Annotated in this window: 55 protein-coding genes (2 of these 55 running past the window's edge); 20 read left to right on the plus strand and 35 right to left on the minus strand. The window is 68.0% G+C overall.

Going from position 1 to position 56,926, the window contains the following annotated elements; all coding sequences use genetic code 11:
- A protein-coding gene (locus tag ACJEIK_RS25990; RefSeq protein WP_409430501.1) for an alanine racemase crosses the window boundary here: on the plus strand, window positions 1-19 show its end. Its footprint begins 1,229 nt before the window's first position; the window shows 19 of its 1,248 coding nt (coding positions 1,230-1,248); the start codon falls outside the window, past its left edge; its stop codon occupies window positions 17-19.
- Here ACJEIK_RS25990 and ACJEIK_RS25995 read toward each other — a convergent pair.
- From ACJEIK_RS25995 to ftsH, 11 genes are all read right to left on the minus strand, one after another.
- A complete protein-coding gene (locus tag ACJEIK_RS25995) occupies window positions 16-816 on the minus strand; it encodes a type III pantothenate kinase (RefSeq protein ID WP_409430502.1) in 801 nt (266 codons plus the stop codon). The genes ACJEIK_RS25990 and ACJEIK_RS25995 overlap by 4 nt on opposite strands.
- A gap of 5 nt (window positions 817-821) precedes the next feature.
- On the minus strand, window positions 822-1,229 hold the full coding sequence (gene panD / locus ACJEIK_RS26000) for an aspartate 1-decarboxylase (RefSeq protein WP_020100918.1): 408 nt from the start codon (window positions 1,227-1,229) through the stop codon (window positions 822-824).
- A complete protein-coding gene (panC, locus tag ACJEIK_RS26005; RefSeq protein ID WP_409430503.1) occupies window positions 1,229-2,197 on the minus strand; it encodes a pantoate--beta-alanine ligase in 969 nt (322 codons plus the stop codon). The genes panD and panC overlap by 1 nt, the downstream gene beginning before the upstream one ends.
- Window positions 2,194-3,120, minus strand: coding sequence for a Rossmann-like and DUF2520 domain-containing protein (locus tag ACJEIK_RS26010; RefSeq protein ID WP_409430504.1), 927 nt, complete (start codon window positions 3,118-3,120; stop codon window positions 2,194-2,196). The genes panC and ACJEIK_RS26010 overlap by 4 nt, the downstream gene beginning before the upstream one ends.
- An 80-nt stretch (window positions 3,121-3,200) precedes the next feature.
- Window positions 3,201-4,256, minus strand: a complete 1,056-nt coding sequence (locus tag ACJEIK_RS26015; protein WP_409430505.1) for a DUF6779 domain-containing protein — start codon at window positions 4,254-4,256, stop codon at window positions 3,201-3,203.
- Between the two features lie 67 nt (window positions 4,257-4,323).
- Entirely contained in the window at window positions 4,324-4,800 is a 477-nt protein-coding gene (locus ACJEIK_RS26020) for a DUF3180 domain-containing protein (RefSeq protein ID WP_409430506.1), read from the minus strand.
- Entirely contained in the window at window positions 4,800-5,315 is a 516-nt protein-coding gene (gene folK / locus ACJEIK_RS26025; protein ID WP_409430507.1) for a 2-amino-4-hydroxy-6-hydroxymethyldihydropteridine diphosphokinase, read from the minus strand. The genes ACJEIK_RS26020 and folK overlap by 1 nt, the downstream gene beginning before the upstream one ends.
- Window positions 5,308-5,682, minus strand: a complete 375-nt coding sequence (folB, locus tag ACJEIK_RS26030) for a dihydroneopterin aldolase (protein WP_061002671.1) — start codon at window positions 5,680-5,682, stop codon at window positions 5,308-5,310. Before folB ends, folK begins: the two co-directional genes overlap by 8 nt.
- Entirely contained in the window at window positions 5,675-6,469 is a 795-nt protein-coding gene (folP, locus tag ACJEIK_RS26035) for a dihydropteroate synthase (protein ID WP_409431762.1), read from the minus strand. The genes folB and folP overlap by 8 nt, the downstream gene beginning before the upstream one ends.
- Window positions 6,470-6,489: 20 nt before the next feature.
- Window positions 6,490-7,098: a GTP cyclohydrolase I FolE gene (gene folE / locus ACJEIK_RS26040; RefSeq protein WP_061002675.1), complete on the minus strand. Its 609-nt coding sequence runs from the start codon at window positions 7,096-7,098 to the stop codon at window positions 6,490-6,492.
- Between the two features lie 8 nt (window positions 7,099-7,106).
- On the minus strand, window positions 7,107-9,338 hold the full coding sequence (gene ftsH, locus ACJEIK_RS26045; RefSeq protein WP_409430508.1) for an ATP-dependent zinc metalloprotease FtsH: 2,232 nt from the start codon (window positions 9,336-9,338) through the stop codon (window positions 7,107-7,109).
- Window positions 9,339-9,467: 129 nt separating this feature from the next.
- Here ftsH and ACJEIK_RS26050 point away from each other — a divergent pair, with 129 nt between their 5' ends.
- Genes ACJEIK_RS26050 through ACJEIK_RS26060 form a run of 3 tightly spaced genes read left to right on the plus strand, consistent with a single transcriptional unit; the run spans window position 9,468 to window position 12,288 of the window.
- Window positions 9,468-10,391, plus strand: a complete 924-nt coding sequence (locus ACJEIK_RS26050) for an alpha/beta fold hydrolase (RefSeq protein WP_409430509.1) — start codon at window positions 9,468-9,470, stop codon at window positions 10,389-10,391.
- The gene (locus ACJEIK_RS26055) at window positions 10,388-11,572 is read left to right on the plus strand and encodes an LLM class flavin-dependent oxidoreductase (RefSeq protein ID WP_409430510.1); all 1,185 of its coding nucleotides are present in this window, start codon (window positions 10,388-10,390) and stop codon (window positions 11,570-11,572) included. Before ACJEIK_RS26050 ends, ACJEIK_RS26055 begins: the two co-directional genes overlap by 4 nt.
- Window positions 11,573-11,577: 5 nt before the next feature.
- The gene (locus tag ACJEIK_RS26060; RefSeq protein WP_409430511.1) at window positions 11,578-12,288 is read left to right on the plus strand and encodes an SIMPL domain-containing protein; all 711 of its coding nucleotides are present in this window, start codon (window positions 11,578-11,580) and stop codon (window positions 12,286-12,288) included.
- Here the strand turns inward: ACJEIK_RS26060 and ACJEIK_RS26065 are convergent.
- From ACJEIK_RS26065 to dacB, 5 genes are read right to left on the minus strand one after another with little or no spacing between them, the layout of a single operon-like run.
- On the minus strand, window positions 12,285-14,501 hold the full coding sequence (locus tag ACJEIK_RS26065) for a molybdopterin-dependent oxidoreductase (protein WP_409430512.1): 2,217 nt from the start codon (window positions 14,499-14,501) through the stop codon (window positions 12,285-12,287). The two genes, ACJEIK_RS26060 and ACJEIK_RS26065, sit on opposite strands and share 4 nt — an antisense overlap.
- Window positions 14,502-14,520: 19 nt before the next feature.
- Window positions 14,521-15,120 (minus strand): hypoxanthine phosphoribosyltransferase, encoded by a 600-nt coding sequence (gene hpt / locus ACJEIK_RS26070; RefSeq protein ID WP_133426359.1) that lies wholly within the window; start codon window positions 15,118-15,120, stop codon window positions 14,521-14,523.
- 22 nt (window positions 15,121-15,142) lie between these two features.
- A complete protein-coding gene (gene tilS, locus ACJEIK_RS26075; protein ID WP_267324230.1) occupies window positions 15,143-16,099 on the minus strand; it encodes a tRNA lysidine(34) synthetase TilS in 957 nt (318 codons plus the stop codon).
- Window positions 16,078-17,127: a zinc-dependent metalloprotease gene (locus tag ACJEIK_RS26080; RefSeq protein WP_267324231.1), complete on the minus strand. Its 1,050-nt coding sequence runs from the start codon at window positions 17,125-17,127 to the stop codon at window positions 16,078-16,080. Before ACJEIK_RS26080 ends, tilS begins: the two co-directional genes overlap by 22 nt.
- Window positions 17,124-18,494: a D-alanyl-D-alanine carboxypeptidase/D-alanyl-D-alanine-endopeptidase gene (gene dacB, locus ACJEIK_RS26085; RefSeq protein ID WP_409430513.1), complete on the minus strand. Its 1,371-nt coding sequence runs from the start codon at window positions 18,492-18,494 to the stop codon at window positions 17,124-17,126. The genes ACJEIK_RS26080 and dacB overlap by 4 nt, the downstream gene beginning before the upstream one ends.
- 89 nt (window positions 18,495-18,583) lie before the next feature.
- On the opposite strand from dacB, the gene ACJEIK_RS26090 reads away from it, so the two are divergent.
- Window positions 18,584-19,072 carry an inorganic diphosphatase gene (locus ACJEIK_RS26090; protein ID WP_135356445.1) on the plus strand — a complete coding sequence of 163 codons (489 nt, stop codon included), beginning with the start codon at window positions 18,584-18,586 and terminating at the stop codon, window positions 19,070-19,072.
- Window positions 19,073-19,137: 65 nt separating this feature from the next.
- Window positions 19,138-20,541 (plus strand): lipase maturation factor family protein, encoded by a 1,404-nt coding sequence (locus ACJEIK_RS26095; RefSeq protein WP_409430514.1) that lies wholly within the window; start codon window positions 19,138-19,140, stop codon window positions 20,539-20,541.
- Here ACJEIK_RS26095 and ACJEIK_RS26100 read toward each other — a convergent pair.
- On the minus strand, window positions 20,538-21,092 hold the full coding sequence (locus ACJEIK_RS26100) for a TetR/AcrR family transcriptional regulator (RefSeq protein ID WP_409431763.1): 555 nt from the start codon (window positions 21,090-21,092) through the stop codon (window positions 20,538-20,540). The genes ACJEIK_RS26095 and ACJEIK_RS26100 overlap by 4 nt on opposite strands.
- Before the next feature lie 117 nt (window positions 21,093-21,209).
- Between ACJEIK_RS26100 and ACJEIK_RS26105 the strand changes: the two genes are divergently transcribed.
- Genes ACJEIK_RS26105 through ACJEIK_RS26115 form a run of 3 tightly spaced genes read left to right on the plus strand, consistent with a single transcriptional unit; the run spans window position 21,210 to window position 24,674 of the window.
- Window positions 21,210-22,625 (plus strand): ABC1 kinase family protein, encoded by a 1,416-nt coding sequence (locus tag ACJEIK_RS26105; protein WP_409430515.1) that lies wholly within the window; start codon window positions 21,210-21,212, stop codon window positions 22,623-22,625.
- Window positions 22,615-23,766, plus strand: coding sequence for a cytochrome P450 (locus ACJEIK_RS26110; RefSeq protein WP_409430516.1), 1,152 nt, complete (start codon window positions 22,615-22,617; stop codon window positions 23,764-23,766). The genes ACJEIK_RS26105 and ACJEIK_RS26110 overlap by 11 nt, the downstream gene beginning before the upstream one ends.
- On the plus strand, window positions 23,766-24,674 hold the full coding sequence (locus ACJEIK_RS26115; RefSeq protein WP_409430517.1) for an NAD-dependent epimerase/dehydratase family protein: 909 nt from the start codon (window positions 23,766-23,768) through the stop codon (window positions 24,672-24,674). Before ACJEIK_RS26110 ends, ACJEIK_RS26115 begins: the two co-directional genes overlap by 1 nt.
- On the opposite strand, the gene ACJEIK_RS26120 is transcribed toward ACJEIK_RS26115, so the two are convergent.
- Entirely contained in the window at window positions 24,666-25,052 is a 387-nt protein-coding gene (locus tag ACJEIK_RS26120) for a thiol-disulfide oxidoreductase DCC family protein (protein WP_409430518.1), read from the minus strand. The genes ACJEIK_RS26115 and ACJEIK_RS26120 overlap by 9 nt on opposite strands.
- Window positions 25,053-25,109: 57 nt before the next feature.
- Window positions 25,110-26,381, minus strand: a complete 1,272-nt coding sequence (locus ACJEIK_RS26125; protein WP_406774089.1) for an HNH endonuclease — start codon at window positions 26,379-26,381, stop codon at window positions 25,110-25,112.
- Window positions 26,382-26,493: 112 nt separating this feature from the next.
- On the opposite strand from ACJEIK_RS26125, the gene ACJEIK_RS26130 reads away from it, so the two are divergent.
- From ACJEIK_RS26130 to ACJEIK_RS26155, 6 genes are all read left to right on the plus strand, one after another.
- Window positions 26,494-27,015 carry a 2-oxo-4-hydroxy-4-carboxy-5-ureidoimidazoline decarboxylase gene (locus ACJEIK_RS26130; protein WP_174814074.1) on the plus strand — a complete coding sequence of 174 codons (522 nt, stop codon included), beginning with the start codon at window positions 26,494-26,496 and terminating at the stop codon, window positions 27,013-27,015.
- A 62-nt stretch (window positions 27,016-27,077) separates the two neighbouring features.
- Window positions 27,078-30,962, plus strand: coding sequence for a Pls/PosA family non-ribosomal peptide synthetase (locus ACJEIK_RS26135; protein WP_409430519.1), 3,885 nt, complete (start codon window positions 27,078-27,080; stop codon window positions 30,960-30,962).
- A complete protein-coding gene (locus ACJEIK_RS26140) occupies window positions 30,959-32,293 on the plus strand; it encodes a M1 family metallopeptidase (protein ID WP_061006562.1) in 1,335 nt (444 codons plus the stop codon). The genes ACJEIK_RS26135 and ACJEIK_RS26140 overlap by 4 nt, the downstream gene beginning before the upstream one ends.
- A complete protein-coding gene (locus ACJEIK_RS26145; protein ID WP_409430520.1) occupies window positions 32,260-33,498 on the plus strand; it encodes a hypothetical protein in 1,239 nt (412 codons plus the stop codon). The genes ACJEIK_RS26140 and ACJEIK_RS26145 overlap by 34 nt, the downstream gene beginning before the upstream one ends.
- A gap of 21 nt (window positions 33,499-33,519) precedes the next feature.
- Window positions 33,520-34,212, plus strand: coding sequence for a glycosyltransferase family 2 protein (locus tag ACJEIK_RS26150; RefSeq protein WP_409430521.1), 693 nt, complete (start codon window positions 33,520-33,522; stop codon window positions 34,210-34,212).
- Window positions 34,213-34,225: 13 nt separating this feature from the next.
- Window positions 34,226-34,585: a DUF2304 domain-containing protein gene (locus tag ACJEIK_RS26155; RefSeq protein WP_409430522.1), complete on the plus strand. Its 360-nt coding sequence runs from the start codon at window positions 34,226-34,228 to the stop codon at window positions 34,583-34,585.
- Here the strand turns inward: ACJEIK_RS26155 and ACJEIK_RS26160 are convergent.
- From ACJEIK_RS26160 to ACJEIK_RS26170, 3 genes are read right to left on the minus strand one after another with little or no spacing between them, the layout of a single operon-like run.
- Window positions 34,576-35,172 (minus strand): TetR/AcrR family transcriptional regulator, encoded by a 597-nt coding sequence (locus ACJEIK_RS26160; protein WP_409430523.1) that lies wholly within the window; start codon window positions 35,170-35,172, stop codon window positions 34,576-34,578. The genes ACJEIK_RS26155 and ACJEIK_RS26160 overlap by 10 nt on opposite strands.
- Window position 35,173: 1 nt before the next feature.
- On the minus strand, window positions 35,174-36,958 hold the full coding sequence (locus ACJEIK_RS26165) for an N-acyl-D-amino-acid deacylase family protein (RefSeq protein WP_409430524.1): 1,785 nt from the start codon (window positions 36,956-36,958) through the stop codon (window positions 35,174-35,176).
- A 57-nt stretch (window positions 36,959-37,015) separates the two neighbouring features.
- Window positions 37,016-37,948, minus strand: coding sequence for an NAD-dependent epimerase/dehydratase family protein (locus tag ACJEIK_RS26170; protein WP_409430525.1), 933 nt, complete (start codon window positions 37,946-37,948; stop codon window positions 37,016-37,018).
- A 51-nt stretch (window positions 37,949-37,999) separates the two neighbouring features.
- On the opposite strand from ACJEIK_RS26170, the gene ACJEIK_RS26175 reads away from it, so the two are divergent.
- The 5 genes from ACJEIK_RS26175 to ACJEIK_RS26195 all read left to right on the plus strand — a co-directional run bounded on the left by ACJEIK_RS26175 (window position 38,000) and on the right by ACJEIK_RS26195 (window position 41,945).
- A complete protein-coding gene (locus ACJEIK_RS26175; protein WP_409430526.1) occupies window positions 38,000-39,745 on the plus strand; it encodes a hypothetical protein in 1,746 nt (581 codons plus the stop codon).
- 96 nt (window positions 39,746-39,841) lie between these two features.
- Window positions 39,842-40,183, plus strand: coding sequence for a hypothetical protein (locus tag ACJEIK_RS26180; protein WP_409430527.1), 342 nt, complete (start codon window positions 39,842-39,844; stop codon window positions 40,181-40,183).
- Window positions 40,184-40,218: 35 nt separating this feature from the next.
- The gene (locus ACJEIK_RS26185; RefSeq protein WP_409430528.1) at window positions 40,219-40,575 is read left to right on the plus strand and encodes a hypothetical protein; all 357 of its coding nucleotides are present in this window, start codon (window positions 40,219-40,221) and stop codon (window positions 40,573-40,575) included.
- A gap of 121 nt (window positions 40,576-40,696) precedes the next feature.
- Window positions 40,697-40,936 (plus strand): hypothetical protein, encoded by a 240-nt coding sequence (locus tag ACJEIK_RS26190; protein ID WP_409430529.1) that lies wholly within the window; start codon window positions 40,697-40,699, stop codon window positions 40,934-40,936.
- 55 nt (window positions 40,937-40,991) lie between these two features.
- The gene (locus ACJEIK_RS26195; protein ID WP_409431764.1) at window positions 40,992-41,945 is read left to right on the plus strand and encodes a tyrosine-type recombinase/integrase; all 954 of its coding nucleotides are present in this window, start codon (window positions 40,992-40,994) and stop codon (window positions 41,943-41,945) included.
- A 61-nt stretch (window positions 41,946-42,006) separates the two neighbouring features.
- Here ACJEIK_RS26195 and ACJEIK_RS26200 read toward each other — a convergent pair whose 3' ends face one another.
- From ACJEIK_RS26200 to ACJEIK_RS26260, 13 genes are all read right to left on the minus strand, one after another.
- Window positions 42,007-42,264, minus strand: coding sequence for a hypothetical protein (locus ACJEIK_RS26200; protein ID WP_409430530.1), 258 nt, complete (start codon window positions 42,262-42,264; stop codon window positions 42,007-42,009).
- A complete protein-coding gene (locus ACJEIK_RS26205) occupies window positions 42,261-42,722 on the minus strand; it encodes a hypothetical protein (RefSeq protein ID WP_409430531.1) in 462 nt (153 codons plus the stop codon). Before ACJEIK_RS26205 ends, ACJEIK_RS26200 begins: the two co-directional genes overlap by 4 nt.
- A 3-nt stretch (window positions 42,723-42,725) precedes the next feature.
- Window positions 42,726-44,222, minus strand: coding sequence for a hypothetical protein (locus ACJEIK_RS26210; protein ID WP_409430532.1), 1,497 nt, complete (start codon window positions 44,220-44,222; stop codon window positions 42,726-42,728).
- Window positions 44,223-44,238: 16 nt separating this feature from the next.
- On the minus strand, window positions 44,239-44,361 hold the full coding sequence (locus ACJEIK_RS26215; protein WP_409430533.1) for a hypothetical protein: 123 nt from the start codon (window positions 44,359-44,361) through the stop codon (window positions 44,239-44,241).
- Window positions 44,361-44,768 carry a hypothetical protein gene (locus tag ACJEIK_RS26220; protein WP_409430534.1) on the minus strand — a complete coding sequence of 136 codons (408 nt, stop codon included), beginning with the start codon at window positions 44,766-44,768 and terminating at the stop codon, window positions 44,361-44,363. The genes ACJEIK_RS26215 and ACJEIK_RS26220 overlap by 1 nt, the downstream gene beginning before the upstream one ends.
- Window positions 44,769-44,811: 43 nt before the next feature.
- Entirely contained in the window at window positions 44,812-46,065 is a 1,254-nt protein-coding gene (locus ACJEIK_RS26225) for a hypothetical protein (protein WP_409430535.1), read from the minus strand.
- Between the two features lie 133 nt (window positions 46,066-46,198).
- On the minus strand, window positions 46,199-48,604 hold the full coding sequence (locus tag ACJEIK_RS26230; protein WP_409430536.1) for a hypothetical protein: 2,406 nt from the start codon (window positions 48,602-48,604) through the stop codon (window positions 46,199-46,201).
- Complete coding sequence (locus ACJEIK_RS26235) at window positions 48,588-48,869, minus strand: hypothetical protein (protein WP_409430537.1); 282 nt, start codon at window positions 48,867-48,869, stop codon at window positions 48,588-48,590. The genes ACJEIK_RS26230 and ACJEIK_RS26235 overlap by 17 nt, the downstream gene beginning before the upstream one ends.
- Window positions 48,869-49,921, minus strand: a complete 1,053-nt coding sequence (locus ACJEIK_RS26240) for a phage tail protein (RefSeq protein ID WP_409430538.1) — start codon at window positions 49,919-49,921, stop codon at window positions 48,869-48,871. Before ACJEIK_RS26240 ends, ACJEIK_RS26235 begins: the two co-directional genes overlap by 1 nt.
- On the minus strand, window positions 49,918-50,304 hold the full coding sequence (locus ACJEIK_RS26245; RefSeq protein ID WP_409430539.1) for a hypothetical protein: 387 nt from the start codon (window positions 50,302-50,304) through the stop codon (window positions 49,918-49,920). The genes ACJEIK_RS26240 and ACJEIK_RS26245 overlap by 4 nt, the downstream gene beginning before the upstream one ends.
- Window positions 50,305-50,373: 69 nt before the next feature.
- Window positions 50,374-52,089 carry a hypothetical protein gene (locus ACJEIK_RS26250; protein WP_409430540.1) on the minus strand — a complete coding sequence of 572 codons (1,716 nt, stop codon included), beginning with the start codon at window positions 52,087-52,089 and terminating at the stop codon, window positions 50,374-50,376.
- Window positions 52,089-53,198, minus strand: a complete 1,110-nt coding sequence (locus tag ACJEIK_RS26255) for a hypothetical protein (protein WP_409430541.1) — start codon at window positions 53,196-53,198, stop codon at window positions 52,089-52,091. Before ACJEIK_RS26255 ends, ACJEIK_RS26250 begins: the two co-directional genes overlap by 1 nt.
- Window positions 53,195-56,926, minus strand: partial view of a hypothetical protein gene (locus tag ACJEIK_RS26260; RefSeq protein WP_409430542.1) — the 3' portion only. 672 nt of this gene lie beyond the right edge of the window; only the last 3,732 of its 4,404 coding nucleotides appear in the window; the start codon falls outside the window, past its right edge; it ends in the stop codon at window positions 53,195-53,197. Before ACJEIK_RS26260 ends, ACJEIK_RS26255 begins: the two co-directional genes overlap by 4 nt.

Below are 56,926 nucleotides of genomic sequence, written 5' to 3' on the forward strand. Positions count from 1 at the left end.
GGTCCGGACCTTTTTCTAGCCGCGGCGGGAGTTGCGCTGGTTGCGCTCGAAGACCAGCCGGAGGCCGTCGAGGGTGAGGTTCTTGTCGTAGTGCTGCACGGTCCGCAGATCGGGCAGCACCAGTTGCGCGGTGTGCCCGGTGGCGACGACGGTGACATTGTGACCGTCGAAGCCGTCGACGTCTTCACGCACCCGGTTCACCAGACCGTCCACCAGGGCGGCGAAACCGAACACCGCACCGGCCTGCATGCACTCGACGGTGTTCTTGCCGATCACCGACCGGGGCCGGGTCAGCTCGACGCGGCGCAGCGCCGCCGAACGCGCCGCCGCGGCGTCCGAGGACACCTGCACACCGGGCGCGATGGCCCCGCCGAGGAACTCGCCCTTGGCCGAGACGACGTCGACGCAGATCGACGACCCGAAGTCGACGACGATGGCCGCGGTGCCGTACTTGTGGTACGCGGCAAGGCAATTGACGATGCGGTCGGCCCCGACCTCTTTCGGGTTGTCGACCAGCAGCGGGATGCCGGTGCGCACACCTGGTTCGATCAGCACGTGCGGCACCTTCGGCCAGTACTGGTCCAGCATCACCCGGATTTCGTGCAACACCGACGGCACCGTCGACAGACCCGTTGCGCCGAGCAGGTTTTCGGCGTCATCACCGATGAGCCCGTCGATGGTCAGCGCGAGCTCGTCGGCCGTCACCTCCGACTCGGTGCGAATCCGCCAGTTCTGCACCACTTTTGCGTGATCTCCGGAGCCGGAGATCAACCCGACGATGGTGTGGGTGTTGCGGACGTCGATTGCCAGCAGCACCGGCGTTACCGCGGCGACAGCAGGCCGTCGACACCGTCCGGGACGTGCGCGGCGTCGTGCGAGAAGTCGATCTGCCGGTTCTGCGCGTCGACGAAGATGACGTTCGGCTGGTACGTGCGGGCCTCGGCGTCGTCCATGGTGGCGTAGGCGATGAGGATCACCAGGTCACCCGGGTGGATGAGATGCGCTGCGGCACCGTTGATCCCGATGATGCCGGTACCGCGCTCACCGGTGATGGCGTAGGTGACCAGCCGGTTGCCGTTGTCGATGTCCACGATGGTGACCTGTTCACCTTCGAGAATGTCAGCGGCGTCCATCAGATCGGCGTCGATGGTCACCGAACCCACGTAGTGCAGGTCCGCCTGGGTAACCGTGGCCCGGTGGATCTTGGACTTCAGCATGGTGCGAAACATCAATTCCTCCAAGGTAATTCGTGGTTGCCGTCCTGGGCCCCGTCATTGCCGAAGGCAGACCCCACATTGGGGTGACCGTCGATCCCTGCGGATGCACCGATATCGATGGCGATGTTGTCCAACAATCTGGTCGTGCCGAGCCGGCCCACCACCAGCATGCGGGCCGGGCCCGAGGCCGGTGCCGGACCCAGCCAGGGGTCCCGGACTTCCAGATAGTCGACGTCGATGGCGGGTACCTCGTCGAGGACCGCCCGGGCCGCATCGAGTGCGGCGGCCGCGCCGTGCGACGCGGAGTATTTGCCGGCGAGCAGCGCCGCGGACAACGCCCCGGCCTGCTCGCGCTGTTCGGCATCGAGGTAGCGGTTGCGCGACGACATGGCCAGGCCGTCGTTCTCGCGCACGATCGGCACCGCCTGGATGCGGACATCGAGATCGAGGTCGTCGACCATCTGGCGCACCAGAACCAGCTGCTGATAATCCTTTTCGCCGAAGAACGCGCGGTCGGGGCGCACGATGTTCAGCAGCTTGAGCACCACGGTCAGCATCCCGGCGAAGTGCGTCGGGCGCGAGCCGCCCTCCAACTCCGCGCCCAGCGGGCCCGGCATGACCGTCGTCCGTTGGCCGCCCGGGTACATGTCGGCGGCACTCGGCGCGAACACGATGTCGACGTCCTCGCCGCGCAGCAAGTCCACGTCGGAGTCCAGCGTGCGCGGGTAGGCGTCCAGGTCCTCCCCCGCCCCGAACTGCAAGGGGTTGACGAAGATCGACACCACCACGACGGCGCCGGGCACCTTCTTGGCGGAGCGCACCAGCTCCAGGTGACCCTCGTGCAGCGCACCCATGGTCGGCACGAGCATCACGCGGCGCCCCGTGGCGCGCAACACCCGCGACACATCCGACACGTCGGTCGGACGGGTGTAGAGGTTGAGCTCGCCGGCGGTGAACTTCGGCGGCCTGCGATCGGTCACTGCGCTCTCCCTGAGTCGTTCAACACGGCGAAAACTTCGTTCGGAGCATGCGCCCGTTGTGCGGTGCGCAGCGACATGGCCCGATATGCCTGCGCCAGTTCAGGATTCACTTCGTCCATGGCCCGCAGGTGGGCCGCGACAGCGGCACCGTCGCCACGGGCGACCGGACCCGTCAGCGCACTCTGCCCGCGCTGCAGCGCGTTCTCCAGAGAGGCCCGCGCCAGCGGCGCGAGGATGCGTTCGGCGATGCCGGCGGGGTCGCCCGTGACCAGTTCCTGGCCGAGCAGCTCCTGGCCGGCCAGCGCGTCGCGCAGGGCTTCGACAGCGTCGAGGACGACGGTGATGACGTGATTGCCGGCGTGCGCCAGGGCCGCGTGATACAGCGTGCGGGCGTCTTCGCGAACCCGGAACGGTTCGCCGCCGATCTCGAGGACGAGGGACTGGGCGATGGCGTAGCCGATGTCGTCGGCCGCGGTGATCCCGAAACAGGTCTCCGACAGCCGGGTGATGTCCTCGTCCGAGCCGGTGAACGTCATGGCCGGGTGGATGGCCAGCGGAATACAGCCCTGCTCGGTCAGCGGGGCCAGCACCGCGATGCCGTTGGCGCCCGAGGTGTGCACGACGATGGTGCCGGGGCGGACCGATCCGGTGGCCGCCAGGCCGGCGACGACGGACGTCAGCTCGGCGTCCGGCACCGCCAGCAGCAACAGTTCGGCCTTGGCGGCGACGTCGTGGGCGGGCAACACCTGGGTGTCGGGCAGCCGGCGCTCGGCACGGCCGCGCGACGCATGGGAGATCGCGCTACACGCGACGACGACGTGGTCGGCGCGCTCCAACGCGACACCCAGCGCACTGCCGACCCGCCCTGCGGAAATGATTCCGACAGTGAGCCGGGCCGGACGCAGTCCGTCGAGCTGCTTCATTGCAGCGACCTCACATTTGGTGGTTTCTCAACGTTCCAGTCCTGCCTCGCAGGTACCGGACGGTCACCGCAGAGCGTAGCTCAGTCCTCACGGCGACGTCGACGGCCGCCGCCGCTGGTGTTGGCCTGCAGCCGCGCCAGCAATTCGGCCGCCGGTTGACCGCCAACGTGCTGACCTGCGGGTTCGTCGTCGGGCTCGGCACGGCGCCGGCGACCGGATGTGACAGGCGTCTCTGTCACGGGCGGCTCTGCCGGGGCCCCGTGACGACCCCGGCGCGGTGGCTCGGGCGCCGGCTCGGGGGCGGGCGGGACGACGGGCAGCGTCATCGTCGGTTCGGGGCCGCGGTCTGGCACCGGCGGGGCCGGCGGCGGTGCCGGTTCGGGTGTGACGGGCGCCCAGTTGCTGCCCGGCTGCCCGGCGGGGATCCACTGGCCTTCGGCCGGGGTCGGCTGCCAGTCGGACGGTGCCGGCTGCGGGGGCAGACGGTGCGCGCCGCCGAACGGCGGCTGTGGCGGTGGGGGCGGCGGTGCCCACGGGTCGGGCGGCACGTGCGGCTCGGCCGCCACGTCGATGATGGGGCTCTCTTCGGTGTTCGGCTCCGACATCAGGTCGGGCCGGTCCTCGGTGTCGATCCGGCTGGCGACGACGCGGCCGACCGGCGCGGACTGCCCGCTGCGGTCGGTTTCGAGCGCCGGGCGGTGCGCCAGATCGGTGTCGAAGTAGAACTCGAGGTTGGCGCGCAACGCGGCCAGCTCCGCCCGCAGGGCCGCGACCTCGTCGGCCGACTGGGCACGCAGTTCGGAGGCCAGCTCACGGCGCAGATGCGATTCCAGCGACAGTTCGTATTCACGGCGCGCCGCGATCTCACGGTCCAGCTGCAGGTCGTAGACGAGCTTGAGGTCGCGGGCCCGGGCCTGGTCCAGATCAGCCTGGCGCCGGTAGATGAACGAGGCGAACGCCGCCGCCACTGCGGCCCACAGGGCAATGACCACAGCGAGTTTCAGCAACTCGACCTGATCGGTGAACACCAGCGCCGAACTGGCGATGATCGCGAGCACCAGCAACGCTGTCAGCAGCAACCAACCCGGCCTGCGGTTAGCGCGCCTGCCGCGCGCAGCCCGGGTCGGATCGATCATGGGCTGACTGTACCGTTTTGCCTTCCCCTCGCAGGTCGACCGACACCCCGTCCGGGCGGATCGTTACCTATTCGGTTGCGCCGTCGGACTTCTCCGGCGGGTCCAGCGGCGCGCGGCAGCAATGCTGCAACCACATACCCGCCACCAGCAGGGCCAGTGCACTCACCGCAGCGACCGTCGCACCCGGGAAATCGGCCGCCGCCACCCGCAGTACGCCGCGTCGCGGGAGCACGTAGCCGAGCACGCCGAGCCACCAGCCGAGGGCCAGCGCACCGACCCAGGCCGATGCCTTGGCCACCACGACCGACCGCGCGACCGCCAGCGGATGGATGCGGCCGGCCCCCACCCCGATGGCGCCGTCGCGGATCTTGGCGCCCAAAAAGAACGCCCAGCCCGCCTCCACGGCGGCAAAGACCAACAGCGACAAGCCCGTCCACACCGTGATCGGCGGGAACCAGCGGTACACCAGGATCACCAGCAGATAGGCGACGACCGTGGCCAGCACCGTGCCGATCGCCAGGTCGCGCTTGCGGGTGGGTCCCATCAGGGCACCAGCGCCAGTTCGGTGCGGCGCACCCCGTCGCGTTCACCGGCGTCGATGGCGGCCAGCAGCTCGGTGACCGGCACCGGCCGCCCGTCGACCGTCAGCGTCGCCTCGGGGTCGGCAGCGAGCCACGACACCAGCACGAAGGCGCGTTGATGCGCCAGCGGGTGGGGCAACGTCAGGGTCGGATCGTCGGAGCGCACTTCGGCGTCACCTTCGTGGCAGCTGACGATGTCGACATCGAGAGTGCGTGGGCCCCAACGTTGTTCGCGCACCCGGTCGGCCGCGTTCTCGAACTCATGGGCCCGGCGCAGCCAGCCGGGGCCGTCGAGGCCGGGATCGTCGGCCAGCAGCACGGCATTCAGGAACGGCCCCTGCTCGACGCCACCCCAGGCATCGGTCTCGTAGACCGGAGAGACGGCCCGCACCGCACCGCGCAGTCCCGAGACCACCGACTGCAGGTGGGCGAGCCGGTCGCCCACGTTGGAGCCGATGGAAAGGACGACGCTAGCCACGGCCACCGCGCCTCGACCGCCGCGCGACGACGGCAACGTCCTTGAACGTCAACGGGATCGGCGCGCTCGGTTTGTGCAGCACCACCTCGACGGCGTGGACGCGCTGATCGGTCATCACCGAATCGGCGATCTCGGCGGACACCGTCTCGATCAGGTTCCGCGGCGGCCCGGCGATGATGTCCGCGGCCTGCTGTGCCAGCGCGCCGTAGTCCAGCGTGTCCGACAGCTCGTCGCTCATCGCGGCGGCGACCAGGTCGATCCACACCGTGATGTCGACGACGAAGTCCTGCCCGTCCTCGCGCTCATGGTCGAAGACCCCGTGATTACCGCGAACGGTCAAGCCGCGCAATTCGATTCGATCAGCCATGCCAGGCCCCCACTACTTTCACCGCGTCCACCGACGCCCGCACATCATGCACCCGCACTCCCCACGCGCCCTGCTGCGCCGCCAGCGCCGAGATCACCGCGGTGGCCGTCTCGCGGCCGTCGGGTTCCCGCGGCGTGCCGTCGGCATCCGCCAGCAGGGTGCCGAGAAACCGCTTGCGCGACGCCCCGACCAGCACCGGGATGCCAGTCGCGACCAGCTCGGGCAGCGCACGCAGCAGCGCCCAATTGTGCTGCGCCGACTTGGCAAAACCCAGACCCGGATCGATGATCAGCTTGTCCGGCGCCACCCCGGCGGCGACGGCGTCGTCGACCGCGGCGAGCAGTTCGGCCCGCACGTCGGCCACGACGTCGGCGTACTCCGGTATCCGATGCGGCTGCTCGGCGTCGACCTCGCGCCAATGCATCAGCACCCACGGCACCCGCGCGCCCGCCAGCAGCGGGGCCATGTTCGGGTCGGCCCGGCCACCCGACACGTCGTTCACGATGTGCACGCCGTATTCCAGTGCGGCCTCGGCCACGTCGGCGTGCATGGTGTCGACGCTGACGGTGATGCCTTGTGCGACAAGCTCTCTGATCACCGGCAGGACACGGCCGCGTTCGACCTCGGGATCCAGCCGGGCCGCGCCGGGCCGGGTGGATTCGCCGCCGACGTCGATGATCTGCGCCCCCTGGGCCGCCAGCGTCAGGCCGTGCGCGATGGCGCGGTCGTGGTCGAGGTAGCGTCCGCCGTCGGAGAACGAGTCGGCGGTGACGTTGACGACGCCCATCACGCGCGTGAGGACAGGGCTCACTTCCGCAGGATCAGATCCAGCGCCTCGGCTCGCGACGACGCGCAGGTCTTGAACTGGCCACGCACCGCCGAGGTGGTGGTCACCGCGCCGGGCTTGCGGACACCGCGCATCGCCATGCACAGGTGCTCGGCCTCGACCACCACGATGGCGCCCCGCGGGTTCAGCTTGCGCATCAGGGCGTCGGCGATCTGGCCCGTCAGCCGCTCCTGCACCTGGGGCCGCTTGGCGTACAGGTCGACGAGGCGGGCGATCTTGGACAGCCCGGTGACCCGGCCGTCCTCACCCGGGATGTAGCCGACGTGCGCGACGCCGTGGAACGACACCAGGTGGTGCTCGCACGTCGAGTACATCGGGATGTCCTTGACCAGCACCAGCTCGTCGTGACCCTCGTCGAAGGTGGTGTCGAGCACGGCATCGGGGTCGGTGTACAGCCCGCCGAAGATCTCCTGGAAGGCGCGGGCGACACGGCCCGGGGTATCCCGCAGGCCGTCGCGGTCCGGGTCCTCGCCCACTGCGAGCAGCAACTCGCGCACCGCGGCCTCGGCTCGATCGTGATCGAACGTCGGGACGGTGAGCGTGGCCGAATGGATCTGCGACCGCGTCATCTATGCGCCTACTCGTCGTTGGGTTTGGCCGGCGGCGGTGCCGGCTGCTGCGGATACGGCTGGTAGCCCTGCGGCGGACCGGGCTGGCCCCAGCCCGGCTGCGGGTACCACTGGCCCTGCTGGCCATGGCCATGCTGCGGCGGCCAGCCCGGAGCCTGCCAGCCGGCGGGTGCGCCGTAGTTCGGCTGCGTCTGGCCGTGCTGCGGCTGACCGTTCGGTGCGGCGTGTGCGCCGTTGGTGCCGTTCACGCCGGCCGCGGCCTGGCTGGCCGCGGCGATGGCCGCCTTGAACGCCGGCTCCTGAACGGGCGGCGGCCACGGCTCACCGCGCTCGATGGCCAGCTCGCCGGGCGTCTTGATGGGCGGCTTCTCCGACGGGATGCGGCCACCGAAGTCGTCGAACATCGTCAGGCGGGGACGCTTCTCGACGCCCGCCAGGATGCGCTCCAGGTCGGGGCGGTGCAGCGTCTCCTTCTCGAGCAGCTCGCCGGCCAGGTCGTCCAGCACGTCGCGGTACTGCGTCAGCACATCCCACGCCTCGGTGTGCGCGGCCTCGATGAGCTTGCGTACCTCGTCGTCGATGTCGCGGGCGACCTCGTGACCGAAATCGGCCTGCGTGCCCATGGTGCGGCCCAGGAACGGATCCCCGTGCTCGGTGCCGTACCGGACGGCGCCCAGCTTGGCGCTCATGCCGAACTCGGTGACCATCGCGCGGGCGATCTTGGTGGCGTTCTCGATGTCGGACACCGCGCCGGTCGTGGGCTCGCGGAAGATCAGCTCCTCGGCGGCGCGGCCGCCGATCGCCATGACCAGGCGCGCGATCAGTTCGGAACGCGTCTGCATGCCCTTGTCGTCCTCGGGGACGGCGACGGCGTGCCCGCCGGTGCGGCCGCGGGCCAGGATCGTCACCTTGTACACGGGGTCCAGGTGCGGCATGGCCCAGCCGGCCAGCGTGTGTCCGGCCTCGTGGTACGCCGTGATCTTCTTTTCCAGCTCGCTGATGATGCGGCCCTTGCGGCGCGGACCACCGACGACGCGGTCGACGGCCTCTTCCAGCGCCGGGCCGGTGATCACGGTGGCGTTCTCGCGGGCCGTCAGCAGCGCGGCCTCGTTGATGACGTTGGCCAGGTCGGCGCCGGACATGCCGACGGTCCGCTTGGCCAGGCCGTCGAGGTCGGCGTCGGGGGCGATGGGCTTACCGGCCGAGTGGACCCGCAGCACGGCCTTGCGGCCGGCCAGGTCGGGTGCCGACACCGGGATCTGCCGGTCGAAACGGCCGGGACGCAGCAGCGCCGGGTCCAGGATGTCGGGCCGGTTGGTGGCGGCGATCAGGATGACGCCCTGGCGGTCACCGAAGCCGTCCATCTCGACCAGCAGCTGGTTCAGCGTCTGCTCGCGCTCGTCGTGGCCACCACCCAGGCCGGCGCCACGCTGGCGGCCGACGGCGTCGATCTCGTCGACGAAGATGATGCAGGGGCTGTTCTGCTTGGCCTGCTCGAACAGGTCACGCACGCGGGACGCACCGACACCGACGAACATCTCGACGAAGTCCGAACCGGAGATGGTGAAGAACGGCACCCCGGCCTCGCCGGCGACAGCCCGCGCCAGCAGCGTCTTACCGGTACCGGGCGGGCCGTAGAGCAGCACGCCCTTGGGGATCTTGGCGCCGAGGGCCTGGTAGCGGCTCGGGTTCTGCAGGAAGTCCTTGATCTCGTAGAGCTCTTCGACGGCCTCATCGACACCGGCGACGTCGGCGAACGTCGTCTTCGGCATGTCCTTGCCGAGCAGCTTGGCCTTGGACTTGCCGAAGCCGAAGCCCATCCGCCCGCCGCCCTGCATGCGGGAGAACATGAAGAACAGGCCGACGAGCAGCAGCAGCGGCAACAGGTAGATCAGCAGCGAGCTGAGGATGCTGCCCTGGTTCACGACGGTCTTGGTCTTGACGTTCTTGGCGTTGAGCGCATCGAACAGCGGCACCGCGTAGCCCGTCGGGAACGACGTGATGATCTTGTTGCTGTTGTCGGTGTCCGCCGTGACGCTCTTCAGGTCCAGCCGGACCTGCTGTTCGCGATCATCGATCTGGGCGCCGGTGACATTCCCGGCGTTGATCTGGGCGACCGCCACAGACGTGTCGACCTGGTGATAACCACGCGTGTCATCACTGAAATAGAAGAAAGACCAACCCAGCAGCAACACGACCGCGACGACGGTCAGGGTGCGGATGACGTTTTTTCGCTTCATCGACATATTTCGGCCGGCGAATACTCGTCGGCCAGGTCCTTCCGATACACAGATGCGGGATAGTTCACAGGTTACCGCTATGCAAACGATCGGCAGTTCCCGGAGGGAAACCTGTGCTTTGGTGGAACCGTGATCACGTCCACCAAACGGTTAGTCGAGACCAACGGCGTGCAGCTGCAGGTCACCGAAGCCGGGGACCGCGGCGCCCCCGTCGTGGTCCTGGCGCACGGGTTCCCCGAGCTCGCACACTCCTGGCGGCACCAGATACCGGCCCTCGCCGCGGCCGGCTACCACGTGCTGGCCCCCGACCAACGCGGCTACGCCGGCTCGTCACGCCCGCCGGCCATCGAGGACTACGACATCGTCCACCTCACCGGGGACCTGGCCGGGCTGCTCGACGACGTCGGCGCCGAGCGCGCCGTGATGGTCGGCCACGACTGGGGTTCGCCGGTGGTGTGCAACTTCGCGCTGCTGCACCCGGACCGGGTGCGCGCCGTCGCCGCGCTGAGTGTGCCGCCGGTGCCGCGGGCGTCAGCGCCGCCGACCGAGATCTGGCGCCGACGGGTCGGCGACAACTACTTCTACATGCTCTATTTCCAGGAGCCCGGGGTCGCCGACGCGGCACTGGGCCGTGATCCGCGGAGCTCGATGCGCCGGATGGTCGCCGAGGAGGGCTTCGCCGCGCCACCGGACTCGCTCGCCGGCACCCCGCTGCCACCGCTGCCGGACTGGCTCACCGAAGGCGAATTCGAGCCGTACGTAACGGCTTTCACCGAGAGCGGCTTCACCGGCCCACTGAACTGGTACCGCAACTTCGACCGCAACTGGCAGCTGACGGAGACCACCGCCGCCCCGACCATCACGGTGCCGACGCTGTTCGTCGCCGGCACTGCCGACCCGGTACTGAGCTTCACCCCGCGTGACCGGGTGCGGGACGTCGTCGACGGCGACTACCGCGAGGTCATGATCGACGGCGCCGGGCACTGGCTGCAGCAGGAACGTCCCGACGTGGTCAACGCGGTACTCATCGAATTCCTCGAGGGCGTGAAATGACCGGTCGTCCACTGGATTTCGGGGCTTTCATCACACCGTTCCACCCGGTCGGCCAATCCCCCACCACGGCACTGGAATACGACCTCGAACGCACCGCCGTGCTGGACCGGCTGGGCTACGACGAGGTCTGGTACGGCGAACATCACTCCGGCGGCTACGAATTGATCGCCTGCCCCGAGGTTTTCATCGCGACGGCGGCCGAGCGCACCAAGAACATCCGCTTCGGTACCGGCGTGGTGTCGCTGCCGTACCACCACCCGCTGATGGTCGCCGACCGCTGGGTGCTGCTCGACCACCTGACCCGCGGCCGGGTCATGTTCGGCACCGGCCCGGGCGCACTGCCCTCGGACGCCTACATGATGGGCATCGACCCGGTGAACCAGCGCCGCATGCAGCAGGAATCGCTGGAGGCCATCCTCGCGCTGTTCCGGGCCGGACCCGATGAGCGGATCACCCGCGAGACCGACTGGTTCACGCTGCGTGACGCCGCTCTGCACATCCGGCCGTACACCTGGCCCTACCCCGAGATATCCACGGCGGCAATGGTTTCCCCGTCGGGCCCGCGACTGGCCGGGCAGCTGGGCACGTCACTGCTTTCGCTGTCGATGTCGGTGCCCGGCGGCTACGCCGCCCTCGAGACGACGTGGGACGTGGTGTGTGACCAGGCCGCGAAATCCGGGCGTCCCGAGCCGGACCGCCGCGGCTGGCGGGTGCTGGGCGTCGTGCACCTGGCCGATACCCGCGAGCAGGCCATCGAAGACTGCACCTACGGCCTGGAGGACTTCTCGAACTACTTCGGCGCGGCCGGCTTCGTGCCCCTCGGCAGTCAGACCGGACCGGCGCCGACGTCGCGGCAGTTCGTCGAAGACTATGCGGCCAAAGGCAATTGCTGCATCGGCACGCCCGCCGATGCCATCGGCTACATCCAGGACATGCTGGACCGTTCCGGCGGCTTCGGCACGTTCCTGATGCTGGGCCACGACTGGGCGCCGCCCGCGGCCACCATGCATTCGTACGAGTTGTTCGCCCGCGAGGTCATCCCGCACTTCAAAGGCCAACTCGCCGCACCGCACGCCTCGCACGAATGGGCGAAAGGCCTGCGCGACCAGCTGTTCGGCCGCGTCGGCGAGGCCGTCGGCAACGCGATCGCCGAGCACACCAAAGACACGTCGGTACGCTGAAAACCATGCCATTTGCGACCCGCCGTACTGCCGCCCTGACCCTCGCCGGACTGGCGATCGCCACAACCGTCGGCGTCGCCGGCTGCGGTTCCGACGACACCAAGCCGGAGAGCCGCCAGGTCACCGTCGTCGGCAACGGCAAGGTCCAGGGCACACCCGACACCCTGAACGTCACCGCGTCCATCGAAGCGACCGCGCCAGACGTCACCGCCGCGATGAACCAGACCAGCAGCCGTCAGCAAGCCGTGATCGATGCGCTGAGCGGTGCCGGCATCGACAAGAAGGACATCGCCACCAAGCAGGTCGAGCTGCAGCCCGACTACCGCGACTCCGCCATCGTGGGCTATCGGGCCAGCAACACCATCGACATCAAGGTCCGCAAGCTCGACACCGCGTCGCAGGTGCTGGCGAAGATCGTCACCGCGGGCGGCAACGCCACGCGGATCAGCAACGTCTCCTACTCGATCGACGACGACTCCCAGCTGGTGAAAGACGCCCGCACGCATGCCTTCTACGACGCCAAGGCCCGTGCCCAGCAGTACGCGCAGCTGTCCGGGCTGAGCCTGGGCAAGGTGGTCTCCATCTCCGAAGCCACCGGCGGCACCACCCCGACGCCCATGCCGGCCCCGCGGATGGCGATGGCCGAGGCCGTGCCGCTGTCCCCCGGTCAGCAGACCGTCAGCTTCTCGGTGACGGTGATCTGGGAACTGGGTTAACCAGCGGCGGCGATTTCGACCGGAATCCCGTTCAGCACAGCGGTACCCGACAGCCGGTCCAGGTGGGTGCCGTCGTTGAGCTGGTTGACGTTGACGCCCGGATGGCTGCTCGCGAGCTGCTGACCGGTGCCGCCGCGGTTGTGACCCCAGCCGTGCGGCAGCGACACCACGCCCCGGCGCATCACGTCGGTCACCTCGATCGGCGCGAGCAGTTCACCGCCCGGCCCCTTGATGATCGCGACGTCGGTGAGGCCCAGGTCGGCGGCGTCGTCGGGGTGAATCTGCAGCGTGCAGCGGTTGGAGCCACCCGACAGCGCGGGCAGGTTGTGCATCCAGCTGTTGTTGGAGCGCAGGTGGCGACGGCCGATGAGCAGGAAGCCGCCGGCCGAGCGACTCAGCGCCTCGCGTAGCCGCGCCACGTCGGCGACGATCGGTTCCGGAGCGAGTTCGATACGCCCACTGGGGGTCCGGAGCACCTCGGGGATCCTCGGCTGCAGTGCACCCAGATCGATGCCGTGCGGATTGGCCTTCAGCTTCTCGAGCGTGAGGCCGTCGGGCCTGGTACCGAAGGCGTCCCCGTAGGGCCCGAGCCGCAGCATCATGTCGAGCCGGCGCTCGTAGCCGGGACCCGTGGGGAGCATGGCGGTCAGTTCGTCGACATCGCGCCCGGCGACCGGGGAATCGGGGTCGTGCGTCTCCTTGGCCAAGGTCAGCGCGATCACCTGCGCGTCGACCAGGGCGGGATCCGCTTGTGCCCCAAGACCGGTCAGGATCAACGCGATACGCGACAGGATCTCGGCCTCGCCCGGCCGGTCGGCCAGCGGCAGCACCGGCGGCGAGTAGCGCACGTTGTTGCGCACCGCGAGGTTGTTGAGCAGCACGTCGAAATGCGGACTCTGCGAAGGCGGGGGCGGCGGCAGGATGACGTCGGCGTGCCGCGTGGTCTCGTTGAGATACGGGTCGACCGACAGCATGAATTCGACACTGTCCAAGGCCTTGTCGAGCCGGTCGCCGTCGGGCGCGGACAGCACCGGGTTCCCGGCGATGGTGATCATCGCCTTGATCTGGCCCTCGCCCGCGGTGTCGATCTCCTCGGCGAGCGCGGTGGCCGGCAATTCGGACATCACCTCGGGGTAACCCGAGACCCGGCTGGCCCACCGGCCGGTCCGGAAGCCGCGGCCCGGCTTCGGTGGCCGCGGCGCCGGGACCGCGGCGCCCAGCGGGAACATCACCCCGCCGGGTCGGTCCAGGTTGCCGGTGAGGATGTTGATGACGTCGACGAGCCAGCTGCCGATCGTGCCGAATTCGACTGTGGAGGTGCCGATCCGGCCGTACACCGCCGCCGTCGGCGCCGCCGCGAGCTCACGGGCCAGTTCGCGGATCTCGTCGGCGCCGACGCCACAGGCCTGTTCGACCGCCTCGGACGCGAAGTCGGCGGCCAGCGCGCGGACCTGCTCCACGCCGATGACGTGCTCGGCGTTCGCACCGAGATCGACCAGACCTTCGTCGAACAGCACATGTACGACGGCGAGCAGCAGCGCCGCGTCGGTCCCGGGGCGCGGCGCCAGATGCCGGTCGGCGAGCTTGGCGGTCTGGGTGCGCGCCGGGTCGATCACCACGAGCTTGCCGCCGCGCTTCTTCAGCGCCCGCAGCTTGCCGGGGAAATCGGCGGCCGTGGTCACGCTGCCGTTGGACACCAGCGGATTCGCGCCGATGATCACGAGATGGTCGGTGCGGTCGAGGTCAGGCACGGTGAACGCGCCCGGGCTGCCGAACATCAGGCCCAGCGCAACGTGTTTGGGCATCTGGTCGAGCGTGCTGGCGCTGAACACCTGGCGGGTGCCCAGGGCTTTGAGGATCAGCGGGGCATACAGCGCACCCGCGATCGTGTGCGCGTTCGGGTTGCCGAGGTAGACCCCGACCGATGCCCCACCGTGCGCGGCGATCACCGCGCCGAGCCGGTCGGCGACGACGGCGTAGGCCTCGTCCCAGGTGGCCTCGGTCAGTACGCCGTCACGGCGGACGAGCGGGCGGGTCAGCCGGTCGGGATCGTTGTCGAGCTCACCGAAGCTGGCGCCCTTGGGGCAGATGAAGCCCGCGCTGAAGGCGTCGTCGTGATCACCACGCGCGCCCGTGACACGGCCGTCCTCGATGGTGAGGGTCAGGCCGCAGGTGGCTTCACAGAAGGGGCAGATCCGGAGGGCGGAGTCCATGCTCCGGATTCTGCTCCGACTAGTGCTGTTCGTACACCTTCGGATCGAGCGTGCCGATGTACGGCAGGTCGCGGTAGCGCTCGTCGTAGTCCAGGCCGTAGCCGACGACGAACTCGTCGGGGATGTCGAAGCCGATGTGTGCGACGTCGATGTCGGCGCGCATGGCGTCGGGCTTGCGCAGCAGCGTGCACACCCGCAGCGAGCGCGGGCCCCGCGTCGCCAGGTTGCGCAGCAGCCACGACAGCGTCAGGCCCGAGTCGATGATGTCCTCGACGATCAGCACGTCACGGCCGCTGATGTCGCGGTCGAGGTCCTTGAGGATGCGCACGACGCCCGACGACGAGGTCGACGAACCGTACGAGCTGACGGCCATGAACTCGAGCTGGGTCGGCAGCGGGATCGCGCGGGCCAGGTCGGTGACGAACATGACCGCACCCTTGAGCACCGTGATCAGCAGCAGATCCTGGTCGCCCGAGTCGGCGCGATAGTCCTCGGCGATCAGCGCGGCCATCTCGGCGATGCGCGCCTGAACCTGCTCCTGAGACAGGAGAACCGACTTGATGTCACCCGGATACAGATCCACGGCAACAGCGTGCCATGCCTCCGCGCCGAGTACCAAGACCGTCCCGCTCGGCGGTCGCTCACACGGGCCGGGCGGCGACTGTGAGCAGTCCGGCACGTCGGGTCACGATCAATCGCTGGTACCGCAGCGACGAGCAGACGGCGGCGCCGCCCTGCCCGTGCCAGTCCGCGACGAGCGCGTCGACGGCGCGCAGCTGGACGTCGGTAAGCGTGGTGGCGCCGACGCTCAGCAGCCAGGCGCGGATCACCCGGCGGCGCAGCGCGGCGGGGAGATCCTCGAGCCCGGCGACGGTGAGGCCCTCGCCGTCGCGCAGTGCGGCCAGGTGCCCGGCGGCCAGGGCGTCGAGGGCGTCGTTGTCCTCCCGCAGCGCGGCAGCGGTACGGGCCAGCGCCGGCGCGACGCCGCCGGCGAGCACGTCCTCCAGTAGTGGCAGCACCTCGGTGCGCAGCCGGACCCGGGTGTAGCGCGGGTCGGTGTTGTGCGGGTCCCGCCAGGGCGTCAGTCCCAGTTCGGCGCAGACCGCTTCGGTGTCGGCGCGCCGCACCTCCAGCAGGGGCCGTCCCCACGGTGGGTCCCAAACCCGCATGCCGGCAATGGATCTCGGGCCCGAGCCGCGCCCCAGGCCGAGCAACACCGTCTCGGCCTGGTCGTCGAGGGTGTGCGCGAGCAGCACCGGGGCACCATCGCGGGCGGCGTCCAAGGCGGCGTAGCGCGCGGTGCGGGCCGCGGCTTCCGGCCCGCCGTCGGTACCGACATCGACGGAGAGCACTTGCGCGTCAACGCAACCCAACTGCCGGGCCTGCGCTGCCGCAGTGGCAGCCACGTCGGCCGATCCGGTTTGCAAACCGTGGTCGACGATCAGCGCGACGGTCGGTTTGAGGGCGGCGGCGACGGCGGTCAGCGCCAGCGAGTCAGCGCCACCGGAGAGCCCGACGCACCACCGGTCGGCCGGGTGCCGGCGCGCGAAGGCGGTGACGGCCGCGCGCAGCGGGGTCAGAGCACTCGATCGATCCATCGCCGCGGCTCGTCGATTTCGGTTGGCAGCGGCAGGGTTTCGGCATCGGTCCAGATCGCGTTGAACCGCTTCATGCCGACCGTCGACACCACCTCGTCGACGAACTTCTTGCCGCGGGTGTACTGGGCGATCTTGGCGTCGACACCGAGCAGGGCGCGAACAATCCGTTGCAGCGGAGACTGTTTGCGGTGGCGGCGCTCGTCGAACCGGCTGCGAATGGTGGCGACCGACGGCACGACCGCCGGACCCACGGCGTCCATCACGTGATCGGCGTGCCCTTCGAGCAGCGTCCCCAGCACCAGCAGCTGATCCAGCGCACGCTGCTGCTCGTCGGACTGCATGATGCGCATGATGCCCAGAATGCCTTGCGAATTCGCGTCGGCGTCGCCATCCCGCTGTGCGCGCACGTACTCCGCCAGCCGGCCGATGACGTCGCCGGCATCCAGACCGGATTCGTCGGTCAGCACGGCGAGCGCCTGTGACATGTGTTCGGTGAGCCACGGGTTCGCGCGGAACTGCACGCGGTGCGTCACCTCGTGCAGGCACACCCACAGCCGGAAGTCGGCGGGCTCGACCTTCAACTGCCGTTCCGCGGCAAGCACATTGGGCGCGACGAGAAGCAGTTCGCCCCCGTTCGCCGCAAACGGGTCGTACTGCCCGAGGATGCCCGACGACACGAACGCCAGCACCGCGCCCGTCTGCGCCCCGGCGATACGTCCGCCCAGCTTCGCGGCCAGGCCTGTGGGACTGGAGGTTTCGCCACCAGTCATCACCCGCATGGAGTCGGCGGCAGCACGCACCCAGTCCTGCCGGTCGACGACGCGCGCTTCGGGCACTTCGGCGCCCTCGTTGAGGAGCGTCACCTCGCGCACCGGGAGCTCGGCCCGGCGCGCCGAATCGGCGAGCTGCGCGCGTACCTGGTTGCGGGTGTAGTCGGTGGTCGCCGGTTCCTGGCGGGTCAGCTTTGCCCCGACCGTGGCGGCGAAGCCCCAGTCGACGGCCCGGCCGACGGTCGGCTTCCGGCTCACGTGCCGCACCCGCAGGACCGGAACGCCGCGGCGAGGGCGTCCAGCGCGGTGCGTCCTTCCGGACCGGCGTTGTTGGAGATGAGCGCGAAGGTCAGGACCCGTCCGCTCTGGTCGGTGACGATGCCCGCCAGCGCGTTGGTGCCGGTCAGTGAACCGGTCTTCGCGCGCAGGTATCCGGCCGACGAGGTGTCGGCGTAGCGGTTCCACAGCGTGCCACTGCCGCCCGCGATCGGCAGGACGTCGAGCAGCGGGCGCAGGCGGGGCTCACTGGTGCCCGCGGCCGCGTTGACGACGTCGTCCAGGACCGTGGCGGTGAGCCGGTCGTTGACCGACAGGCCGCTGGCGTCGAACAGCGTCGCACCCGAGGTGGTCAGTCCGGCCTTCGCCAGCTGCCCGAGAACGGCACGTACCCCGCCGTCGAAACTCTGCGGCTGGTTCACCGCGGCGGCAACCTCCCGGCCGATCGACTCGGCCATCACGTTGTCGGAGGCCCCCATCATCTCGCGCAGGCGCTCGATCAGCGGCGGCGATTGCACTGCCGCGAGCTGCTGACCGCCGGCGGGGCTGGTGCGAAGGGTCACGTTGGCGGGGTCGACCCGCAGTGCCGCCGCCAGGGCGCGGCCGGCGTCGAGGGCCGGTGTCGTCGAGCGCTTGGACTCGACCGTCGTGGGCTGGACGCGACCGGCGTCGACCATCACCGACTGGATCGGCGCCCAGTCACCGCCCTCGATGTCGGCGACGTCCCAGCCCGGCGCCATGGTCGGGCCCGAGTAGAGGCTGGTGTCGACCTGAATGGCGCGCGGCGTGACGCCGGCCTTGCGGACCTGGTCGGCCAGATCGGAAATCCGGGCCGCGTCGCCGTACCAGGTGTCGGTGCCCGGCGGCGCCGCCGACAGCGTCGGGTCGCCACCGCCCTTGAGCACCACGACGCCCGGGGTGTCGCCGGACACGACCGTGGTGGTCAGCCGGGTGTTGCGGTCGAGGGTCAGCAGGGCCGCGGCCGCCGTGAGGGTCTTGTTGGTGGATGCGGGCTGCAACGGGACGTTCTCGCTCAGCCCCCACACCTGCGCGCCGGTGATGGCATCGGTGATCCGGCCCCCGAGGACGCCGAGATTCGGGTTGGCGGCCAGCGGCGCCAGCACGGCGGCGAGCTGCGCGGGCACCACTTGCGGCGCGTTGTCGGAGACCGGTTGCACGGCTGGTCGGGGCGAGACGAGCGCGGGCTGGGGCTTGACCGTCGCCCCGGCTGCCGGGACGGCATCATGCCGCGTCATCACCGCGGCGGCCGCCACCAGCGCGGCAACCAGCACGAGAACTGCCACACCGATCACCACGTGGGTCGATCGGCGCCACCGGGTGGGCCGCATGTTGCTCCTGAACTCGTACGGGTCACTCAGCAGGGTATCGCTCGTCTAAGGTGTAGCCCGTTATCAGCACAGAGCTAAGGAGTCTCCCGGTGGAGCACGAAGTCGTCATCGAGATCCCCAAGGGTTCGCGCAACAAGTACGAAGTGGACCACGAGACCGGACGGGTGAAGCTCGACCGCTACCTGTTCACCCCCATGGGTTACCCCACCGACTACGGGTTCTTCGAGAACACCCTCGGCGAGGACGGCGACCCGCTGGACGCGCTGGTGCTGCTGACCGAGTCTGTCTTCCCGGGCTGCATCGTCGACGCTCGCCCGGTCGCCATGTTCAAGATGACCGATGAGGCCGGCGGCGACGACAAGCTGCTGTGCGTGCCCGCCGGTGACCCGCGCTGGGACCACATCCAGGACGTCAGCGACATCTCCGAGTTCGAGCTGGACGCCATCAAGCACTTCTTCGTCCACTACAAGGACCTGGAGCCGGGCAAGTTCGTCAAGGCCGCCGACTGGGTCGGCCGCAAGGAGGCCGAAGAAGAGCTGGCCCGCTCGATCGCCCGGTTCGAAGAGCAAGAGCACTAGTCTTTCGTTTTCACCGAGCCTGACCCGCCGTACGCTGGAAAGCGGCGGCGGGTCAGGAATCGGCGATGGATTGGTTCACAGCACCCGAATATTGGTTCAGCCGGCTGGTGCTGGAACGAGGCATCGCCGGCGTCTATCTGATTGCTTTCCTCTGCGCCGCAAGGCAATTCCGCGCCCTCCTCGGCGCGCAGGGCATGTTGCCCATTCCGCGATATCTGTCGGCGGTGTCGTTCCGGCAGGCGCCCAGCATCTTTCACTGGCATTACTCCGACAGGTTCTTCGCGGCCGTCGCGTGGTCGGGCGCCGCGCTCAGTACCGCGCTGGTCGCGGGTGCCGGCGATCTCGTGCCGCTGTGGGCGGCGATGCTCGTGTGGCTGCTGTTGTGGATGCTGTACCTGTCGATCGTCAATGTCGGGCAGCGGTGGTACGCCTTCGGCTGGGAATCCCTGCTGCTGGAGGCCGGCTTTCTGGCGGTGTTCCTAAGCAACGACAGTGTTGCGCCGCCGGTGCTGGTCATCTGGCTGGCGCGGTGGCTGGTTTTCCGTACCGAGTTCGGTGCGGGACTCATCAAACTTCGTGGTGACCGGTGCTGGCGCGATCTGACGTGCCTCTACTACCACCATGAAACCCAGCCCATGCCGGGCCCGCTGAGCTGGTTCTTCCATCACCTGCCCAAGCCGTTGCACCGCGTCGAAGTGGCGGTCAACCACGTCACGCAGCTCGTGGTTCCGTTCGGGTTGTTCGCGCCGCAGCCCATCGCCACCGTCGCCGGCGCGATCGTGGTGGTCACGCAGCTCTGGCTGGTGATCTCGGGCAACTATGCGTGGCTGAGCTGGCTGACGATGGTGTTGGCGTTCAGTGCGATCGCCGGGCCGCTCCCCACCGCCACGTTGGCCGCACCGCCGGCATGGTTCGTGGTGCTCATCATCGGGTTCAGCGTCCTGGTCGTGGTGCTGAGCTACTGGCCGGTGCGGAATCTGCTCTCGCCGCAGCAGCGCATGAACGCGTCGTTCGACCCGCTGCACCTGGTGAACACGTACGGCGCCTTCGGCTCGATCGGGCGCATCCGGCGTGAGGTGGTGATCGAGGGCACCGCCGACGCGGAGATCACCGACGAAACCGTTTGGCAGGAATACGAATTCAAGGGCAAGCCAGGGGCGGTCGGGAAGCTGCCGCGTCAGTGGGCGCCCTACCATCTGCGCCTCGACTGGATGATGTGGTTCGCCGCCATCTCACCGACCTACGGTCGTCAGTGGTTCGCCGGATTGCTGGAGCGCTTGCTGCGCGGCGACACCGCGACCCTGAAACTGCTGCGGCACAACCCGTTTCCGGAATCGCCACCCATATACGTCCGCGCGCAGATGTTCCGCTACCGCTACTCCACTCCCAGCGAACTGCGGCACGATCGCGTGTGGTGGCACCGTGCACCGGAAGGCGAGTACTTCCCGCCGGTCACCCTGCCGGACTAGCGCGCCGCTTCGATACGGCCGGCGAGCATCGCGGTCCAGTCCGCGATGAACTCGTCGTCGGGGGTGTCCGCCTGCGGGGCGTGAAAGACGACGCGCGTCGCGTGCTTGCCCAGCAACGCGTTGACCCCGACCACCGCGATGCGCCTGGCCTCCTGTTGATCGAGGCCGGGCGCGCATCCACGGATCCAGTCGGCGAGCTCGCTGTAGAGGCCGTCGATCAGAGCGGCGCAGGCGGCGTCGACGCGGTCCGACTGCTCGGCCGGCGTGCGGGCTACCACCTGCAAAAACTGACTCTCCTGGTTCAGCACACTCAGCACGTACCGGCCCAGCAGCGTCAACTCTGTCCGGAGCTCTCCTTCGCCGGCGAACAGCGCGCTGATGTCGTGCATCGCGCGGCGCCGATCCAGCTGCCTGTCGATACCCGCCGCCAGCACGGCCTCTTTGGTCTTGAAGTGGTTGTAGAGGGCGCCGCAGCCGGGCACCAGGCCGGCCGCCTTCTCGATCTGAGTGATGCTGGTGGCCTTGTAGCCCTGCTCACTGAACAGCCGCATGGCCTCGGTGACCAGCCGTTCCTTCGTCGAGGTTTCCACTTTGACTCCCACCATTGACCGCATATAAGAAGGGTCATATATTTCGTACTAGGTCACCATACAACGCTGGGAGGCGCAATGACCCGGAATGTGCCGCGCGGACGCATCCGGCGCACCATGCCGGTCGCCGGCTTCACCGCGCGCGCCGCCGGCGGACGGATGGTCGCGGCGCTGCGGGAGAAGGCCGGTAACACCGGCGCCGTCGAACGCTTCCACGAACGCACCGCCGAGCAGTACGCCGAACTCCTCGGCCACTCCAAGGGTGTGTTGATGAAGGCCGGCCAACTGGTGTCAATGGTCGACGCCAGTGCCATTGGCGCCGGCGAACTCTCGCCGTACCAGCGGGCACTGACCCGACTGCAGGCCGACGCGCCGCCGATGGCCGCAGCACTGGCCCGGCGCGTCGTCGAGGACGATCTCGGTCGCCCGATCTCCGCCGTCTTCGCATCGTTCTCCGACGAACCGATGGCAGCGGCGTCCATCGGCCAGGTCCACCGGGCCGTCCTGCACGACGGCCGCGACGTCGCGGTGAAGATCCAGTATCCCGGTGTGGCACAAGCCATCCGCGATGATCTGTCGAACACCGAGTTGCTCGCGACGATGTTCCGCTTCGCGGCCGGGGCCGCCGGTGCCCTCGGTGCGTCGCTGCCGGACGTGACGTCGATCTCGGCGGAGATTTCCGAACGTATCTCCGAGGAGATCGACTACCGCCGCGAGGCCGCCCACATCACCGCGTTCAGCGAACTCTGGCGCGATCACCCCCACATTCGCGTCCCCGAACTGGTCGGCGAGGCATCCGGCGACCGCGTCCTGACCATGACATACCTCGACGGATTGGACTGGGCCGCAGCGCAAGACGCCGACCAGGACACCAAGAACACCTGGTCCGAGGTGATCGCGCGATTCGTCACCGGCTCCTACCGGCACGGCCACCTGTTCCACGCCGACCCGCACCCCGGCAACTACCGCTTCGGTACCGACGGCACCGTCGGATTCGTCGACTTCGGTTGCGCCAAGGTGCTTCCCGAAGGCCAGCGCAGGCGCATCGTGAACCTGATGCGCTGTGCGGTCGAGGGTCGCCGCGACGACCTGCGGTCGAACATGGTCGAGAGCGGTTTCTTCGCAGCCGATTCGGTGCTGACCGCCGACGACGCCTACCGCTGGTGGGAGGGCATCATCTACGAGATCCTGGCACCACAGCCGGTGACCTACACCGACGAGGCCTCGCGGCGCGCGATCGCCTCGATGCTGGACGTGCGCGACGCCGACCACCCCATGCGGCACATCACGGTGCCCGCCGACTTCGTGTTCTTCTCGCGCCTGAACCTGTCGATGAACGCGATCTTCACGGCGTTGAACGCCACCTTCCACGCCCGCGGGATGCTGGACGAAATGGACGGCGTCGCAGCGCCGGTCACCGCATTGGGCCGCGCACACGAGGCGTGGGTTCAGCGCCGCGGCCTACCGCACGGGACGGACCACCATGTCGGCTAACGACGTCACCGCCGCCAGGCTGCCCTGGGACGCCGCCGACCCCTACCCCTTCTACGAGGCCCGGCGACACGACGGAGATGTCGTGTGGGACAACGCCGCACAAGGCTGGCTGGTGCTGGGCTACGACGCGGCCCGACAGGTCCTCGGCGGGTCCGGCTGGACCAGCGATCCGCTGGCCAATCCGGTGGCACGCGCATCGATGACCATGATGCCGACCGACTTCGCCAAGGCGTCGATGCTCTTCACCGACGGCACCGACCACGACCGGCTGCGCGGCGCGGTCCGGGATGCGTTCACCCGCAGCACGATATCCGGGCTGACCGAAGGTGTGACGACGATCGCCGCCGAGGTCATCGCGCAGGCGCCCACCGGTGAGCCGTTCGATTTCATGTCGCGGATCGCCCTGCCGCTGCCGATCGCGGTGGTCGGTGAATGGCTCGCTCTGGATCCCGGTCACGCGGCGTCACTGCGCGAACTGTCGCCGTCGATCATCCGGATGCTCGGCACCCTGGCCGATCCCGTGGAGGTCGCCGAGGGATTCGGCGCCGCCGCCGCACTGATGGCGGAGTTCCTGCCGCTCGCCGCCGATCGACGGGCTCATCCCGGTGACGACCTGTTCAGCTTCATCGCCACCGATCCCGAACTGTCCCTCGAAGACGTCGTGGTGACCGCCATCCTGATCGCCGTCGCCGGGCATGAGACCACCGCGAATCTCCTTGGCGCAGGCCTGATCCGACTCGTGAACGAACAGATCGACAGCATCGACGGGGCCGTGATCACGGAACTGCTGCGACTCGACGGCCCGGTGCAGTCGACGGTGCGCACCGCGACCGAGGACCACACGGTGGGCGGCGTGGACATCGCCGACGGCGACAGCGTCGTCGTCGTGGTGGCCGCCGCCAACCGCGACCCAAAGGTGTTCGACGACCCCGACCGCTTCCGGTTGGGCCGCACCGGCCCCGCCCCCGTGGCCTTCGGATACGGCGCGCACTACTGCCTGGGTTCGGCGCTGGCCCAGTTGGAGTTGACCATCGCGTTGCGGGAAGTCCTTGCGCGCCAACCGGTTATCCGCGGTGCGGTCACCTGGCGCGACACGCCGGCCATTCGGGGACCACAGACATTGCCGGTGGCGTTCAGCTGATGCGGGTGTTCGTCACCGGCGGGACGGGCGCCATCGGCGTCCACGCCGTGCCCGCGCTGGTTGCGGCCGGCCATGCCGTCACCGCGTTGGCCCGCAGCGACGCGAAGGCCGCCTGGTTGCAGAGCCAGGGCGCTGCGCCGGTTTCGGTGTCGTTGTTCGACCGCGGCGCGCTGACCGATGCATTCGCCGGCCACGACGCGGTGGTGAATCTTGCGTCAGCGCTGCCGTCGACCACGGCGTTCATCCGCAAATCCGCCTGGACGGAATGCGAGAGGGTGCGCTCGGAGGGCTCAGCCGCCGTCGTCGACGCCGCGCGGGATGCCGGTGTCCGGCACGTGATTCAGGAATCCGTGGTGATGATCTACCGGGACGGTGGAACCGGCTGGGTCGACGAACAGCAGCCCGTCGACCACTATCCGATCACCCGCGGCAACCACGCCGCCGAGGCCAGCGCACGCCGGTTCGCCGCAGCCGGCGGTGCGGCGACCATCCTGCGATTCGGGGTGTTCTACGGTCCGCATGCGGCCCACAGCGAGCAGATCCTCGATATGGCCAAGTGGCACATCGGCTTTGTCCCGGGCCATAGCGACACCTACCTGTCGTCGATCCACGTCGCAGACGCGGCGAGCGCCGTCGTCGCGGCACTCACGGCACCGGGCGGCACCTACAACGTCGTCGACGACCGTCCACTGACCAAGCGCGAATATGCCGAGGCCTGCGCCGCGGCCGTCGGGCGGCGGATCTGGATCAGTGGGCCGGGTCGGCTGGGACTGTTGCTCGGCGACCGGCTCACGTCCATCACCAGGTCACTTCGGGTGAGCAACAAGCGCTTTCGCGATTCTTCCGGCTGGCGTCCCCGCTACCCCAGTGCCGTCGAAGGTTACCGCGTGATGGCGCAGCTACGCTGAAACACATTCCGACGGAGCCGATTCGCACCACGGCGTGACGCCGCGGAAGTGGTAGCGGTGGGTGGCAACCCAGCGGTAGACCCGCTCTTGGAGCGCACCGACTCCCGGGATGGCGTAGAGCCACAACGGCAACCGGGTGCCGACTGCCGCGGACACGGCGGCGTTGGCCGCCTTGGCGCCACCGAACACTTCGCCGGACGAATCCAGCCACCACACCGATTCCATCAGGTGCTCGGGTGCCACGCCGAGTCGTTCGGCGGTGCCTGGCTTCTGCAGTGGTTCGGTGCGGAGGCGGCCGGTTCGGTTCATCCGTAGCAGCTGATTCCGCGCGCGGGTACACATCCCGCACTTGCCGTCGAAGAACAGCACTCCGTCCATGACTTCATCATGCGCCGCTGAGTGCCGTCGGAAACCGTGAGTCGCCACACATGTGGGTTAGGCCGCAGGGTGTATCCGCGCGATGTGGACATCGCGGGTGAAGATGCGCAACCCGTCCGGTGTCGGCGGCGCCGTTGAGGTGTACACCGCGCCCGATGGCGTGGTCAGCGCGATGGTGTGCCGGCCGTACCGGTCATAACTCGCCGCCGCCTGCCAACCCGGTTCTTCCTTGACGTAATTGCAGTGCTCGCACAAGCCATCGCCGTTGTGCGCGCTCGTCGGCCCCCGCTTGGCATGGGGCGTGACGTGGTCGGTGTGCCGAATCCGCGCATTGCAGTACGGGGTCCGGCAGATCTGGTCCCGCAACCCGATGAACGTCGCGAGCGCTTTCGGAAACGCCCGCGCCTTCGACTCCATCGCGACGAGCTTGTTGGTACCCGGCTGGGCGTACAGGCGCCGCAACGCCGCCCCCACCGTCGCATCGGCCGCCGCGGCCAGCACCATGTCGCGAGCCAGCGCCGCCGGAATGGGCCCATAGCCGTCCAACTGCGCGGGCTGCTCGCCCCCGGTCAGCAGCGTCTCATCCGACATCACCAGGTTCAGTGTCACCGGCACCGGTGTCGCGACCGGATCACGACCCGTGACCCGCTCCACCACCACATCGGCCATCACCTGCGCACGGCTGCGCTCCGAACCCGCCGCCACCGCCGACGCCGCCTCACGAGCCAGCGCCTGGCGCACCAACTGCCCTTGGGCCGCCGGCATCAGCACCGTCATCGACATCATGCCGTCAGCGGCCACCCGGAACCGCACATGCCGCGCGGACCGCGCCCGCCTCATCTTCTCCACCACGGTCTGCTGATCCAGCTCACAGGCGATCCGCGCGGCCTCCGCCGACACCTCGGCGTTCCCCAACCCCGCCAGCGGGCCCGGATCCCCACACAACTCGGCATCCAGCAGCCGGCGATCCAACACCGACAGGCACGCCGCCTCTCTGGTGATCAGCTCGGCCCGGTGCTCGGAGAGCACACCCGACTCCAACGCGGCCAGCGTGCACGGCATGTCCGCGACCAGGATGCGGGCCATCGCCATCAACCGCTCACCCCGATGCGGGGACTCGCGCCGCGCCAACCCGATCTCCGAACCCAGCGCGGCCCGCGACACCCGCGGCCCACCCGCCGCGGCCGCCGCCACCCGCCGCGCCTCAAGTGCGGCCGCAATCCGCGCCTGCTCGGCCGCCGCACGCGCCTTCACCCGTTCGAGCTCCGCCATGCGACCCGACAACGCCGCCTCATCGGCGTCGGGGCCCACCGCCAGAATATCGAACATGCGTTCGACTCTACCGGATGCGTGTGATACGCGCCAGACCCCAGATAAATGAATTTGCCGCGCTGTAACACGAGGAAATCTGCCCGTACCCTGCAGATTCGATGATGTCCATGTGTTGATGCATCAGGGAATCGGTCTCGACGCGTTCAACGCCATGCCGAAGCAGCGGGCGGTGCACGCACTGTACGAATGCTGCTACAGCGTGCCGCTGGCCGGCAGCCTGGCCGACGGACGCGCCTACGCCGACCACGACCACCTGTTCCGGCGTGCCGACGACCTGCTCTTCGCGCTTGCCGACTCCTCGGTCGACGCGATCCTGCAGGCTTACCCGCAGCTCGGCCGCCGGCCCGGCAGCGCCCGCTCGCAGTTCGAGCAGTGCGCGGTGTGCGACCGCGACCCCGATCTCATGGCGACCCTGACCGCGCACGCCACGACGTACCGGGACCACTTCGGCTTCGACTTCGTGATGTTCGTCGGCGCGATGAGCGCCAACGAAGTGCTGGCCCACATGGCCGACCGCATGCACAACGACCACGAGACCGAGCGCAAGGTGGTCCGTAACGAGCTGGCCCGCATCAACCGGACCCGGCTGGAACGCATGCTCGGGCCTGAAGGCGGCTACAACAACTGGTAACGAAGCCGCCACGGCATGCCCGCCGCCAGGAAGCGTTCCCCAAGCCTTAGTAGTTTGTACCCGTGCCTCAGGAGATCCCCCCGCAGTACGTGCGTTCAGCGAACGCACCGCAGGCCCGGACCCTCATCGACATCCTCTACGCCACGGCCGACCAATATCCCGATGCGCCCGCCATCGACGACGGCACCGTCCAGCTCACCTACGCCGAGCTGATCGCCGACGTCGAGGAAAGCGTGGCCTGGCTGGCCGCGCGCGGCATCGGCCGCGGTGACCGCATCGGTATCCGCATGCCGTCGGGCAGCTACGCGCTGTACGTGTCGATTCTGGCGACCCTCGCGACCGGCGCCGCATACGTCCCCGTCGACGCCGACGATCCCGAGGAACGCGCCGCGCTGGTCTTCGGCGAGGCCGGCGTCGTCGGCATCATCACCGAGGCCGGTCTGGTCCGTGGCCCCGGCTCGACGCGGGGCTGGCAGGCCGGCCGGCCCCTGACCCGCGACGACGCCTGGATCATCTTCACCTCGGGCTCTACCGGCACCCCGAAGGGCGTCGCGGTGACGCACCGCAACGCCGCCGCGTTCGTCGACGCCGAGGCCGAGATCTTCCTCAAGGACAACCCGCTGGGCCCGGGCGACCGGGTGCTGGCGGGACTGTCGGTGGCCTTCGACGCATCGTGCGAAGAGATGTGGCTGGCCTGGCGCCACGGCGCGTGCCTCGTGCCGGCGCCGCGCTCGCTGGTCCGCAGCGGCATGGACCTCGGGCCGTGGCTGGTGTCGCGCGACATCACCGTCGTCTCGACGGTTCCGACGCTGGCCTCGCTGTGGCCGGCCGAGGCCCTGGAGGCCGTGCGCCTGCTGATCTTCGGTGGCGAGGCCTGCCCGCCCGAACTCGCCGAGCGTCTGGCCGTCGAGGGTCGCGAGGTGTGGAACACCTACGGGCCCACCGAAGCCACGGTCGTCGCCTGCCTGGCGCCGCTCGGCGGTGGCCCGGTCAGCATCGGGCTGCCGCTGCCCGGGTGGGACCTGGCCGTCGTCGACAAGGACGGCCTGCAGGTCGGCTACGGCGACGTCGGCGAACTGGTGATCGGCGGCGTCGGCCTGGCGCGCTACCTCGACCCCGAGAAGGACGCCGAGAAGTACGCGCCGATGGAGACCCTCGGCTGGGGCCGCGCGTACCGCAGCGGTGACCTGGTCCGGCTCGAGGCGGACGGCCTGTACTTCCAGGGCCGCGCCGACGATCAGGTCAAGGTCGGCGGCCGGCGCATCGAACTCGGCGAGGTCGACGCCGCGCTGGTCAACCTGCCCGGTGTCAGCGGCGGCGCCGCCGCGGTGCGCAAGACCGCCACCGGCACTCCCCTGCTGGTCGGCTACATCGCCAGCGCCGACCCCGAGTTCGACATCGCCAAGGCCCGCAAGACATTGGCCGAGTCCCTGCCCGCCGCACTGGTACCGCGGCTGGTGCTGGTCGACGAATTGCCCACGCGCACATCAGGAAAGGTCGACCGCAACGCGCTGCCCTGGCCTGTCGACTCGGCGGGCGACGACAGCCCCGACCTCGACGGCACCATGGGCTGGCTCGCCGGGCTGTGGCGCGACGTGCTGGCGTCCCCCATCGACGGACCCGGCGCCGACTTCTTCGCGCTCGGCGGCGGCTCGCTGTCCGCCGCGCAACTGGTCTCACTGCTACGCGAGAAGTACCCGCAGGTCACCGTCGCCGACCTCTACGACCATCCGCGCCTGGGCTCGCTCGCCGGCTATCTCGACGAACTCGACCCGCCGCCGCTGGTCGAAACCCGAAGCGTCACACCGGTTCCATTGACGACTCAGCTGATCCAGACCGCCGCAGCCATCCCGCTCGCGACGCTGGCCGGCATGCAGTGGGTGGTGTGGCTGGCTCTGCTGAACAACATCGCCGCCGCGCTGCACCTGCTGTCGTGGGCCCACACCGTGAACTGGTGGGTGATCCTGGTCGGGTTCCTGGTGTTCGTCACGCCGATCGGCCGCATGGGCATCGCCGTGTTCGCCGCGCGCGCCCTGCTGTCCGGGCTGGAACCGGGCACCTACAAACGCGGTGGCTCCGAGCACCTGCGGGTGTGGCTCGCCGAACGGCTCGGCGAGGCCAGCGGCGCCGAAAACCAGGCCGGCGCACCGTGGTTGGTGTACTACGCCCGCGCGCTGGGCAATCGGGTCGGTGACGGCGTCGACCTGCATTCCACGCCGCCGGTCACCGGCATGCTCACGCTCGGGGACCGCTGCTCGGTCGAGCCGGAGGTCGACCTCACCGGGCACTGGATCGATGGCGACCTGTTCCACGTCGGACCCATCAGCGTCGGCAACGACGCCACGATCGGCGCCCGCACCACGCTGCTGCCGGGTGCCGTGGTCGGCAAGAACGCCGACGTCGCACCGGGTTCCGGCGTTATCGGCAAGGTCAAGGCCGGGCAGTACTGGAAGGGTTCGCCGGCGGTGAAGTCCGGCAAGGCGCACCACCCGTGGCCGAAAGAGCGGCCGGGGCGCGCCCCCATCTGGGTGGGGATGTACGGGCTGACGTCGGTGCTGCTCGGCGGATTGCCGATCCTGGCCCTTGCCGCGGGCCTCGCGGTGCTGATTCTGCCGGTGCGCCATACCCATTCACTGCCAGAGGCGGTCCTGCCGGTCGCGCTGTGGACGCCCGTCGCCGCAGTGTTGGCCATGGCGGTTTACGCCGCGCTCACCGTCATCGGGGTGCGCCTGCTGGCCCTCGGCCTGACCGAGGGCTACCACCCCGTGCGCAGCCGGGTGGGCTGGCAGCTGTGGGCCACCGAGCGGCTGATGGACGCCGCCCGCAACTACCTGTTCCCCATCTACGCGAGCCTGTTGACGCCGTGGTGGCTGCGCATCCTGGGCGCGAAAGTCGGTAAGGACACCGAGATTTCGACGGCCCTGCTGACACCGAAGTTCACCGAGGTGCTCGACGGCGCGTTCCTGGCCGACGACACCATGGTGGCGTCGTACGAACTCGGCGGCGGCTGGATTCACGTGGCGAAGGCGACCGTCGGCCGCCGCGCGTTCCTCGGCAACTCCGGCATCACCCAGCCCGGCCGCCGCGTCCCCGACGACGGGCTGGTCGCGGTGCTGTCGGCGACCCCGCACAAGGCCAAGGCCGGTTCGTCGTGGCTGGGCAGCCCCCCGATCCGGTTGCGCCGCCAGCCAACTGAAGCCGACGCGGTGCGCACCTTCCACCCGTCGCTTCGTCTCAAGGTGATGCGCTCGACGGTCGAGACGCTGCGGATCGTCCCGGTGATGGTGACGTTCGGTATCGGTGTGGCGGTCCTCGGCGTCCTGCAGGCCCTCGCCGGTGAATTGGGCTGGGTGTGGGCGTCATTGGGTGCCGGGCTCGTGCTGCTGAACGCGGGCGCCATCGCCGGCGCCATCGCCGTGGTGGCGAAATGGCTCATGGTCGGGCGCATCCGGGCCGTCGAGCACCCGCTGTGGTCGCCGTTCGTGTGGCGCAACGAAGTGTCGGACACCTTCGTCGAGACCGTCGCCGGCCCGTGGTTCGCCCGCGCCGCCAGTGGCACCCCGGTGATGAACCTGTGGCTGCGGGCCCTCGGCGCGGCCATCGGCCGCGGCGTGTGGTGCGAAACCTATTGGCTGCCAGAGGCAGACCTGGTGACGCTGGGCCGCGGCGCGACGGTGAACCGGGGCTGCGTCGTGCAGACCCACCTGTTCCACGACCGCATCATGCAACTGGACACCGTGGTGCTGGAGGAGGGCGCGACGCTCGGCACCCACTGCGTCGCACTGCCGGCGGCCAGCATCGGCGCGGGCGCGACCGTCGGGCCGGCGTCCCTGGTGATGCGCGGTGACGCGGTGCCGGGCTCGACGCACTGGCAGGGCAATCCGATCGCTCCGTGGATCGGCAAGAAGCGCAAGTCCGGCGGCCGACAAAAGGCGCAGGCCGCGTGACCCGGACCAACAAGAAGGACCGCAAAAGCGTTGCGCCGGTGATTGATCCGTATCTACCGAACAACGGCAACTTCGGCTTCCGGGTATCTCGCTACGAGCTGAGCCTCGAATACAAGGTGGAGAGCAACCGGCTGACTGGCATCGCCAACATCACCGCGGTCACCCTGGCGTCACTGCACTGGTTCACCCTGGATCTGTCCGATGCGCTGTCGGTGGCCAAGGTCGAGGTCAACGGCCGCCGGCCGGCCAAGTTCCGCACTGTCAACGGCAAGCTGCACATCACGCTGGCCAACCAGTTGCCCGCCGGCGCCGCGATGAAGGTGACGGTGCGCTACGGCGGCAACCCACGTCCCATCAAATCCATCTGGGGCACAGTCGGTTTCGAGGAGCTGACGGAGGGGGCGCTGGTCGCCGGGCAGCCGAACGGCGCGGCGTCCTGGTTCCCGTGCGACGACCACCCGAGCAGCAAGGCCAGCTACCGCATCGCGATCACGACCGACAGCCCGTACCGGGTCGTCGCCAACGGCGAGCTGGTGAGCCGCAAAACCCGTGCGGCCCAGACGGCCTGGGTGTACGAGCTCGCCGAGCCGACGTCGACCTACCTGATCACGCTGCAGATCGGCCGCTACGAGTCGGTGCGCCTGGCCAAATCGCCGGTGCCGATGTCCGCGGCCCTGCCGCAGCGGCTGATCCGCAACTTCGAATACGACTTCGGCCGGCAGCCTCAGATGATGCAGCTGTTCACCCGGCTGTTCGGGCCGTACCCGTTGTCGACCGGCTACACCGTCGTCGTCACCGATGATGAGCTGGAAATCCCGCTCGAGGCACAGGGCATTTCGATCTTCGGCGCCAACCACTGCGACGGCCGCCGCGGGGCCGAGCGGCTGATTGCACACGAGATGGCCCACCAGTGGTTCGGCAACTCGGTGACGGTACGACGGTGGCGCGACATCTGGCTGCATGAGGGATTTGCCTGTTACGCCGAATGGCTGTGGGCCGAGGAGTCGGGCTGGCGCACCGCCGACCAGCTGGCCGCCCACAATCTGCAGAAACTCCGCGGCCTGCCGCAGAACCTGTTGCTCGCCGATCCGGGACCCGAGGACATGTTCGACGACCGCGTCTACAAGCGTGGCGCACTGACCCTGCATGCCCTGCGGCGCACCATCGGTGACACGAATTTCTTTGCGCTGCTTCGTGATTGGACCACCCGGTACCGGCACTCGACGGCACTGACCGACGACTTCACCGGCCTGGCCGCGCACTACACCGACCAGTCCCTACGGGGACTGTGGACCGCGTGGCTCTACACGACGGAGCTACCGACACTGTGAAACCCAGCGGTGTGGCGCGGGTCGCGGTCGCGACGGTGCTCAGCGCGCTGTGCGGCTACGCGATCCTGTACCTCGCCGCGCGCGACCTGGCCCCCGCCGGGTTCTCGGTGTTCAGCGTGTTCTGGGGCGCGTTCGGGTTGTTCACCGGCGCGGCCAACGGGCTGCTGCAGGAGGCCACCCGTGAGGTCCGCATCGCACGCATCGCCGAGCCCCAACCCGGCCCGCACCTGCAGCCCCTCCGCGTCGCCGCGGTGGTGGCCGTCGCCGCCGGCCTGCTGATCGCCGGCACCGCCCCACTGTGGGCGGCCCACGTGTTCGTCGAATCCACCCCGCTGAGCGTGACGCTGCTGAGCGTCGGCCTCGCCGGCTTCTGCCTGCACGCCACCCTCCTGGGCGTACTGGCCGGGGCGGACGGCTGGACCCAGTACGGCACGCTGATGGTGACCGACGCAGGTATCCGGGTCGCTGTCGCGGTCGCCGCGTTCGTGCTGGGCTGGGGCCTGGACGGCTACCTGTGGGCCACCGTCGCCGGTTCCATGTCGTGGCTGATCCTGCTGCTTGCCTCCCACGTGGCCCGGTCCGCGGCCGCCATCCACACGCCCGGCACCCCGCGGACATTCCTGACGGGGTCGGCGCACTCGATCGCCGCCGCGGGCGCCAGCGCCGTCCTGGTGATGGGCTTCCCCGTACTGCTGCAGGCCACGTCGCGGGACCTCGGGGCCACCGGCGGCGTCATCATCCTGGCCGTGACGCTGACCCGCGCCCCGCTGCTGGTGCCGCTCACCGCGATGCAGGGCAACCTGATCGCGCATTTCGTCGACAACCGCAGGCTGCGCGCCCTGCTCACCCCGGCCCTGGTGCTCGCCGGCCTGGGCGCGCTGGCGGTGCTGGCGGCCGGACTGCTCGGGCCGTGGCTGCTGCGCACGCTGTTCGGGCCCGAGTACGCCGCCAGCGGCGCGCTGCTGGCGTGGCTGACGGCCGGCGCCGTCGCCATCGCGTTCCTGACCCTGACCGGGGCCGCCACGGTCGCCGCCGCGCTGCACCGGGCCTACGCGGCGGGCTGGGTGAGTGCCACGGTGGCCGCGGCGCTGTTGTTGCTGCTGCCGCTGGACCTGCAGACCCGCACCATCGTCGCGTTGATGTGCGGTCCGCTGGTCGGAATCGTCGTCCACCTGGCCGCGCTGGGCGCGATCAGGCGCCGCTGAGCGTGTAGTTTCGGCTGCAACATGTCCCCTTATCGCGACGTCTGGATCGTCATCCCCGCGTACAACGAGGCGAGCGTCATTGCCGACGTCGTCGCCGATGTGCGCGCCGTCTTCCCGAACGTCGTCTGCGTCGACGACGGCGGCCGGGACGACACCGGCGACCGCGCCTTCGCCGCCGGCGCCCACGTGGTGCGCCATCCGGTGAACCTCGGTCAGGGCGCGGCCATCCAGACCGGCGTCGAATACGCCCGATCCCGCCCCGGGGCACAGTTCTTCGCCACGTTCGACGCCGACGGACAGCACCGGGTCAAGGACGTCGTGCGGATGCTCGACCGGTTGCAGACCGAAGACCTCGACATCGTGATCGGCACCCGGTTCGCCGACCAGCCGCCCGACCGCATGCCGATGCTCAAGCGGCTGCTGCTGCCCATCGTCGCCAAACTCAGCCGGTCCAGCCGCCAGCTGCACCTGACCGACGCGCACAACGGGCTACGGGTGTTCAACAAGACGGTCGCCGACGGCCTGAACCTCACGATGAACGGCATGAGCCACGCCAGCGAGTTCGTCTCCCTGATCGTCGAGAACCACTGGCGGATCGCCGAGCAGCCGGTGCAGATCCTGTACACCGACTATTCGATGTCGAAGGGTCAGCCACTGGTGAACGGCGTCAACATCATCGTCGACGGACTGCTGCGCGGGAGGTTGCGCCGATGATCTGGACTCGCTCATGATTTGGACAAAAGCACTACTGATCGGCGCGGTGGTCCTGCTGCTGGCCTACCTGTTCTCGTCGCGGCGCAACGCGCAGTCACGGGCCTGGGTGAAGGTCGGCTATGTGTTCTTCGTGGTCGGCGCGATCTACGCGATCCTGCGGCCCAACGACACCACGGTCGTGGCGCACTGGCTCGGCATCGGCCGCGGCGCCGACCTGCTGTTGTACGCGCTGGTCATCGCGTTCCTGTTCACGACCATCAGCGCGTACATGCGCTTCAAGGACCTGGAATTGCGGTACGCCCAGCTGGCCCGCGCGGTGGCGCTGGAAGGCGCGCGCGTGCCTGACCCAGACCCGCCCATCCGTCAGGTCTGAACGCCCAGGCTCCCCAGCATCGTGGCCAGCAGCTGGATGCGCCCGTCCTCGAGTTCGGGCTGCGGCAGTACGGCGCGGATGAGCGCCGCGCCGTCGAAGGTGTTGACCATGACGGCGACGATCAGCATCAGCAGGTCCGGCGGCAACTGATCGGCGCCGGGCATCTCCTGCGCGGTCTCGTAGATGTTGCGGCCGTATTCGACGAGCGCGCCCTGCAGCGTCGTCCGCAGCTTCTCGTCGGTGCGCGCCGCGACCATCAGTTCGTACATCACCGCGTTGGTCGCGTTGCCGCTGATGTCGCGCAGCGCGATCAGGGCGCCTTCCAGAGCCGGCCGGTCCGAAGGGATTTCGGCGACCTGCTTGCTGAACTGCTCGAGCTGCCGGCGCATGACTTCCAGCGCCGTGGCGGCCATGAAGTCGCCCATGGTGCTGAAATGTTTGAACAGCGCGCCGTCGGAGACCTCGGCCCGGCGCGCGATCACCGCCGCCGAGGCGCGGGCATAGCCGACCTCGACGATGGTCTCGATCGCGGCGTCGAGAAGCCGGGCCCGGGTCTCCTCCCGGCGCTGCTGTTGGGTTCTGGCCATGTCAGACCGCTTGCGCCACCGGCAGTTTCGCGCCACGCGCCGGCAGGTAGTGGCCGGACTTCACGGTCTGGCCGTAGCCCTCGACGAAGTCGCCGTCGCGGAACACCACCTGGCCACCCACACCGGTCGCCACGACGGCGGCGTCGCTGCGGTTGACCATGCGGCTCAGGCCGCCGTAGAACTCGACCGAATCCTCGTGGTACGCCTCGAGTTCGGCGTCGAGCCCGGCCGGGTCGATCACGACGAAGTCGGCGCGCTCACCCTGACGCAGGGTGCCGGCCTCCAGGCCGAACCAGTCGGCGACCTCACCGGTCAGCCGGTGCACGGCGTGCTCGGTGGTCATGAACGGGCGGCCGGCCTTGTCGGCGTCCTGCACACGGCGCAGCATCCGCAGCGCGTAGTTGTAGAACGCCATATTGCGAAGGTGCGCACCGGCATCCGAGAAGCCCATGTGGACCGACGGTTCGACGGCCAGCTTGTCGAGCTGCTTGGGCCGGTGGTTGGCCACGATGGTGGTCCAGCGGGTGTTGCGTTCCCCGTGTTCGACAAGGACGTCGAGGAAGGCGTCGAGCGGATGGCTGCCGCGCTCGTCGGCGATCTGGCCAAAGCTCTTGCCGATCAACGACTTGTCGGGGCACTCGACGATGGTCGAGTCGTGGAAGTCGCGGTGCCACAGCGTCGGGCCCAGCACCTTCTTGTCGAACGACTTGCGGAACCGGCGCCGGTACTCCGGGTCGGCCATGAGCTTGTTGCGCTCCAGCTGGTCGCGCAGGTGCAGTGCCGCGGTGCCCGCGCCGAACTCCTCGAAAACCGGGAGATCGATTCCGTCCGAATACAATTCGAACGGCACCGGTAGGTGCTGGAAGCGGACCTTCGAGTTCAGTACCTTGTTGGCCAGGCGGGTCACCGGGCCCAGCAGGTACACGGCGCCGGGCGACGACTTGGCGTCGGCGGCCACCAGCAGGCTCATGCGCACTCCGGCACGACGGCCGAACCAGCCGCTGCTCTCGAGGAAGAAGTTCAGTGCCTCTTGCAGTTTGGCGACGTTGGGCGCGCTCTGCAGGATGCGGCCGCGCTTGCGCAGCACCTTGATGAGGCGGCGGCGTTCCCGCCACGTGGCGAACGTCGAAGGCAGGGCGCGCGAGCGGAAGCGGTCGCCGTCGAGCTTGTCGATCGCGGCGTCCATGCCCGACATGCCGAGCATGCCGGCGTCCAGGGCCGCCTCGAGCCGCGACGCCATGGTCTCGAGCTCGGCGTTGGTCGGGGTGACGTTCGGGGTCGTCGCGCGGTCCAGACCCAGCACCGAAGTCCGCAGATCGGAGTGGCCCAGCAGCGAGCTGACGTTGGGGCCGAGCGGCAGCGCCTCGAGCGCCTGTACGTACTCCGCCGGTCCGGACCAGGACCGGTTCTGCTCGAGCGCGCCGACGACGAACTTGCGCGGCACCGCCTCGACGCGGCTGAACAGGTCGGCGGCGTCGTCGTTCTCGGCGTAAACCGTTGACAGCGAACACATGCCGAGCAGCACCGTCGTCACGCCGTGGCGGACGGACTCGCGCAGACCCGGATCGAGGAGCACCTCGGCGTCGTAGTGGGTGTGGACGTCGATGAAGCCCGGCGTCACCCACTTGCCCTTGGCATCGATGACGTCGGGGCAGCCCGTCTCATCGAGCGGCTGTGCCGACACCGTCGCGACGACGCCGTCGCGGATACCCAGATTGCGCAGTTGCGGCGTGCGGCCGGTGCCGTCGAACCACAGGCCGCCAGAGACGATCACGTCGTAGGTCATGACGTGAGACTAGGACAGAAAGTGAGTGCTTACAATCTTTTTCTGCAAAATTGCAGGTCAGGGGCGGAAGAAGTCCACCGTCCGGGACACGCCCTCGGCCAGCGCCACCTTGGGGCTCCACCCCAGCACCTGCTGCGCGCGGCTGATGTCGAGGCACGATTTACGCAGGTCACCGAGGCGAGGCGGGTGCAACTCCGGCGCGTCCGGGACGCCGACGGCCGCGGCGATCGCGGTGTGCAGCTGCGCCACCGACGTTTCGACCCCGGTGCCGACGTTGAACCGCTGCCCGCCGCCGGCTTCGCCGCCGGCGCGCACGAAGGCGTCGACGACGTCGTCGACGAAGACGTAGTCGCGGGTGTCGGTGCCGTCACCGAAGATCTTGGTGGGCCGGCCGGCCAGCAGCGCCTGGCTGAAGATCGCGACCACGCCGGCTTCGCCGTGCGGATCCTGGCGCGGGCCGTAGACGTTGGCCGGCGCGATGTGCGAGCAGTCCAGCCCGTACAGGTTGCGGAACATGTTGAGGTAGACCTCGCCGCACACCTTGCTGGCGGCATACGGGGACGACGGGTCGACCGGCATGTCCTCGTTGGTCGGATACCCCGGTGGGACGCCGTAGATGGACCCGCCCGACGAGGTGTGCACGACCTTGCGGACGCCGTTGCTGCGGGCCGCCTCGGCCAGCCGCACGGTGCCGACGACGTTGACCCCGGCGTCGAACGGGGAGTCGGTCACCGACCGCGCGACGGAGATCTGCGCCGCCAGGTGGAAGATCACCTCGGGCTTGGTCTCGGCGACGATGCCGTGCAGATCGGCGTCGACGATGTCCGCCTTCACGAACTGGAACTGCGCATTGCGCTCGGCGTCGGCGAGGTTGTCGACCTTGCCGCTGCTCAGGTCGTCGAGCCCGACGACGTCGTGTCCTTCGGACAGGAGCCGGTCGACGAGCGTCGACCCGATGAACCCGGCAGCACCAGTGACAAGTGTTCGCACGGCGCAACCATACCGACGGTTGCTGCGGAGTGCCCCGTACAGTCGACAAGAGTGAACTGGGTCGCCCGAACCACCGCCGCGCTGGTGGTGCTGCAGCTGATACTGCGGGCGGTCCTGGCATTCGGCGGCTACTTCTACTGGGACGACCTGATCCTGATCGGCCAGGCCGGCACCCATTCCCTGCTGTCACCCGACTTCCTGTTCAACGACCACGACGGGCACGTCATGCCTGCCGGGTTCCTGCTGGCCGGGGTGCTGACGCGACTGGCACCGCTGAACTGGTTCTGGCCGGCGTTGAGCCTGGTGGTGCTGCAGCTGATCGCGTCGCTGGCGCTGGTGCGCGCCCTACGGGTGATCCTCGGGTGGCGGCCCGTGCTGCTGGTGCCGCTGACGTTCGCGCTGTTCACGCCCTTGGGCGTGCCGGCGTTCGCGTGGTGGTCGGCGGGCCTCAACGCGCTGCCGATGGCGGCGGCCATGGCCTGGGTCTGCGCCGACGCCATCCAGTTGGTCCGCACCGGAAAAGCGCGGTACGTGTGGACCGGCTGCCTGGCCTATCTGGGCGGGCTGCTGTTCTTCGAGAAGTCCGCGGTGATCCCGTTCACCGCGTTCGCGGTGTGCTGGCTGCTGATGTACGTGACGGGCAACCGGGTCTCGGTCTGGCGCGCGGGCCTGCGGCTGTGGCTGGGGCTGCTGACCATCACCACCGGATGGGTCGGCGTCTACCTCCTTGTGGTCAACCAGAAGCGCTGGACCCTGGACCTGGCGATGACGTGGGAGCTGCTGGCCCGGTCCGTCACACACGGGCTGGTGCCCACCCTGGCGGGCGGGCCGTGGGACTGGCAGCGCTGGGCGCCCGCCTCGCCGTGGGCGACGCCCGGCCCGGTGGTCATGGTGCTGGGCTGGCTGGTACTCGCCGCGGTGGTCGCGGTCTCGCTGCTGCGCAAGCGCCGATTGGGGCCGGTGTGGCTGGCCGCCGTGGGGTACGTGGTGGCCTGCCAAGTGCCGATCTATCTCATGCGGTCGTCGAAGTTCACCGCCCTCGAGCTGGCGCAGACGTTGCGCTATCTGTCCGACCTCGTCGTGGTGCTGGCGCTGCTGGCCGCCGTCGCCTTCTGCGCACCCAACCGGAGTTCACGGTTCGACGACTCCGCGCGCCGGCGCATCGCAATTGCCTGCGCCGCAACACTATTCGTGGGCAGCAGCCTGTACTCGTGGGCAACCTTCCTGCCCAGCTGGCGCGACAACCCGACGCGCGCCTACCTCGTCAACGTCGAGGCCTCGCTGGCCAACGCGCCCCGCGGCGTGCCACTGCTGGATCAGGAAGTCGACCCCCTGATCCTGCAACGCGTGGCCTGGCCGCAGAACCTGGCGAGCCACATGTTCGCCCTGCTGCGCGACCGGCCTGAATTCGCTTCCAGCACAACCTCTTTGCAGATGCTCACCGCGACCGGCCAATTGGTGCCAGCCCAGGTGACGTGGACGCGCACCATCGCCCCGGGCCCGGCACCGAACTGCGGCTACCTGGTGCAGACCGACGCGCCGGTCACCATGCCGCTCGACGGTCCGCTGCTGCCGGCCGACTGGACCGCCGAGCTCAACTACCTGGCCAACAGCGACGGGTCCCTGACCATGTCCCTGCCCGAGGGACGCGAGGCCCGGGTGCCGGTGCACCCCGGACTGAACCGGGTGTTCGTCCGGTTGCCCGGGGCCGGGGCCGCGATCCAGGTGAAGGCCAACACCGCGGCGCTGTCGGTGTGCGTCGCCTCCGGTCCGGTGGGGTTCCTGGCGCCCAAATAGCCGCGCAAAAAACTGTCCCCTTCCGGGGCGGTGCGCACTCCTACCTGTGTCAGCAAGTCCGCCCGGGCCTGCGACCACCGGAAAAGGAGAACTCCCATGACCATCACCGGCACCGCAAACGGCAAGCGCATCGCACTGGCCGCCCTCATCGGCACGGCGGCGCTGTATGTGGCCCCGCTGGCGCTGACGACGCCCCTCGCAAGCGCAGATTCCCTGGCGGAGCGCTGCACAAAAGGCAACGGCACCTTCGCCCTCGGGACGCGGTCGGACGGGTCGATCGTCGCGAGCTGCACGACGACCAACTCGGACGGCGTGAAAACGCAGTGCTCCGAGATCAATCACAAACCGCAGGGCTGCATCACCGTGCCGCGGACGGCTGTGAAGGGCCCCCACATCCCGACCGGTGACCTCGTCCCGGTTCAGGTCGATCGCTCCTGACCCCCGTCGTCCACCACCGAAAAGGAAATCCAGCAATGAACACGAACTCGATGATCAAGCCGACCTTGGCCGCCCTGCTGAGTGCTGCCGCGCTGTACGCCGTGCCGGCGATCCTGTCCGCACCAGGCGCCAACGCCACGGTCGGCAGCGATTGCATGGGTTCGAATCAGACCTACGAATCCAAAGTCGCCAATGGGCACTCCTACGAGGCCTGCACGACGACCGACAAGAACGGCGACAAGACGAAGTGCTCGTACGTCGACGGAAAGGCGCAGGGCTGCATCGCCGTCCCGATGCGCAAGCCCAAATTCAACCTGGACCCGAGCGTGGTGGCACCGGTTACGGAGACGCCGTCCGCGGGGCCGCACACGCTGCCCGACCAACGCCGGTAGCGCAAAAAGTTGTGGAGCCACCCAGGGGAATCGAACCCCTGACCTATTCATTACAAGCGACCCAACAAGGGCCCGAGCGGATCACTATCCCGGGGCACGTGATCCCCCTTCGGCGGGTCGCATGAGCGCGATCGCGATGTCACGATCCGTCACCGACTCCGGTTCGCCGATCTGGCGCGCCAGCGACGATATCGGCCCGATCGCCTCCGCGATCTATTGCGATGGGAGCTGGTTGGTATCCAGCTACCTCACTGGCCCGCCAGTGCTCCCGTTGGAGACCGATAACGAGGAAACCGCCTGCGGCTGGGTCCAGTGGATCGCAGAGCAGATTGTTGCGTCACGCCCGGTTGTCAGCCTGTGACGCAACAGAGCCTGAACGGTAACCGCCGATCATCTTTTCAGCAGGACCCCAGGTGATGCACAGTTACGGCCAAGTAAATAACTCGGTCCTAGGGGGTTCCGCTTCAATGCTAAAGACTTGGCGCACATGGCAATTGGCACAATCGCTGTCGCTGCGGACGGTAACGGAACGGACCGCCGCGGTGCAGCGATTTAGCGAATGGTGCAACATCGCGCCCGAACACGCACAGGTTGAGGACATCGTCACGTGGCTGGCCGAGGGCGGCACCTGGCTGCCCAACACCCGATGGACGTACTACACCTCGCTGACCGCGTTCTTCCTGTGGTTGCAGAAAACCGGCCGCCGCGTCGACAACCCCATGGTGATGATCGAATCACCTAAGCGGACCAAGGGCGTGCCTCACCCTGTCACCAACCAGTGCGTCCAGCGCCTACTCAAAGTGCGGTGCCGCCTGCGCACCAAGGCCATGCTGCGACTCGCACTGTTCGCCGGGTTCCGCGCCCACGAGATTGCCAAGGTGAAGGGTGAGGATTTCGACCTGGTCGCCCGCACTGTGACCGTTACCGGCAAGGGCGGTTTCACCGCGACGTTGCCGCTGCACCACTACGTGCTGGAAATTGCGTACCAGATGCCGCGGCGCGGATATTGGTTCCCAGGCGTCGACCGCGGGCACCAGCGCCGGGAATCGGTGTGCGGCACGCTCAAGGATGCGATGGTTCGGGCCGGCGTCACCGGGTCGGGCCACTGGCTGCGCCACTGGTTTGGCACCGCGCTGCTCGAGGCCGGCGTCGACGTGCGGGTGGTCCAGACGTTGCTGCGGCACCAGAACCTTGCGACGACCGAGATCTACACCAAGGTGTCCGACTCGCGCCGGGCGCAGGGTATCGAGCTGCTCGATCCGTTCCGGCTTGAGCCAGTCGCCGAGCTCACGCCTGCGATGCGCCGCATGGTCGACGAAGCCTGCCAGGACGATGAGGATGCCTATCCTGCTGACGTCGCGGCGGCCTAGCTGCACCACACGGGACTGCCGCCCCCCGACCAAGTAATCGGGGAGCGGCACTGCCCAGTGGTCAGACCTCTCCGCGCAGCTCCGGCGGCAGAGGCGGCGGCGGAACACCCGGGGCGTGCTCCAGGCGCCAGCTCAGCCAGTCTCGGATGTGCAGGACCGCGCTTCGGAACTGTTTCTTGAGGCCGTCGCGCTCTGTCTCCACGGCGGCGAGTCGGTCGGACAGCTCCTTGATCTTGCGGGAGTTGCGCGCAGTCCAGGCGCCCAGGACACCGGTGACTGCGACACCGACTGCGTTGATGATTTCCGGCCAGTCGATCACTTGGCGTTGACCGCCGCCGCAGCCGCGATGACCTGCTGGGCCAAGGAGCCGGCCTGTTCGGCGATCGCCGCGGCGCCGAGGCCGACGACGGGGAGATTGCCGAGGGCGTCCTTGGCTGCGGCGGTGACTTTGTCGATCTCGGAGGCGACCTGGGCGTGATTCTCGGCCAGAACGGACAGCCCGTTGATGATCTGATCAACGACGGGCGGTTGCTCCGGTGTGGGTTCGAGCATGCCCGGAACTCGCTTTTGTGCCTTGAGCACCGATGCCGCAGTGACGGCCGCCCCGCCGCCGAGCAGGCCGCCGAGCAGCTGGACGATGTTGACGACTGCGTTGGCGGTCGATGGGTCGATCACCTTGATCACGCCGAGGAACAGTGCGATGGCGACACCGACCTGTCCGGCGGCGTAGATCGCGGCCCGGGTGTCGATCTTGTCTTCGGTAGCGAGTTTCTTCATGGGTCATGCGCCTTTCTGGGTGGCGAGGAATCCTTGCAGGACAGCGGGATTCGTGGTCTCGATGTAGGTCAGGACGTTGGTTGCCTGCTCGATGGCCCACGGGTCGATGCCGGGGTTGGGGTTGCCGGCGTCGACCTCCCACCACTTGGTGGCACCGACGCCGCCGGCCGCGGTCGCCTGGACAAGCAGCAGCGCCCACCGGGCGCCGCGGATCGCGTTCTGTTCGACCCAGTTCATGTGGCCGCAGGCATCGGCGCCGAGCGAGGCGTCGTCGCCGCGCATGGTGCGTTCGTTGCTGGTGCGGTAGATCGACCGCGAGGTGTGCAGTGTCACGTCGGTCTCCGGGTCGGTGGGTTGCGGTTGGGCAGGTACGTCGATGCCGAGTGCCTGCGCGAATGCCGTTGCGGTGAGGCCGTTCGCGGCGTTCATGTCGCAGTTGCCGAACGGTGGCGCCCCCTCGGGCAGGCCGCCGCCGTAGCCCTGGCCGTCGGTGTACTGGTGCGCGATCATGCCCGGGTAGGTGGGCAGCTTCCCGTAGCCGGCGACGACCAGCCGGATGCCGTCAGGCTTGTGTGGCCACAGTGCGTCCAGGTCTCCGGTGTTGCCGTAGCCGATGACACGGCGTGGGTCGCCGAGCCAGTCCACGAGCTGACCGAATGCGCCGTTGATGCCGGCGGACTGGTCGCCGCGGATCTGTCCGTTCCACGACTCGACGTCCAGCATGATCGCCATGCGCGGATGCGGTTGTCCGATCTGCGATTTGAGCGTGGCGATCGCGTCCTCCCAGTTAGTCCGCCACACGAAGTACACGATGAAGAACGCCAGCTTTCCGCTGTCGGCCGCCGCCTTGCACCAGGCGTAGTTCGTTGCCCAGTTCTTGTCCCGGTAGGTGCCGTCATTCGAGCGGATCGTCAGCACGCGGTACGGGTACGAATCATCCACTGGTCGTTGCCATTCGGAGACATCGGCGAACAGGGTGTCTTGAGGCTCGATGATGGTCACGGGTGTTCCGTCCTCAGTGATCGGGCCGGGCAAGTACGCCCAGCTGTTCGCGTACGGGTGATCGATCGGCCACGCAGCAGGCTGTGTGACTAAGCCCTTGCTGGCGGCGGATTCGATGCGCATGCCGTCGAGCTCGCCCCACATGTGCGAGTTCTCCCCGCCGCCCGGGCCGTGATGGAATGCGAGCTTCACGACCGCGTCTGCCGGAATGTCAGCCGGGCTGGCGACGACGATCGTCCCGAACGGTCCGCCGCCGCCGATCGGGATCGGACCGCCCATCGTCTTGGGCCGGTAGGACTCTGTGGTCGCGCCCTCGGCCTGCCGGCCTACGACCCACCGGCCGCGCACGCGCTCGAGGACTGTCTGCCACACCTCGGAGCAGTCGGTGCCCTGGCCGATGTTCGTCTCGGACAGCGCGCCGCCGTACTTGTACGGGTTTCCGAGCCTGTACCGGATAAGTCCTTTGGCGGCTTCGACATTGGCGCGGGTGAATGTCATTGCGGTGCTATTCCTTTCACCACGAGAGCAATGGGTCCTGGTCGGGGTCGGCGCCGAAGACCATCCACAGACCGAAGGCCCCGGCGAAGATGCCAAGGCCCGCAACGGTTCCCGCCACGACGGCGGCGATGGTGCGCATCAGAGTTTGAAGATCTTGTTGGCCCCGTTGTCCCACGTGACGGTGATGTCGCCGCCATTAGGGGTGACAGGTAAGCCGGAGGCCGTGTCGATGTAGGCGATCAGCGCGCTCGTGCCGGCGGTGCCGGTGTCCTTGTACAAGACGACCGCTTCGACCGACGGTCCCGAGACTGCGGTGAACAGTGAATCGGCCGCGTCGGCGACACCAGCTGCCACCGTCTTGGCGCTGAGGTTGGCCGACGTCGCGACGCGCGCCCCGGCCGCGATGTCCGACAGGAACTGGTGTGTAGCCAGGTTGACTGTGTACGCGCCGGTGTCGACGAGCACCGCCTTGATGCTGTCAGCCAACCAGTTGATGCCGCCCGTCAGGAAAGCTTCGCGGCCTTTGTCGTAGAGTGCGTTTGCCATTGGTATGACCTTTCGTTGTGAATTCAGTTGGGGTTGCTGGGTTTTAAGTGTTGTCGCCGCAGGTGACGGTCCCGATCCATCCGTTTTGGTCTTGGAAGTTGTTGAAGTTCGACTGAATAAGGCAAGAGCCGATACCGACGTAGCGCCCCGGAACTCCGAAAGTCGCGCCACCCGTGTCAGTCCAGGTGATCGCTACTGCCCCGTTTTGGTATCCGGTGTATACGTAGTCCGATCCGACTTTCTTCCACCCGAACCACCAAATATCGTTCGCCGCTGGCGTTGCAGGTGCATTGGCATTGGCGAGCACGCCAGCGCCAGTTCCCTTGTTAATCTCGACGGTGTTGGCACCTTGCGAGGGCCGCACCGCCAGGCTGATCACCTTGGTCATCGCTGTCGGAGAGTCAATACCGACGCACAACAGCGTGCCTCTGTCGTCATTGGCCGCCGTACTGGCCTTGGCGGAAACGAAAGCACCGTTCGCGGAAAACTGTGTCTTGCAGGTGATTCCGCTGTAGTACTTGCCGTACCCGAAATACCCGCCGACTCTATTCGGATAGACCTTGCCGCTGGAAAGATAGACACCGGAGTTCCAGTTCTGCCCCCAGAAGTTGGTGTCGAAGGCGTTGCCGGACAACACGTTCGTTACCGATATCCCGGCAGAGACAGCCGGCGTGCCGAAGGCTTCGCCGGATGCGATGCCGCTCGCCGTGACGGGACCGAAGGTCACCTTCGCCGCCCCGAACGCCTCCAATGAGGCGATGCCCGCCGGGGTGACGGTGACCGGCCCGCGCCCGATGTTCGGCACGCCGACTGCTTCCGTTGATGCGATGCCCGCGGGAGAGACAGTGCAGACGATCTTCGCCAGACCGATCGCCTCTGCGGATGCGATGCCGGCCGGAGCGATAGCCCGCCCCACGGAAACCGCGCCGAACACTTCATCTGACGGGATACCGGTCGGGGTGGCAGTGACCGGGCCACGGGTAACCGTCGCCGCACCAAATAGCTCAGTGGAGGCGATACCAGCGGGCACGATGCTCACAGCGCCACCAGTCACCACCGCGGTACCGAACGCTTCACCGGAGGCTATCCCCGCGGGTGCAAGCGTTACTGGTCCGACGACGACCGGCGCTCCGACAGCTTCACCCGACGGGATGCCCGCCGGCGTGATGCGAGCACCAAGCAAGGTCACCACGGCCAGACCGAACGCCTCCGCGGATGCGATACCGACCGGCGTCGCCCGCACTATCCACGGCAGGGTGTTGCGGCTCCACCAGCCTTTGCGTACTGCGGTCGGCATTAGGATGCCCGCGACTTGCGGTTCAAGCCGGCGCCCTTCCGCTTGTTCGCATTGGGGCGCGCCGGCAGGCCCCGGCTGGCCAGGAATTCGCCCTGCGTCACCACGTCAGCCGAGGGGGTGGGCGGGGAAACCGCTAGGGCTTCCAGTCTTGAAGCAGCCAATTCGCTACCTTTCCTCCGTTGACGCCGCTCGCGCGAATGATCTGGATGTGCCCGTACCGGTACAAAGCGCCTTGCGGCACAACCGATCCGGAGTCTGTCCACGTCAGTCCGGGCACAACGATGTCGTTGAAATAGACCTGGTATTGCTTGGTGGCCACGTTGTAGGTGACCGACCATTTGCCGTTGTTTCCGGTGCGGGACACCGTGGTTCGCACGGTCTGCGTGCCGCCGATGATCGATGTCAGCTGCACAGTCGAGCTGTTCAGCGACAGGATCATGCCGTTCTGACCTTCGCGGTCCGCGCCACAGAAGATCGACGTGGCACTGGCGCTGACACCGGTGATATCGACGTCCAGCCGGAACTGATCCGTCGCGGTCGTGCGGATGTACAGCGCCTGCTGGAACCCGTTGACCGTCCCGCCGTAGGCGACCTGGCCCTGATCGATCACAAGATTGCCGCCGGTATCGGTCACTGATTGCGACCAGTAGTAACCCAGCTCATTACGCTCGAAATCGTCGGTCCAGGTGAACGCCTCAGGAATGTCAGATGCGTTCGCCGCCAACACAAACCACGGTGTCGTGGTCGATGCGTTGATGATCGTGTTCTTCTGAGCGTTGGTGTACGACGTCTTGTTGGTGTCGGTGACGCCGCTGGTCTCCCACTGGATACTGGGCACACCAAACGCCCACGCGAGCCCCTTCACCGACAGGGTCTTCGAGGTCGATGCATTGCGCAGCCGCGCCAAGTACCGCTCACCCCGCGCCGCAACGAGCCGGTACGTCGTCCACACCAGCGACACCAGCGTGTCCGACGTCGGGATGAACGACGACACATCGCTGTTCACAACGCGCACGAGGCTGCCGTCAGGGTTCTCGCGGAACACCTCGAACCAGTAGTCGCCCGCCGCCGGCGTAACGCTCGAATAGGCGGCGAATTGGTAGGCCGTGAACACGCAGTCCTCGGTGGCCGTGATGAACCCGCCGATGGTCGTGTTCGGCCCGTACTCCCACCAGGGTGCCTGCGACGTCGCGTCGTCGGTCGGTCCGGGGATGGCGTGCGTGTGCGCCGTGCCGGCCGATGCGGGCCCGATCGAATCGGCGTACACGTTGAATTTGCTGTTCAGAATCGCCGGGTACGTGGCCGCCGAGATCGGGTACCCCGACACCCAGCCGGGTTGGCGAGTCACACCGGAGGTCGACGAGACGACGAACTGCTTGGTCTGCGACTGAGTCGTCGCAACGTCCTTCTTGTAGCCGGTCAGCGTCGCAATCATGTCGGCGATCCCGGCCCCCGCGAACGGAATTCCCGACACGGCCTGGATGACGCCTTCAACGACCTGCTGAATGAACGCGTTCAGGTTGCCCAACGCAGTGGTCAATCCCGCCACGGCGGCCTGCGGAATGTTGGTCAGCGCGTGGATGACATCGGCGTCACTGTGACCGGTGCCCGGTACTCCCAGCGCGTTGCAGATCGCGTCACGGATCGTCTGCCCCGCCGAGGCTAGAGCGTCGGCCAGGCCGTCAACGAGGCTCTGCGGCAACTTGTCCGGCTTGGTCGCACGCGGGGCAGCGAACCACACCGTGCCGACCGTCGCGCCAGCGGTCGTCTTGAGGACGCCCGACAGACTGTCCCAGGCGTCGCCAGCCTGCCGCGTGAGGGACCCGGACAGCGTCGTCCAGTCCAGCGCGGCACCGGACGGCTGGTGAACGGCGAAGTCGCCGCTGGCCACTTCGACAGCCTTGGTGGGGTCGGCGGGGTCGCTGGCCCAGCCGATCCATGACAGGCGGATCGGCGAGCCATTCGACGTGGTGACACCGGAGTACTTGATCTGTATCGACGCTTCGACCTTGCGGCCGACGTCGAGCAGGATCCGCTCGGAGATCAGCTCATGGACGGTGCCGTCAAAATCGGTCCGAGCCGAGCCCGCCGCGCCGGACGGTTTCACCGCAGCGTCGAACACCCACATCGGCGCCTCGTCCGCGAGCTGGTCGGCACTGACGAAGTCGGCCCACAGGTTCGGCGTCGCGGCCGTGATGGCGCTGATCGGGATGTTGTTCAGCCACGACAGCGGGTTGAGGAACGTGGTCATGATCTGCTGCCACGCCTGCTCCGGTGACGGCAGGTTCAGCAGGTCCAGGCCTTGGCCGATGAGCGCTTCGACGAACTGCCGCAGGCCGTTGATGCCGCCCTGCAGCCCATTGAGCGCGTCGGCCAGGATCGACAGGTCGACGCCCGTCAGCTCCTTGAGTCCGGCGATCCAGTCGGCGAACAGCTTCGCCAGGTCCATCTTCGGCAACCGCGGCAGCGTCGGGTCGAGCCGCTCGACCGGGTTGTGCGAAATCTGGACGTGCCGGCCCAGATCAATCGACGCTGGCATGCGGCTCTCTCGTCGCGACGCCGCGGAAGAAGCGCCACCGGAAATCGGTGGCGGGCCGCTTGAGTACCTCGCGTTCGGTCTGCGGGGACACCTCCGACGGGTCCAGGTCGCCGAGGTCTTCGAACTCGGTGATCACGAGGTACTCAGAGGCGGCCTCACGGTCGAACGATTCACGCGTCAGCCACACCAGCGTGGCGTCGTCGTCGGCGGTGTGCTGGTCGGCCAGAACCGGCACGACTGTCTTGAGTTCGCGTTGGTAAGCCATCAGACCTCGATGAGCTGGACGACCAGCTGGGCGTCGGCGCGGTTGAAGCTGTACAAGCCGAGCAGGCCGTCATTGACGAGGTTGACGTTGATCGTCTGCTGCTCGTTTGCGTTGATCAGCGCGACTTCGTTGTCCATCGTCATCGCATCGGTCGGCGCCCCGGGACGCGAGAAGTGCGGCAGCAGAATGGTTTCCTGCGCGATGGTTCCCTTGCCGCGTCCGATCACCTGCCCGCTGGTCGCATCCCCGAGACGCACCTCAGCGCCAATCTTGAACGGATCGGTGATGTTGAGATCGACCCCGAACGCCTTGAAATGCCCGAAAACGAAAGGCTTGCAAGCGAAATCGGGCACCGGAAGCTGGTAGGACAGAATCCTGATGCGGCCGTTGATGATCGCGTTGACGTTGGTGAACGCCGCCTCAGGGATCGAGAACCCGATAACCCGCTTGCCGAGAAAGCTCGACGGCTTCCACTTGCCGGCAGTCTCGTCCCACATCGGAACGTCTTTGTCGACAGGCGGCAGCGTGTTGTCGTAATCCAGCGCACTGCGGATCGCGGCCGCCGGCCCCGGGATACCGCGCGGCGCCGCGATCTTGAAGTGCAGATGCGGATTGAGCGCCGTACCCGAAGGCACCACCACGCTGGTTTCACTGGGGTCGAGCAGCTCGATGCTGAACGACATCTGCGGAACAGGACCGGGCTTCCCCGCGTAACCCGCTGGGCGCGTGAGGTATTCAGTGCCCATCCACACATACAGCAGATCGCCGATCCACCACGTCTTGCCCTTGTCGGCCAGGCCCAGATCACCGGGCAGCTGCGTCGGCGTAGTGATGGCCGGGTTGATGTGCAGATCCACCACCGGAGACGGCAAGCCATCCTCGCCCTTGTCGCCCTTGAGCACCGGGACCGTGGCCACGATGTCATCGCCAACACCTTCGAACGTGCAGGTGCGCAGGCCCGGGACTTCGCCGTCGGACACGACACCAAACACGTGCATGACGTTCAGCCAGTCCATCAGGTGCACCGGCTGCCCGGGCAGTGGTGTGCTCACGTGAAATCTCCTTCGATTCTGGTGGGGGTTTGCCAGGGCACAAGCTCGTCAAGATCGGGCAGCTCCGGCGGCTCCGGTATCGGTCCGACGGCCGTAATCGGTTCCGGCGCATCGGGATCGTCCGGAGTGTCGAGGGCAACCCAGTCGATGACGCCGGCGAGCTGGCCGGGGCGGTCAGGGATGGCGCGGCGCTTGATGATGGCCTTGTCCGGATCGACGTCGGCGCCAGCGCGGGCGAGGTGGAACGCGAAGCAGACGCGCTGGTCGTCGGTGAGGAACAGCACCTCACCGCGCGGGCCGCGCGCAAACGCGAGAGCGTCGGTGAGGCGCGCCGCTGCGTCCAACAAACGCTGAGCGTCGGGGTGGCGCGGTTTCTCGGTCAATTGATCGTCTCCTTGACATGACGAGTAGCCCCGGCACCCAATGGGCGCGGAGCGAAGGGGTTGGGGCGTCTAGACGCCGACGGCGGCGCCGCCGATGAGGGAACCGATCGCGTTCCACCCGTCGGCGAGCGCCTTCATCCCAGCTTCGAACGGGTCGTGGTCCCGGGCCTTGCCGATCGTCAAACCCAGTGTTAGCGGTTCCTTTTCGGAAACTGACCACTTGGCGCCGCGGACCTGGTCGACGTAGTAGACGCCGTCGATTTCCCACATGCCGCGATCACCGACGACGTAGTCGAACCCATACACGTGCGGGCGCCCGTCACGGGTGGTCATCGTGAAGGACACCTTGGGTGACGTCTTCCAGATGCCCTGACGGATCGTGAGGGCCGCCGAAACCACCCAGGCGAAGCCATTGCCGGACTCGACGTGATCGAGCATCGCGTAGTCGTTAAGCCACACCGCCACTTTGGGATTCGTGAACTTCTCCCACGCGAAGAACAGGTCGTCCAGCTGGCCCTGGTAGAGATTGTCCAAACCCGAGGATCCCGGTTGCTGGTACGCCGAACCCGGATACGGGATGACTTGCTCGAGCTGCGCGAGACCGTAGCGGATCCCAAAGGTGATGCCCTGGTTCAAAATCGTCGGCGAGTGACCACCGGTCCACACGGTGGCGGCTGTTCCACGCTGCATGCGGTGCGTCGAGGTGATGATGCCCGAGTACTTGCACTCACGCCACACCAGGTCCGGCTTCTCCGGGGCCACGCCGAGCAGCCGACGGAAGAACGGATCGGTGATGCCGTCGCCGTCGCGGTCCAGCGGCAGGATCACCTCGGTGATCGTGTCGTCGAGGATCGCGCCGATCGCGTCCAGCGCGCCATCGAATGCGGTCCCGGTCGGACCGACGATTCCGGACTTATTCTCGAACGCCAAGACGATGCAGTTACGGGACGGGCGCGCGTTCTTCTCGCCGACGATGGCCGCCAGCTCCGGGTGCGGACTGGTGGCGTCCTCTTCAAGCCACAGATAGTCGATCAGGCCGACACCGGTGTCCTCGCCGAGCGGAGCGTGAATGTCGTGCAACATCTGGGCTTTCGCCGCAATCGGCACGATGCGCGAGGTATCGGTGATCGGGTTCACGAACTGAACCTGGATCGGCCAATGCAGCGGGCTGATGTTCCCGGCCCGGGTCGTCAGCCAATGCACCGGGTCCGCCCACGAGGTGGGCAGAGACAGGAACGGCCAGAACGTGCGCAGCAGGTTCAGGAACGTCGTGAACGCCAGCCCAGACCGCGCGTTCTGCAGCCACAGCCAAGCTTTCAGCTGGAACTCGGGCGCCGACACCGGAGTCGGGATGAGCGCGATGTGCTTGGCGTGCTCGCGCAGCGATATCAGTTCGAGGTCGACCCAGTGCGTTCCATCCTCATCCTTGACCGCGACGACGGACTGAATCCGGAAACCGATCCGGGTTTTCCACGACCTGATGTTCGGGTTGGGGTCGACCGCCAGGTGCAGGTCCTCGGTGTACCGGGTACCGCGCGCCATGAGGTCCGCTAGCCAATCGTCCCGGCGGACACGGATTTTCCCGACACCGGTGTCATCCCACAAGCGCTCCCAGTCGCCCTCTCGGACCTGTCCGCGCAGCGTTCCGAGGTACTGCAGCCGCTTGTCGAGCACACGCAGCAACGGCTTCTGCTTGCCGGCGCGCCGCCACATTTCGCGCCGGCCGTTGAGCAGCCGGTACTTGGCGATCGCGTCGGTGGGTTCAGTGATGACCCGCGCCGGCATCAGTTGACCCCGCGCTTGTACCACTGCGGCATGACCATCGTGATCTTCCCGGCCGGGTTCGTATGTGTCACTTTGATGTTCGCCATCGTTTCGGACGGGATCGGCGACATAAATCCGATGCCGCCCGGGATCCGGCGGCCGATCGGCAGACCGGCGTCGGCGTTGCTGATGTCACCGAGAATGTAATCGAGGATCTCGCTGTTACGGATCAGCTTCCACAGCGCAGTGTCGATCGGATCATGCTCGGAGGTCAGCGTGCGGGCCGACGGGTCGGTGTCGACCAGGACCATGCCGTCCTGCGGCCTGATCTTCGGCAGCTTCACGATGCGGTCGGTCATGCCGTCCTGGATCGTCACGTCGCCAGCGCCTTCGACGATGAACTTGGGCCACTGCTCGTCCCAGTCGCCGTTGTTGGGCAGGCGTAGGACGCCGTGATTGCGGCCGTTGATGATCGCGTTGGCCGCGTCGTTGCGCCATTCCTTGGTCAGGACTCGCTTGCTGTAGAACGGGAACGGGCAGTGGATCGTCATCGCCGCCGACGCGTAGTAATTGCCGTACGCGTGCGGGTCGATCTCGACGTTGTCGTAGTTGGGTTCACCGATCCGGGCGCGGGTCCAGTGCCACCCGTCGTAGCGGGTGAACTCACCGATGTAACCCATTGGCCGGTCGGCATCTTCGGGCCAGTCGCGGTACCACTGGCCCATGATCTGTTCGAGCGCCACCGCAGTGTCCGGGTACCGCAGCCGCGAGACCGCGTTGATGTGCGGTGCAAAGTGCAGGTTGAGCTGATAGATGCGCTTGGTGTAGTCGGTACGCTCGTGCTCTTCACCGAGCATCCAGGGGCCACCGGAGTACCGCTGATCGAACGATGCTCCGGTGCCCCCCTTCATACCTGGGGCCTGGATCACGCCGCGGTTTCCCTTGAACGACCCGGCCAGGGTGTAGATGCGCTCACTGTCGGGCGAGACGTACACACGCTTGGTCTGATCGGACATCAGCTGCCGCGCGAATGGCCCCATGTCGGCGTCGGTCCACGTCTGAAACGACGGCTCGGCAGCACGATCGAGGATCGGGTCGTATTTCAGCCATTTGCTTGTGCCAGCGGTCATTTCGCCCCCATCCCGTGTCGGTTGGTCGCCGCCCACTGACGGGCCTCAATTTTCGGCATGATCTCCCGCGGGTTGACCCCCGAGACGTTGTAGGTGTCCCCTGCTGGCGCCGGCCCCGGTAGCGGTCCCGTTCCGGTGCCGGCCGCACCGATCGGTTGCAGATTCTTCGGCTCCGTGGACGGCGCCAGATTCGGCAGATCGATCCCCGACAATGCGCCGCCGGCCATGCCGTCTCCCTGCTCGCCATCAGCTCCAGCCCATGCCTTTGCGTAGCCCGCACCCCAATTCAGCAGGGCCAGACCAGACTTCACGTTCGGCCACTCCAAGGGGTTCGAGAACACGCTGCCGTCGAGGCCGATGCCCTGCAGCAGGCCAGACACCAGAGATTGGCCGAAACCCTGCACGCCGGCGTCGCCGGCCTCCTTGGTGGTGCCCTTCGATTTCTTGTCCAGCACCTCGGTGAGCCGCTGTTCGGCGGTGGCCTGCCGATCCTTGGCGGCATCGAGTCGGCGCTGTGCGTTGTCGCGCTTCTTCTCAGCGGCCTTGCGTTTCTTGTCATTTGGCGCGGAGTTCAGCTCGGCGTTGGCCTCGTCGAGGTCCTGCTGAGCTGCGGCGCTGGCGGCCTTGGTGCGGCGCACCGAGGCCTGTGCGGACATCACCTGCGATGCCGACGCTCCGCCTCCGCCGGTCGTCTTGCCGTTGTCGCCGCCGGCCAGCGCGATCCACGCGCGGTTCGGGAACGATGATGCGCCGGCCGCGCCGCCGCCGTACTGGCCGCCGCCTTTCTTGCCGCCCATCTCGACGTTGACGTTGCCGCCGTCTGGATCCACGATCGTGCCTGCGGTGTGGCCGCCGCCCGGGCCGCCGTTCTCCCAACCGACCCAGTACGCGGCAACGCCGTCCGGCGGATCGCCGGCCTGGAAGCCGCGCTTCAACAGTTCGGAGCTTTCGGAGCCTGTAGCGAATCGGCCGCTGGCGCCGGTGAGGAAGTTCGCGATCGTCGACTGCGCTCCACTGCAGTCGGTGGAGAATGTGTCGCCGTTGCCGCCGCCCCAGTTGTAGCTGTTCCCTGCGATGTTCGAGGCGAACGACTTGAGCTCGTCGACGGTGATACCGCCGTCAGCGAAGCTGGTCAGCCCGAAGCGGCGCGCGACCTCCAGCAGGATCGCAGTGGACCGCCCCCGCTTGGCCGGCGCCAGCGGAATGTAGGCCTCACCTCCGGTCTCTTCCTCGGCGAAGATCGTGCCCGCCCCCCGGCCCGCGTAGATGTCGGCAGTCTGCGGCTTACGCATCTGCCGCAAACCACCGTCGGCCATCGCGATCGCGCCGAACGCGTGGCCCAGGACGATCGCGCCGTCGGCACGACCACCACCGGTCGGACGTCGAGTCTCGCCGGGTACAGCGGGCACGAACGCGGGCGTGCGGACCTCCACGGGCACAACGATTGTCGACTTCAGCTTGTCCAACTCGGCCTGGGCTTGGTCCGCGTTGGTCTTGACGATGATCAGCTTGTTGTCGGGCGTTTCCTTGACCGCGTAGCCCAGTTTCTGGAGCAGCTGCAGAGTCTGCTGACCGAGTGGTGCGTCAACCTTGATGCTCTTGTCGTTGTCCTCGTGAACCTTCTCACCGAGCGACTTGAGCAGCGCCAGCGCGGTGTCCCCTCCGGGCGTATCGACCTTGATCGGCACGTCAGTGGGGATGGAGCCGTCCTGGAACAGCTTTGCCAGCGCACTGATCTTGCCGGACGCATCGGCCACCGATCCGCCGAAGCGGTCGTATGCGGTCCGCACCTGATCGATCGACAGCCCCGTGCGGGCCGCGATGTCAGCGAACTGCGCCTCGTTGTCGGCGAGCACCTTGCCCATGTCGCCACCCGACTGGGCCATCGCGGTAGTTGCGTCGCGGATGGCGAGCAACTGGTCTTTGAGGGCAACACCGTTCGCGGTCAGTGCGCTGACTCGGCCACCGTCGGCGACCAGCTCCTGGCCGAACCCCTTCGACTTGTCGATCGGATCTTGATTCTGGGCCTTCGACGCTTCAATCGCGCGGGTGTGCTGCGCCTCAGCCTCCGCGAGCCCGACCGCTGGATTCATGGCGTCCATCGCGGCCTTGAGTGCGTTGGTCTTGTCGGCCGCCGATGCCGTGTTGTCTGCGAGTTTCCGCATGGCCGTGGCCATCTCGTACACACCTGGTGCGGTGTTGGCTGCGACAGTCTGTTGCTGTGTGAACTCGGTGCGGGCTCTGCGTAGTTCATCAGCGGCCCGCCGGCCGCCGTCGCCTGTGGCGTCCAGCTTGCTGACCAGGAGGTCGAACGCAGCCTGCGACCCGTACGTGGAGTCGGCAAGCTGCTCGGTGGTCATCTTCAGACCGTCGAGAGCCTGCTTCGCTGCGCTGGCCGCGCGACCCTCGGCTTCACGCTGGCCCTTCTCGGATTCCTTGACGTCGAAGATGCCCAGACTGCTTACTCGCTTGGCGAATCCGACTGTCGCGTCCCAGTTGGAGTGGTGTCCGGCGTCGCGGAAGCCGTCCCAGAAGCTGCCCGTTTTCTTCGATGCCGCGTCGAACTCGTCGCCGATGGCGGCGATGCGGTCCGCTGCGGAGCCCTTGACGTTGTCATCGAATGCGCCGCGCGATTTCCCCAGTGCCGCATTGAGATTGACCTGCGCTCGCTCGGTGCGGTGCACCGCGTCCTGGTATGCCTGCAGCGACTGGTCGGCCTTCTGATTCTGCTGGGAGATGACGGCGAACGCCGCTCCTGCTGCGACCAGAGCCGCAGAGAACGGGCCGCCGAGCGCACCGATCAGCCCACCGGCGGCGCGCCCCATGATGCCCAAACCGCCGGACACCGCACCCATAGCGCCGGCACCCGCGAGAGTCCCCAGCGCCCGAGTGGTCCCCGACAGCATCGAGGGTGCGCCGATGAACGCATTCATGGACCGACGGAACGTCTGAGAGTTGTTGGTCAGCACCGTCATTGCACGCGACACGGCCGACAGTTGCCCGGCGTTGTTGCCCAGGTTGCGGAAGTCGCCGACGATCCGGGCGACGCCGGTCCCGACATGGGTGGCCGTCGTGCGCACCGAGCTGCCGACCGTGGCGACCGCCGTGTTGACCGGAGCGAACACCTGGCCGATGCGGCCCATGATGGTCGGCACCGTTTTGAACGCCAGCCACGCCAGGGCTGCGGTCTTGACCAGGCCGGCGTTCTCCGCGAGCAGGCGCGCCAACTGCGAGATGGGTGGAAGTACCGCAGACGACCACGCCCTGGACGCGTCGTACATACTGCCGAACAGCGGCGGCAGGGCGCCTAGTATCGGCTCCCACGACTTGAGCTGCTCGCGGCCCTGCTCGAAGAACTGCGACAGTTTTGCTTGCCCGTCAGTGGAATTCAGGAATCGGGCCAGCGCGTTCGAACCCTTGTCCAGCGCCCCGAGCAGCCCTTCGCCGCCGCCTGCCGCCTTGGTGAGCGCGGTGAACGACTGCCCCACACCGAGCATCGTCCGGCCCAGGTGCGTGGTCCCGGTCAGCCCGTCGTTGATCCACGTGTTCAGCCGGCCGTCAGCGGCCGCCGCGGTGGTGAACGCGTTGAATCGCACGGCAAGGTCGCTGACCGCAGAGCCCAGGCGCGGGACCGAATCCGATCCGGTAGAGGCCAGTGTGCCGAAGGCGTTGATCAGTGGTGCGATGGCCGCGTTGGCGCGGTTCTGCGCGTCCGCGCTGTTGCCGAA

This window comes from Mycobacterium sp. SMC-16, assembly GCF_046250085.1.
GTDB lineage: Bacteria > Actinomycetota > Actinomycetes > Mycobacteriales > Mycobacteriaceae > Mycobacterium > Mycobacterium phocaicum.

Coding starts and splice junctions, on each gene's coding strand:
- panD (WP_020100918.1), bottom strand. CDS start 1,229: ATGTTTCGCACCATGCTGAAGTCCAAGATCCACCGGGCCACGGTTACC.
- ACJEIK_RS26010 (WP_409430504.1), bottom strand. CDS start 3,120: ATGAAGCAGCTCGACGGACTGCGTCCGGCCCGGCTCACTGTCGGAATC.
- ACJEIK_RS26015 (WP_409430505.1), bottom strand. CDS start 4,256: ATGATCGATCCGACCCGGGCTGCGCGCGGCAGGCGCGCTAACCGCAGG.
- ACJEIK_RS26020 (WP_409430506.1), bottom strand. CDS start 4,800: ATGGGACCCACCCGCAAGCGCGACCTGGCGATCGGCACGGTGCTGGCC.
- folB (WP_061002671.1), bottom strand. CDS start 5,682: ATGGCTGATCGAATCGAATTGCGCGGCTTGACCGTTCGCGGTAATCAC.
- folP (WP_409431762.1), bottom strand. CDS start 6,469: ATGGGCGTCGTCAACGTCACCGCCGACTCGTTCTCCGACGGCGGACGC.
- folE (WP_061002675.1), bottom strand. CDS start 7,098: ATGACGCGGTCGCAGATCCATTCGGCCACGCTCACCGTCCCGACGTTC.
- ftsH (WP_409430508.1), bottom strand. CDS start 9,338: ATGAAGCGAAAAAACGTCATCCGCACCCTGACCGTCGTCGCGGTCGTG.
- ACJEIK_RS26055 (WP_409430510.1), top strand. CDS start 10,388: ATGACCGGTCGTCCACTGGATTTCGGGGCTTTCATCACACCGTTCCAC.
- ACJEIK_RS26060 (WP_409430511.1), top strand. CDS start 11,578: ATGCCATTTGCGACCCGCCGTACTGCCGCCCTGACCCTCGCCGGACTG.
- ACJEIK_RS26065 (WP_409430512.1), bottom strand. CDS start 14,501: ATGGACTCCGCCCTCCGGATCTGCCCCTTCTGTGAAGCCACCTGCGGC.
- tilS (WP_267324230.1), bottom strand. CDS start 16,099: ATGGATCGATCGAGTGCTCTGACCCCGCTGCGCGCGGCCGTCACCGCC.
- dacB (WP_409430513.1), bottom strand. CDS start 18,494: ATGCGGCCCACCCGGTGGCGCCGATCGACCCACGTGGTGATCGGTGTG.
- ACJEIK_RS26095 (WP_409430514.1), top strand. CDS start 19,138: ATGGATTGGTTCACAGCACCCGAATATTGGTTCAGCCGGCTGGTGCTG.
- ACJEIK_RS26100 (WP_409431763.1), bottom strand. CDS start 21,092: ATGCGGCTGTTCAGTGAGCAGGGCTACAAGGCCACCAGCATCACTCAG.
- ACJEIK_RS26105 (WP_409430515.1), top strand. CDS start 21,210: ATGACCCGGAATGTGCCGCGCGGACGCATCCGGCGCACCATGCCGGTC.
- ACJEIK_RS26110 (WP_409430516.1), top strand. CDS start 22,615: ATGTCGGCTAACGACGTCACCGCCGCCAGGCTGCCCTGGGACGCCGCC.
- ACJEIK_RS26115 (WP_409430517.1), top strand. CDS start 23,766: ATGCGGGTGTTCGTCACCGGCGGGACGGGCGCCATCGGCGTCCACGCC.
- ACJEIK_RS26120 (WP_409430518.1), bottom strand. CDS start 25,052: ATGGACGGAGTGCTGTTCTTCGACGGCAAGTGCGGGATGTGTACCCGC.
- ACJEIK_RS26125 (WP_406774089.1), bottom strand. CDS start 26,381: ATGTTCGATATTCTGGCGGTGGGCCCCGACGCCGATGAGGCGGCGTTG.
- ACJEIK_RS26150 (WP_409430521.1), top strand. CDS start 33,520: ATGTCCCCTTATCGCGACGTCTGGATCGTCATCCCCGCGTACAACGAG.
- ACJEIK_RS26155 (WP_409430522.1), top strand. CDS start 34,226: ATGATTTGGACAAAAGCACTACTGATCGGCGCGGTGGTCCTGCTGCTG.
- ACJEIK_RS26160 (WP_409430523.1), bottom strand. CDS start 35,172: ATGGCCAGAACCCAACAGCAGCGCCGGGAGGAGACCCGGGCCCGGCTT.
- ACJEIK_RS26165 (WP_409430524.1), bottom strand. CDS start 36,958: ATGACCTACGACGTGATCGTCTCTGGCGGCCTGTGGTTCGACGGCACC.
- ACJEIK_RS26180 (WP_409430527.1), top strand. CDS start 39,842: ATGACCATCACCGGCACCGCAAACGGCAAGCGCATCGCACTGGCCGCC.
- ACJEIK_RS26185 (WP_409430528.1), top strand. CDS start 40,219: ATGAACACGAACTCGATGATCAAGCCGACCTTGGCCGCCCTGCTGAGT.
- ACJEIK_RS26190 (WP_409430529.1), top strand. CDS start 40,697: ATGAGCGCGATCGCGATGTCACGATCCGTCACCGACTCCGGTTCGCCG.
- ACJEIK_RS26195 (WP_409431764.1), top strand. CDS start 40,992: ATGCACAGTTACGGCCAAGTAAATAACTCGGTCCTAGGGGGTTCCGCT.
- ACJEIK_RS26205 (WP_409430531.1), bottom strand. CDS start 42,722: ATGAAGAAACTCGCTACCGAAGACAAGATCGACACCCGGGCCGCGATC.
- ACJEIK_RS26210 (WP_409430532.1), bottom strand. CDS start 44,222: ATGACATTCACCCGCGCCAATGTCGAAGCCGCCAAAGGACTTATCCGG.
- ACJEIK_RS26215 (WP_409430533.1), bottom strand. CDS start 44,361: ATGCGCACCATCGCCGCCGTCGTGGCGGGAACCGTTGCGGGCCTTGGC.
- ACJEIK_RS26220 (WP_409430534.1), bottom strand. CDS start 44,768: ATGGCAAACGCACTCTACGACAAAGGCCGCGAAGCTTTCCTGACGGGC.
- ACJEIK_RS26225 (WP_409430535.1), bottom strand. CDS start 46,065: ATGCCGACCGCAGTACGCAAAGGCTGGTGGAGCCGCAACACCCTGCCG.
- ACJEIK_RS26230 (WP_409430536.1), bottom strand. CDS start 48,604: ATGCCAGCGTCGATTGATCTGGGCCGGCACGTCCAGATTTCGCACAAC.
- ACJEIK_RS26235 (WP_409430537.1), bottom strand. CDS start 48,869: ATGGCTTACCAACGCGAACTCAAGACAGTCGTGCCGGTTCTGGCCGAC.
- ACJEIK_RS26250 (WP_409430540.1), bottom strand. CDS start 52,089: ATGCCGGCGCGGGTCATCACTGAACCCACCGACGCGATCGCCAAGTAC.
- ACJEIK_RS26255 (WP_409430541.1), bottom strand. CDS start 53,198: ATGACCGCTGGCACAAGCAAATGGCTGAAATACGACCCGATCCTCGAT.